This window comes from Synechococcus sp. H55.10, from assembly GCF_047502715.1.
Classification (GTDB): Bacteria; Cyanobacteriota; Cyanobacteriia; order Thermostichales; family Thermostichaceae; genus Thermostichus.
In genome coordinates this window covers 1-49,513 of record NZ_JANSJJ010000049.1, presented here as the reverse complement: position 1 = coordinate 49,513, position 49,513 = coordinate 1, and the positions used below count along the sequence as shown (strand labels likewise).

Here is a 49,513-nt window from a genome sequence, read left to right as displayed (position 1 = left end):
AAGCTTCAATCGCTCTGCTACCGCGCAATTCGTACCCGCTTTGGGCTATCCAGCAACCTGGCACAACAGGTGTGCAGAAGGCTGGCCGCTGCCCGCAAGGTTGCCCAGCAAAAGAATCGTCCGGTCAAAGCGTTCAAGTCTGGCTTTGTGACCTACGATGCCCGCATCTTCTCTTTCCGGGAGAGGGACTGGACGGTGTCGCTGACCACCGTTGAGGGACGCGAACGCTTTGAGCTGGATATAGGTAACTACCAGCGCGGCATGCTGGCGGGTTCTCATCCCAAAGCGGCCACGCTCATCAAGCGCAAAGATGGTTCCTACTTCATCCAAATTGGCGTGGAGCAGGACCCACCGGAGCCACGAGACACCACCGAGGCGATTGGTGTGGACTTGGGTAGGAGAGATATTGCCCACACCTCTGAAGGAGAGAACTGGAATGGACAGCAGTTGAACCAGGTCAGAGACCACTACTCCAGGTTGAGAGCGGCTCTGCAACGCAAGGCCAGTATGGGCACACGCAGCACTCGGCGCAGGTGTCGGGAGCTGCTGCAACGGCTGTCTGGTCGGGAGAGACGTTTTCAAGCTTGGGTGAACCACCGCATCTCCAAGTCCATTGTTTCTAGGGCACAGGCCACCCGCAGCTTTATTGCCTTGGAAGACCTGACCGGGATCCGTGAACGAGTCAACCAACAGCCGCGCAGCAAGAGAGAGCGGCGGCGGGCCAATAGTTGGGCGTTCTACCAGTTGCGGCAGTTTGTGCACTACAAGGCAGCCAGAGCAGGGGTGAAGGTGGTGGTGGTGCCACCTGCCTACAGCTCGCAGACCTGCCATCAGTGTTTGTGGCTTGGGCAACGGGAAGGGAAGCATTTTCGCTGTGTGAACCCGGTCTGCGGTTGGGAAGGGGATGCAGATTTGAACGGTGCCAACGTGATTGCGCTTTTGGGGGTCGCTGTAAACCGGCCTAGAGGCCCGTGGTTGGCTTGCCAACTGCAGGGCTACGGAAAGCCCGCTCCGTACCGCTTAGCGGTCGGAGTCGGGTAGTTTACCCTCACCGTCCAGCTTATCCAAGTGTGACGGGGATCCCTGAAGCCAATACCCACCCAAAACGGCGAAACTCAGTTGACACTCCCACAGCTTGGCCGGGGAGTTCCCACGCAGTCCGGTACCCAGTCTCCCGAGGTGTAGGCTTGCCGGCTGACTGCTGGAGGGGCTAAGCTAGAAAAACAGCGCGGGGTAGAGCAGCCTGGTAGCTCGTCGGGCTCATAACCCGAAGGTCACTGGTTCAAATCCAGTCCCCGCTATACGTGAGCTCTTGCTTGATAGGCTCAAGCGCAGTGGGCCTGGTAAGTACTCTGTGCCACCACCTCTAGCCCCTCTTCCAGAGGTCAGGGATCAGCCTGATATTTGATTTAATTTTGATAATGACCACGAAAGGCGGCGGTTAAACAACGGCGGCCCTTCTCAGAGGGATCCCACCCTCCTCGACCCAATGGCCAGGCCCGCCGGCTCTAGAGCTTGGTGCCGCACTCGGCGCAGAACTTGTGCAGGCTGGGGTTTTTGGCGCCGCAATTGGGGCAGTAGATGAGCTCGGCGGCCTGTTCCAGTTGCCGCTTTTCCGGCAGCCCAATCATCTGGTAGTTGGCTTTGCCGGCAGGCACCATCGGGTAGCAGTTCTCATCCCGCTTGACCACAAAATCGGCCAGCACCGGCCCCTCGTGGCGCAGCATCTCCTGGATGGCATCGTCCACTTGATCGGGGTGATCGACGCGCATGCCCTTGACGCCAAAGGCTTCGGCCAGCTTGACAAAATCCGGCATGCCCGGAGCCATATCCGAGTGGGAGTAGCGCTCGCCGTGGAAGGCCTGCTGCCACTGGCGCACCATGCCCTGCCAGCCATTGTTGATGATGGCCACCTTGGTGGCAATGCCGTACTGGGCCACCGTGCCCAGCTCCTGCATGTTCATCTGAAAGCTGGCATCGCCGCTGATGCAGATCACCTCGGCGTGGGGCAGGGCCACTTTGACCCCCATGGCCGCTGGGAAGCCGTAGCCCATGGTGCCCAGGCCAGAACTGGAGATCCACTGGCGCGGCCCGTTGCGCAAAAACTGCGCCGCCCACATCTGGTGCTGGCCGACATCGGTGGTGTAGTAGGCATGGGGAGCGTGGCGACGAAACGCATCGATCACCTGCTGCGGGGCGATCACACCCTCATAGCGGGGCACCTGCAGGGGGTAGTCCTGCTTCCAGCGCTCGATCCGCTCCAGCCAAGCCTGCGTCTGGCCAGGGGTGTGGGGCATTTTGCTCAGTTGCGCCAACAGCTCCACCAGGACGGTGCGCACATCTCCCACAATCGGCACGTCCGGAGCGCGGTTTTTGCCCACCTCTGCCGGGTCAATGTCGATGTGGATCACCTTGGCGTGCTTGGCAAATTCGTCCAGCTTGCCGGTTACGCGGTCGTCGAAGCGGGCCCCCACTGCAATCAGCAGGTCGCACTCGGTAACGGCAAAGTTGGCGTAGGCAGTGCCGTGCATGCCCAGCATCCCCACCGAGAGGGGATCGTTCTCATCGAAGGCCCCCTTGCCCATGAGGGTGGTGGTCACCGGGATCTGATAGGTGTGGGCCAGCTCGGCAATCTCCGCATGGGCACCGGAGATGATGGCCCCGCCGCCCACGTAGAGCAGGGGACGCTTGGCCTGCAAAATCAGCTTGGCCGCCGCGTGGATCTGGCGCGGGTTGCCCCGCACCGTGGGCCGGTAGCCGGGGATATTAACCTCAGTGACCGGCTGGTAGTCGAACTCTTCCAGGCCCACATCTTTGGGAATATCGATCAGCACCGGCCCTGGCCGCCCGGTGCCAGCAATGTGAAAAGCCTCGGCCACAATCCGAGACATTTGGCGCGGATCCCGCACCACGTAGGAGTGCTTGACGATGGGCAGGGTGATGCCAAAGATGTCGGTCTCCTGAAAGCCGTCGGTACCGATCAAATGGCGGGGCACCTGGCCGGTGATCACCACCATGGGCACAGAGTCCATCATGGCGTTGGCGATGCCCGTCACCAGGTTGGTCGCCCCTGGCCCCGAGGTGGCGAAGCACACCCCCACCTTGCCGGTGGCGCGGGCGTAGCCATCGGCAGCATGGGCCGCGGCCTGTTCGTGGCGAACTAGAAAATGTTTGAGCAGCCCCTGAGATTCGGCTTTGTAGAGCTCGTCGTAGACGGGGAGGATGGCTCCCCCCGGATAGCCAAAGATGTGCTGCACCCCGTGCCGGTGCAGGCTGTCCACCAACGCATATCCACCCGTTGCCACGATGTCTTCTCCCCACTGAGATGACCGGATGTCAAGCGCCCACTCTCAGGAGAGCCGGCGTAGGCAAAGCGGCCAGAAGTTGGCCAACTTTGGTATTTGTATTCAACTCCACAGTCTAGCAGCGGTTTGCTCTCAAATCGCTCAGATTTTCACGGTCGGCTAAAGTAACACTGGGGATCCCCATCGTCGTCTTGTTTGCTGCTGCCCATGACTTCCAAACCAACTCCTTCTCCCAGCGATCCAGAGCTGGCAAGGTCGGAAAGAGACGAGCTGCTGCCGGGTGGTAGGCGGGCCGCTGGCACTTCTTCTGCTGAGGTAGAGACTGTTGCTCCTGCTTTGTCCGGCGTCGGGTCAGAGGGATCGCGGCGGTGGCTGCTATGGGGGGCGCTGGGGATCTTTCTGGTGGGCCTGGGGTTGCGCCTGTGGCGGCTGGACGAGTTTCCGGCTCCGGTGTTCGACGAGGTGTATTTCCCCAAGTTTGCTCAAAATTATCTCGACGGCGAGCCTTTCTATGATGTGCATCCCCCCCTCGGGAAATACTTCATTGCCCTCAGCATTCAGGTGTTTGGCCGCAATGAGTGGGGGTTCCGCTTCGCTACCGCTTTTTGTGGATCCCTGATCCCCTTGTTGCTGACGGGCTTGGCCTACCGCCTCACTTACCACGTGGGCTTTGCCCTGTTGAGCGGGAGCCTGCTGCTCACGGATGGAGTGTTTCTGGTGGAATCCCGCTTTGGCCTGATCAACGTGTATCTGGTGGCCTTTGGGCTGGCGGCCACCATTCTGCTGCTGAGCGGTCTGGAGCGCCAAGGTTGGCAACGGGCCGTCCACTTTGCCGGCTCTGGGATCCTGTTGGGAGCGGCAGCTGCGGTGAAGTGGAATGGCCTCTGGTTTGCCTTCATGTTTGCCCTGCTGGGGATCCTCGTCTGGGGGGTGATCTGGCTGCGCCCGCAGTGGATCCCACGATTGGGCATTTTGATCCAAATCCGCCATCTGCGCTGGTGGCACTATGCGTTCTGCTTCGTCCTCGCCCCGCTGGCCTTTTATGCCATCCAGTGGATCCCCCACCTGCAGCTCAACCCGCAGCAGGGGCTAACCCTGGATTGGAGCTGGACGGGCATCCAGAATTATTTCCGATCCCTGGTGCTCATCAACCAATCCGTTTACGGCGGGCACCTGCATGCCGATCTCGTGGTGGATGAAAACACCCCTGTTCACCCCTACTGCTCCACCAGCTTGCGATCCCTGGTGGCTTGGTTCCCCGTCTTGCGTCCTTGGCTGACCACGCCCTTGGCTTCGGCGGGGGCCTGGTCCTGGCCGATCCTGGGCCGTCCCGTGGCCTACTACTTCAGCAGTCAGGGCGACCTGTGGCGAGCGGTTCATGGCCTGGGCAATCCCTGGCTGTGGTGGCTGGGGACGGGATCCATCTTGGTGCTCGTCTGGCGGGGGATCCGTCGCTTCCACGGCCTGGAAGCCTTCATTTTGATCGGCTACGCGGCCAATTACCTGCCCTGGTTTCGAGTTAGCCGCTGTGTTTTTATTTACCACTACATGAGCGCTCTGGCCTTTAGCACTCTGGCCCTGGCCTGGCTGGTGCTGCTGGGCTGGCAGAGTTATCGCCGCTTCTGGCGCGGGACGAGTATCACGGCAGTAGCCTTGGTTTTGGCATCTTTTCTCTTTTTTTCCCCGCTTTGGTTTGGCCTTCCCCTCAGTCCCGGCGGATTTTACGCCCGCATGTGGTTTCGCCCCACGCCGACCCCGCTCTTTTGCTTTAGCCCCCAGGCCTGTGAGCGAGCACCCCTACGCCTGCCACCCGTCCCCGGCCTGAACTGGATTTGAGAAAGGCATGGTAAGCTTTGTGAAGTTCGTTTCGTGAAATGCTGCCCGCTGTTACCAAAAAATAGGGTATGGTTCGCGAAACCCTTGTGGTGGAGGTATGTGGAAACGTCATGGACCGATCCTGCCCGAGTCCTGCCAACTCTCCCCGCCGTCCACCGGCCTATACAGGGCAAGCTGTCCCGGTTGGGGTAATCGGGGTCGGCAACATGGGCCAGCACCACACTCGCGTGTTCAGCTTGATGAAGGATGTGCGGGTCGTGGGGGTAGCCGATATCAATGTGGAACGGGGATTGGATGTGGCCAGCCGCCACCGCGTTCATTTCTATGAGGACTACCGCGATCTGCTGCCCCACGTAGCTGCCGTGGCCATCGCCGTACCAACGGTTCTCCACCACGAGGTGGGCATGGCCTGCCTAGAGGCCGGCGTCCATGTGCTGATCGAAAAGCCCATCGCCGCCAGCATCAGCGAAGCAGAATCGCTGGTGAACCGAGCTGCCGATTGCAACTGTATTTTGCAGGTGGGGCACATCGAGCGCTTCAGTCCCGTTTTCCAGAAGCTGGGCCAAGTCTTGCAAAGCGAGGAGCCGCTGGCTTTTGAGGCCCACCGCCTCAGCCCCTATTCCGACCGCGCCAGCGACGTGTCGGTGGTGTTTGACCTGATGATCCACGACATCGACCTGTTGTTGGAGCTGATCCCGTCTCCTGTGACCCAAATTACCGCCAGCGGCAACCGCGCCTCTAAGTTGGGCTACCTCGACTACGTCACCGCCACCCTCACTTTTGCCAACGGCGTCATTGCTACCCTCACCGCCAGCAAGGTCACCCACCGCAAGGTGCGCAGAATTGCTGTCCACTGCAAAAATGCCTTGGTAGAAGCGGATTTTTTGCACAACGAGATCTCCATCTATCGCCAGGGATCCGCCAGCAGCAGCAGCGACTACGGACAGATGCCCTACCAGCGGGATTGCTTGATTGAGAAAGTCCACACCGACAATATCGACAAGCTCCATGCCGAGCTGGAGCACTTCATTAACTGTGTGCGCGGGGGCAATCAGCCCTCTGTGGGTGGGGAGCAGGCTCTGAAGGCTTTAAAGCTGGCCTCGGAGGTAGAGCGGATTGCTCTGGACGGATGTGCCTGGAGCGAAGCCAAGCCCCGCCGCAGCCTTTTATCTTAGTCCACCCCACCAACAAAGTCATTTCAAGTAGCAATAAAACAGTTCGTTACGTCGTTATTGCTGGGCAACGCTGTCGAGAACGCGCTGCTCCAACTTCCCTCTCCCTTTGGGAGAGGGGGCGGGGGTGGCTGCCGCAGAGCACTTAGGCGGCCTCGCAGTCGATCCCCTCAGAGCGCTTGCCATCCTCAGGCATGAGGGCCAAACCTGAAGATGTGAAACGTGGCAGCTCGGTCCATGCGCGTTCTCCGTTTCAAATTTCTTCTAAGATGCGAAATTGCACATGGTTAATGGCTAGCTCTCCAATCGAGGCTTGATCGGTGTTGATCGTCTCAAACGGGATCCCTTTGGCGATCTCGGCATGGGTCCAGGGCAGGCCCATAAAGTAGCGCTGCGGATAGGGGCGCTCCCCCCGATCGTCGGGGTTTGACTCCATCGGCACCCAACCCCAACCGGGCAGGTAAAACTCGATCCACACGTGGTTGTATTGGGGAAACAGCGGGATCCCTTTCAGTTCGGGGTGGGGAGGACACTTGTAGCGCCCCACCGTGCGGCAGGGGATCCCATTGAGGCGGGCCAAGGCCAGCAGCACCCCCACATATTCGCCGCAGGAACCAGAGCCACGCCGCAAAACCTCATCCGGCGGGTCGATGCGGGAGGTGACCCGGTAGGAAAGCTTGTCGTAGACATAGGCGCGAATGTTAAGCATTTTGCGCAGCAGGTTGGTCTCGCTGCCGACGGCCCGCCGCGCCGCCTCCCGGACAATCGCAGTGTCCATAGCCAGGTAATCATCGTCCACCAAGTAGCGATCCCGCAGATCCGGGGGCACGGCGGCCTCTTCTACATCCAGCGGATCGATGCAGTACTTGATGCTGTAGAGATCCAGCACCGCCCGCCAGCCAAAGAGGCGCACCTCATCGGCCCCCAGGGATCCCAGCGAAAACACCGCCACCTGTTGGCCGGCTTGCTCCTCCAGCTCAAACGGCAGGCCTACCCAGTGGAGGCTGCGCACCCGTTGGCGAGGGCTGTTGCAGGGCAAGGCAATCCGCCAGACCAAATCGGGCAGGGCGCGCGGCTCTTCTTGGGCAATTTCTTCCATATAGGTCAGCTCCACCCGGTAGCCGTGGGAAAGGGTGTAGGTGGCGCGCTCCCCCAGGCGCTGGGGCTGAAAAACCACCGAACAAGCAATGGCGGGATCCGTGGACTTGCTGCTGCTGACCCAAGGGGGGTCTGGGGGGGGATCCAAGGGCCGCAGGCGCAGGGGGGCCACCCAGGTTTTGTTGCGCAAGGCCACCGACAAGGGATCCGGAGCGCTGGGGTTGTCGTGGATATAGGCTTCTTCGTGGGCGTAGGCCACCCAGAGTTGTCCCCGCCAATGGGCCAAGCCGGTCGGCCCAGGAGAAGGGGTGAGGATGCGGGCCAATTCCCGCCCGGTCTGGCGCTCCAGCACGTAGATCGTCTCTTCCACCCGATCGCTCACCCAAAGGTAGTCTCCCTGTACCGCAATCTGTTCTCGGCCAATCCCAGGGGCGGGCATCTCCTGCACAATGAGCCCACGACCGGGATCCAGGTGCAGGAGCTTTTCCCGTTTGTAGCAGGTGGCATAGAGGTGGCGGCTGCCTGTGTGGGGATCGATCCAAAGGGCGATCCCTTCGATGGGGCAGGGGCACCCGCACACTTGAAAGGCTTCCAGGGATCCCGGTTGCTGCAGTGCGGCCATGGGAATGCGCAAGATTTGCCCCTCCTGCTCCCGGCCACGACTCTGTCCCGCTGGCGCGGCCAGCCAGATCCAAGCTTGCTCCCCCTCTGACTCTATCCACAAACCATAAGCACCTTGGAAAGAATGGACGTGATGGGGGTTGAGCAGCAGGGTGTTGTGCTCCTGGATTTCTACTAAATAGCCCCTCACCCGATCCAGGCCCAACAGGCGCTCTCCCCAGGTGGCCAAGCCTTCCAGAGCGACCAACCCCAGGGGTTGTAGAGGAGCTGCAGTTGCCTGTGGCCGCCCAGAGAGGGGCCACCAAGCGGGCTGGGATACCGTGGAATCCGGATTTTTCTGAGCATCCAGATCGCTTGCCGAGTGGATGGCAACCATGGAGGCTTCCTTGCCTGCGAAGAGGCCAGCCTGCTCACGCAATCTACATTGGCAACAGGCCCAGGCCAGTACGACTGCCAACATTGTAGGATGTGCTCCCTTTTGGCTCCACCCCAAGGGATCCCTGGCCGTTTGTGTTGTCTGCCAGTCCTGCCGGGGACAGAGAATGCTACGATGACAAGCATTTTGTTATCAGCAAGGTCGGGAACCAGAAACCATGGAAAACAATCTGGCCTTGGCAGTTGGCGGCCTGGTGGCCGGGATCCTGGCCGGTTTTTTGGGCATTGGCGGCGGCACGATCCTGGTGCCCTTGCAGGTGAGCTTGGGGATCCCACCAGTTCAGGCTGTGGCCACCAGCAATCTTTCCATTGTGATGACCTCGATGGCGGGCAGCGTCCAAAACTGGCGCATGGGCTTGCTGGATCTGAAGCGGGTCATCTGGCTGGGGATCCCGGCGTTGCTCACGGCGCAGGTGGGAGCGAGCATCGCCAGCCGCATGCCCAGCCATCTGCTGTTGGCCGCCTTCGGGGTGTTGCTGCTGGCCAACACTTACCTGGTGGAGCTGCGCAAAACGGTGGCCACCCAAGCCTTGGAGACAGAGTTCTCGCCTGCTGCTCAAGTGCGGATGTCTCCCTGGTTGGCCCGCCTCCTGACCGGTGGCGCTGCCGGCTTGTTGGCCGGACTGTTCGGCATTGGCGGTGGGGTGATCATGGTGCCCATGCAGATCCTGCTGCTGCAAGAGACGATCAAGGTGGCGATTCAAACCAGTTTGGGGGCGATCGTGATCACAGCCGTTGCTGCCACCGCCAGCCATGCGGGTCTCAGCGATTGGATCTGGAATGGGCTGGGGTTTGGGGACGGCACCATCCACCGGAATGTGCGTTGGATCCCAGGCTTGATCCTGGGGACAGGCGGGTTAATCGGTGTGCAGATCAGCACCCGCACCCTGCCCAAGTTGCCCGATGAAACGGTCAGCCTGCTGTTTCGGGGCTTTCTGGCTATTCTTTCTCTCTACATTTTTTGGCAAGCCTGGCAAAGCTACCGAGTTCTGTGAAGCGATCCTGGTCTGCCCCAGCAGTCAGGACAGGAGTCCTGGTTCCAAATTATCCGGCGTCGCTCCCAACCTTCGGGCCTGCAATTTAGGGGGCGAGGTGGTTTTGAATGCCAGTTTAAGCCCAGCTGGGGCATACTAAGCCCAGAGTGGGCGCACAGACCTGCGTGTCTTCGCCGTTGACCCTTGTAGCCTAGTGCAGTGAAATAGAGACATTGATGTAACAACAGGGTGGGTGGCCCAGCAGCATGAACGACCTTTCTACTCCTTTTACTGCTCGTCGTGGTGGCGTCAGCAAGGCCCTGGCCATCGCCAACGCCAGCATCACCCCCTTTGGCCGCAAGCTAAAAGAGCTGGGCTTTGCCGACGACAAGCAAATCCAGGACATTCAAAATGCCCTCAAAGCCAATCGCGAAGGGGGCAGCAAGGCCCTAGCTCTGGTGGTCAAAGAGATTGCCGGCAGAGAGATCACCCCCGACCTGGAGCGGGCCTACAAGCGGCAGCAGCTCTTTGAGCTAAAAATCATCTACGGGATCCCCTCCCTCGACATCGATCTGGAGCCGGTGGAGATCTCGGAGATGATCGGGCTCATCGACTCGCTCTTGCCCCTCGACATCTGCAACCGCTACAAGTTCTTGCCCATCCGCCGCCAAGACAACCAGGTGCTGGTGGCGATGGTCAAGCCGGATAACCTGCAGGCGCTGGACGACATTCAGCGGCGCTTCCGCATCCAGGGGCTGAAGCTGCAGCGGCGGGTCTTCACCCAGCGGGATTTCGAGGTTCTGATCAACCGCTACATGGACGCGCAGGCGGAGCTGTTGGCCATCAAGGGCATCAACGACGCGGCTGCCGCCCAAGAGGAAGAAGAGGTGGTGGTCAACACCGCCGAAATCGATCTGGACGCCATCGAGGATACTACCGTCGATGAGGCCAGCGAGGCATCCCTGGAGCAGCAGCTCAAGTCGGCAGACGATGCCCCGATCATCAAACTGGCCAACCAAATCCTGATTAAGGCGCTGCAGGACGGGGCGTCGGACATCCACATCGAGCCGCAGGAAGAATACCTGCGCGTCCGCTTCCGCAAGGATGGGGTGCTGCGGCAGGCTTTTGAAAACTTTCCCAAAAAGATCGTCCCCGCCCTCACTGCCCGCTTCAAGATCATCTCCAACCTGAACATTGCCGAGCGGCGGATGCCCCAGGATGGACGGATTCGCCGGGTCTTCAAGGGGCGCAAGGTGGACTTCCGCGTCAGCACCCTGCCTTCCCGCTACGGGGAAAAGATCGTGCTGCGCATCCTGGACAACTCCGCCACCCAACTGGGTTTGGATAAGCTGATCACCGACCCGGAGACTTTGGCCAGCTTTAAGGAGATTGTCAGGCGACCCTTTGGTTTGATCTTGGTAACCGGGCCTACCGGATCCGGGAAAACCACCACCCTTTACTCAGCTCTGGCGGAAGTGAACGATCCCGGCATCAACATCAGCACCGCTGAGGATCCCATCGAGTACTCCCTGCCGGGGATCACCCAGGTACAGGTGATCCGCGAGAAAGGCATGGACTTTGCCATGATCCTGCGCGCCTTCTTGCGGCAAGACCCGGATGTCATCCTGGTGGGGGAAACCCGCGACCACGAGACGGCCAAAACCGCCATCGAAGCCTCCCTTACCGGCCACCTGGTGTTGACCACCCTGCACACCAACGATGCTCCCGGTGCTATCGCCCGCTTGACGGAGATGGGGATCGAGCCTTTTATGATCTCCAGCTCGCTGTTGGGGGTGCTGGCCCAGCGCTTGATGCGTCGGGTATGTACCGAGTGTCGGATCCCGTACCATCCCACCGCTGAGGAGCTGGCCCGCTATGGTCTCAGCCTCAGCGGTGATGGGGAGCAGCTCACCTTCTACAAAGCCAACAAGCTCTCCCCCAAAGAGGTGGAACAGCGCAAGGCCACCGGCAAGCCCATCTGCGAGAAATGCGGGGGCGTGGGCTACAAAGGCCGGGTGGGGGTCTATGAGTTCATGCGCATGAACGACCGCCTGGCGGATTTGATCAACAAAGAAGCTCCCACGGAGGTGATCAAAGAAGCAGCGGTGGAAAGTGGCATGAAAACCCTGTTGGCCTACAGTCTGATGTTGGTGAAGCAGGGCCTCACCACGCTGGAGGAGGTGGATCGGGTAACCCTCACCGATAAAGGATTGGAAAGCGAGCTGAAAGCCCGCGCCAAGGCTCTCAGCACCTGCCGCAACTGCGGTGCCGCCCTGCATGTAGACTGGATGGACTGCCCCTATTGCCTGACGCCGAAGTTTTAGAAAACCGGGCTTGTCACTTGACGAGGCTGAGGTGCCGACTATAACAGTCCTAGACAGGGATCCTGTACCGTTGTTTTTTCAACATCGCTTTGGCCGACGGCTCTTTGGATAGATAGCTTTACTGACTTCTACTGACTTTGGAGAACCCAAACCTATGCCCCAACTGATGATCGAAGACTTGATGGAGGCAATCGTCCAGAAGGGCGGTTCCGACATTCATATTTCGGTGGGTTTGCCCCCCTACTTCCGCATCAATGGCGAACTCCAGCCAACAGAGCACGAGCCCCTCACGCCTGAAGAGGTGCAGCGGCTCATCTTCAGCATGTTGAACAACACCCAGCGCAAACACCTGGAGCAGAACTGGGAGTTGGACTGCTCCTACGGCGTGCGTGGGATCGGGCGCTTCCGCGTCAACGTCTATCGTGACCGCGGCACCTATGCCTGCGCGATGCGGGCGCTGGCCTCTGAGATCCCCAACATCGACAAGCTGGGCCTGCCGGATGTATGCAAAGAAGCCGCCCGCCTGCCACGGGGTCTGGTGCTGGTGACCGGCCCCACCGGATCCGGCAAATCCACTACGCTGGCCTCCATGATCGACATGATCAACCGCGAGCGGGCCGAGCATATCCTCACCATCGAGGATCCTATTGAATACATCTACACCCCCATTCGCAGTATTGTTCACCAGCGGCAGTTGGGGGAAGACACCAAGAGCTTTGCCAACGCCCTGCGGGCGGCCATGCGGGAGGATCCGGATGTGATCCTGATCGGGGAGATGCGGGATCTGGAAACCATCCAGTTGGCCATTACCGCCGCCGAGACGGGCCACCTCTGCTTTGCCACGGTGCACACCAGCTCTGCTGCCCAGACGGTGGATCGCCTGGTGGACGTGTTCCCGCCGGAGCAACAGCAACAAATCCGCGTGCAGCTCTCCAACTCCCTCAAAGCCGTCTTCTCGCAAACTTTGGCCCGCCGCCTCAACCCCAAGCCAGGAGAACCGGGGCGGGTGCTGGTGCAGGAGATCATGGTGGTGACGCCGGCCATCGCCAACTTGATTCGGGAGGGCAAGACCGCCCAGATCTACTCGGCCATCCAGACAGGGGGTAAGCAGGGCATGAAGACCCTGGAGCAGGATCTGGCCAACCTCTACCTGCAGGGCAAGATCGACTTCGATACGGCCATGTCCAAGACCTCTCGCCCTGAGGAGTTGCAGCGACTTTTGGGCAACGTCACCGGGCCATCGCCAGCCGCGGCAGCTCAACACCAGCGGCCCGCAGCGGCTGCCGCCCGTCGCTAAACGCTGGCTCCAGGGATCCCTGGCTGAGAGTTCCTCGCCAACCTCTGGCCGCCGGCCCCATTTGTAGCTAAGCTCTAGCTGAAGAGAGCGTCGGTTTGTCTAAGGTTGCGAGACTGAGCCAAGGGATCCCATTCCGGCGTGTCGAACTAACGATCCAAGCAGGGGTAAGCCATGCCGCGCTACAAGGTTCGGGGGCTAAAGGCCGGTCAGCCGGTGCGCCTGACAGTGGTGGCCAACAATTTGACCGAGGCCCGCGCACGGCTGCGCCGCGAGGGCGTTTTTGCCAAACAGGAAGACATCCAGGAAGAAAAGCCCTTCTTCTCCCTGGATACCTCTTTTGATTTCTCGATGATGGGATCCATCGACATTCGCGACAAGGCGGTGTTCTCGCGGCAATTTGCTGCCCTGATCAACGCCGGCGTGTCGATGGTGCGCTCCCTAACCATTATGGAGGAGCAGACCGGCAACCCCAAGCTCAAGAAATACCTGCGGGCGATTCGAGCGGAAGTGGAGGCGGGGAAGAACCTGTCCGATTCCATCCGCCCTTATCCGGATGCCTTTGACGGCCTCTACTGCAGCATGGTGCAGGCGGGGGAGGTGGGCGGTGTGCTCGACGAGGTGCTCAACCGGCTGGCCAAGCTGCTGGAGGACATGGATCGCCTGCAGAAGCAGATTAAATCGGCCATGACCTACCCGGTGGTGGTGACCATTTTGGCCGTCTTAATCTTTTTGGGCATGGTGCTGTTCATCTTGCCCACTTTTGAGAGCATCTACAACGACTTGGGGGGGGAGCTGCCCGCCTTTACCCAGTTTTTTATCAACATCAGCAAGTTTCTGCGCACCCCCCAGTACAGCTTGGGCCTGGTGGGCTTTTTGGTGGCGGTCTTTTTTGCTTTCCAGCGCTTTTACCGCACCCCCGCCGGCAAGGAGACCATTGATGCTCTGGCCCTCAAGCTCCCCATTTTCGGCGACCTGATCCAGAAATCGGCGGTGGCCCGTTTTTGCCGCACCTTTGGGGCCCTCACCCGCTCCGGGGTGCCGGTGCTGACTTCTTTGGAGATCGTGCGCGACACTTCCGGCAACCAGGTGGTGGCCAACGCCATCGACGCCGCCCGCCAATCCATCTCGGAGGGGGGGCAGATCGCGCCGGCCCTGGATAAGGCCAAGGTCTTCCCAATCATGGCCATCCAGATGATCAGCGTGGGCGAAGAGACGGGGGAGCTGGATGCCATGTTGATGAAGACGGCGGACTTCTACGAGCTGGAGGTGGAGGAGGCGGTGCGCGCCCTCACCAGCTTGATCGAGCCGCTGATGATCGTGATCTTGGGCGGGATGGTGGGCTGCATCATCGTGGCCATGTACCTGCCCATGTTCAACGTGTTTGAGCTGGTGAAGTAGCGACTGAATCCCCAGGGCAACCAGAACCCATCGGGAGGAGGAAGGGATCCATGCTGCGGCGGTGGTTGGTGGCCCTGGTGGTGTTTTTGGGAGTGGGGCTGGCGGTCTTGCTTTCGGAACAGCCGACGGGATCCCTGCTGGGGCGGGTGGAGCTGCCGGCAGGGGTGGCGCCGGGGAACGTCCAGGTGATTGCCGCCGGCCCGGTGAGCCGCAGCATCAGCCCGTCTGCGGAGGGCGAGTACCGCCTGGAGCGGCTGCCCGTTGGGGAATACCGGGTGACGGTGCGGGGATCCGGCCTAGAGACGGTCTCCAGCGAGAGACCCGTGCAGGTGCGGGAAGGGGCGATAGCTTCTGCTCCTCTCCTACGCCCGCAGCTTCTGCCCCCCAGCCTCTACCTCTACAGCCTCAGCTCGGTGTTCACGACCGCAGAGCCGGCACGGCTGCAGTGGCGGGCCAGTGGCCTGGGAGCGGTGCAGTTTGCCCTCTACCGCTTTTCCCTGGCTGATTTGGAAGGATCCCCTTTCTTGCGGGATCTGGCCGATGCTGGCTATGGATCCCTGGCTCCGGATTTGTATTCCATCCTGCGAGGAGAGCTGGTGCGCCGTTGGCAGCAGCCGCTGGGGGGAGAAGAGCTGACCCGCACCCTGGAGCTGGGGATCCTGCCGCCGGGGGCCTACTGGCTGGAGGCGGAAGGCCAACAGCCGCGGCAGGCGGCGGCGCCGCTGCCTTGGTCGGGGGAGTGGCTTTTGGTGAGTGACCTGGGCCTCATCCAGAAACAGGATGCCAGCCAGTTGGTGGTGCAGGCGGTGCATTTGCGGGAATTGCGTCCTCTGCCGGGGATCCAGATCCAAGTTTTTGGGGAGTGGAGGGATCCCCTCATTGCCACCACCGACGAGGAGGGGCTGGCCCGGTTTAGCTTGCCGACAGGGGAGAGATCCTCGCTGGTGGTCTATGGCCACAGCGCCGACAACACGTTGCAGGCTTTGTCCCGCAGCTATGCCTATGGCTGGAACCAGCCCCACCGCATCTACGCCTACACGGATCGTCCCCTCTACCGCCCCGGCCAGACGGTCTATTTTCGCGCCCTGGTGCGGGAGCACGACCGCCTCACCTCGGCAGGCCAGCCGGTGCAAGTAACCCTCACCGCCCCCGACGGCGATGTGCTGGGCGAGCAAACCCTGGCCACCAACGCTTTCGGCAGCGTCCACGGGCAGTTTCAATTGCCGGAGGAAACCCCCCTGGGCAGCTACGGCCTGGAGTGGCGGGTGGCCGGGCCGCAGGGATCCAGCCGCGAGTACACCGCCTTTGAGGTGGGAGCCTACCGCAAACCGGAGTTTGAGGTGAGGGTGGTGCCCGACCGGCCTTGGCTGGTGCGGGGGGGATCCCTGAAGGTACAGGTGGAGGCCGAGTATCTTTTCGGGGCGCCGGTGGCCGCTGCCCAGCTTCGCTACTGGGTTTACAGCAGCCCCGACTGGAGCCTGCGCTACGGGCTGTTGCCCCATTCGGGGGCAGAAGACTATTTTGCCGGCGACCTGGGAGAGGAGCAGGGCTACTACGGCGGCTACGGGGGGCTGGTGGCGGAAGGAGCAGGGGTGACGGATGCCCAGGGGCGGGCGGAGTTTCGCCTGGAGCGCCTGTTGCAGGATCTGGACTGGGAGGAAGACAGCTACTGGGGCCCGCAGGAGGTGCAGCAGTTGCGCATCGAGGTGGAGGTGAGCGATATCAGCCGCCGCAGCGTGACCGGAACGGCGCGGGCCTGGGTGACGGCCGGCCAATTTGCCCTCTTTGCCGAGGCCGATCGCCACCTGCCCGCTCCAGGGGATGTCATCACCTACCGGCTGCAAGCCCGCGACTACGACGGCCAACCGGTCAGCACCGCCGGGGAGCTGAGCCTGGAGCGCTGGCGCTGGGATCCCCAGAGCAGCGTCTACCGACGGCAAGCCACTCTGCTGCGGCAATCTTTTCAGGTTGTCAACGGCGAGGGCAGCCTGGTTCTGCGCCTGCCCGCCGACCTGGAGCCGGGAGACTACCGGGTGCGGCTGACGGCCCAGGATCCTCGTCGCTACCGCGTGCAGGAGGTAGACCATCTCTGGGTGGTGGAGCCGGGCAACCCCCTGCCAAGTTGGGGATCCCTGCCCAGCCTGGAGGTGGTGGCGGATCGCCAGATCTACGAAGTGGGGGAAGAGGCCCAGCTCCTGATCGTCTCGCCGCTGCCGGATCTGCCGGTGCTGGTGGGTCTGGAGGGATCCCGGCTGCACCAGGTACAGGTGCTGCGCCTGCAGGGGCATACGGCCACCCTGCGCCTGCCCATCCGGGAGGAGTATCGCCCCAACCTCTACGTCACCGCCACCGTCCTCGGCCCGGAGCGGCGGCTGTACCAGAACGAGGCTCTGCTGCGGGTCTCGCCGTTGGATCGCTTTTTGCAGGTGGAGCTGCAGACGGATAAACCCACTTATCAACCAGGGGAGACGGCCCAAATTCAAATCCGCACCCGCAACGCCCAAGGGCAGCCGGTCAGCGCCGAGGTGGGGTTGGGGATCGTGGACAACGCCCTCTACCTGCTGCGGCCCGACTTCACCCCCGATATCCGCCGCTTCTTCTACGGGCGCCAGGACAACCAAGTTACCACCACCACCTCTTTCCCTCAGCAATACCCCGGTGGTGCCGACAAGCTGGCCGGCCAGGTGCGGGAAGACTTTCGCGATACCGCCGCCTGGTTCCCGGATTTGGTGACCGATGCCGATGGCTTAGCCCAGGTCCAGGTGCGCTGGCCGGACAACCTGACTACCTGGCGCTTGACCGCCCGCGCCGCCACCGCCGACACCCAGGTGGGCTCCGCCCTAGCCACCGTCGCTGTCAGCAAAGACCTCTTGGTGCGCCTGGCCACCCCCCGCTTTTTCCGGGTGGGGGATCGGCTCACCTTGGCGGCCATCGTGCAAAACCGCACCGGTCAAGCCCAAGCAGTGGAAGTGGGGCTGGAAGTGCCCGGAAACCTAGAAGTGCAGGGCTCCCAACGGCAACGCCTGACCGTGCCCGCCCAAGGGGCGGAGCGGGTGGAATGGCCGCTGCAGGTGCTGGGGGCCGGCGATACCCCTGTGCGGGTTTGGGCGCAAGGGGAGGGGCTGCAGGATGCGCTGCAACTGCGGATCCCCAGCCAGCCCTTGGGAGCAGTACACCGCTTCTTCCAAACGGGGCGGCTGCAGGCGAACAGCCTTGAGCTGCCTTTGGATTGGCCGGCCACTTGGGTGCCGGGATCCCGACACCTGCATCTGGAACTGGCCGCCAGCCCGGCAGCGGAGCTTTTGGGGCCGTTGGACTATCTCGTCCAGTTCCCCTACGGCTGCACCGAGCAGACCTTGAGCCGCTTTTTGCCCGCCTTGGCGGTGGCCCAGGCCAGCAAGCAGTTGGGCTTGAACCTGCGCTCGCCCACCCTGGAGCGGCTGCCGCGGGTGGTTCGAGCCGGCCTGCAGCGGCTGGAGGACTCCCAGAACTACGACGGCGGCTGGGGCTGGTGGGCCTACGACACCAGCAACCCCTACCTGACCGCCTACATCCTGCAGGGCTATCATCTCGCCCAGGCCGCTGGCTATGCCCTCAAGGAGTGGCGGGTGCAGCGGGCTTTGGAGTACCTGGCTGGGCAGCAGTTCCAACCCCTCTCCCCCGATCTGCGGGCCTTTGTGGCCTACAGCCTGGCCCTCTGGGATCCGGCGCTGGTGACTGCCGAGCTGCCGCCGCCGCCGCAGCTTTCCACCTTTGGCCTGGCCTACCGCGGGCTGGCCGCCCTGCAACAGGGCCAGCGGGATCCCGCCCAAGCGGCTCTGGATGAGGTTCTAGAGCGGCGGCAAAGGGATCCCCAGGGGCGCTGGTTTCTTCCTGCCGCCTCCGCCCCGCCAACCGGCGAGCGCTCCACCTACGACGACCTGGAGGTGGCCGGGCCCCTCTTGCAACTGGCCGTGCGCCTGCAGGATGGCCGCGCTGGCGAGATCGCCACCGCCCTTCTCCAGCAGCGGCAGGACAACCGCTGGCGCACCACCAAAGCCACCGCCGACGCCCTCCTGGGCCTGGTGGCCTACTACCAAGCCCAGCAACAGCAACAGCCTGGCCCCGGCCAGGTGCGGGTGTTGGAGGAGGTGAGCGGAGCTGAACTGGCGCGTTGGCAGGCCGGCGGTGCGGATCCCCGCCAAGTGCTGGACTGGGACGACGCCGAGGTGAGCACCCTGAGCCGCCTGCGTTTGGAAAAATCCGGCCCCGGCCCCCTCTACTACAGCTTGAGGGGAGAAGCTTTTGTTCCCAACCCTCTGCCCTCTCAAAGCCAAGGCTTTGCCGTCGGCCGCAGCTACTTCCGCCTACAGCCCCAACCCCAAGCCAATGGAGAGATCCGCTACCGAGAACAGCTCCTGCGCCCCGGCGAGGCGGTGCGCGCCGGCGAGGTGCTCCTGGCCCGGCTGACGGTGGAAGCTGAGCGCGATAGCCACTATGTGGTGATCGAGGATCCCTTGCCCAGCGGCGCCGAGATCACCTCCCAGGATCCGCGGCTGCTCACCGGCTCGGCCCCCGACTACTGGTGGGACTGGTTTTGGACCCATCAAGAAAACCGCGACGACCGCGTGGCCTTCTTCAGCACCGAGCTCAGGCAGGGCCGCCACGAGTTCGTCTACCTCTTCCGTCCAGAGATCCCCGGCCAGTTCCAGGTGGCCCCTGCCCTGGCGGAAGAAATGTACGATCCCAGCCGCTATGGCCGCAGCGCCAGCCACTCCCTCAGCGTTCTTCCCTAAAGATGCCTGTTACAGCCACCTGACCGAAAACAGCGTCAGTGTTGCGCGAGGGCTGAGGCGATGAGGCATTGAGCACGGCTGGGGCGGCCCCAAAGCACCTGCTCCTGTTTGTAGACAACCATGCCGGGCGGGGATCCCTTCGGTTTGAACACCCATTTCGGGCGGGTATACACCACCGGCACCTGTTCGCTGAGGCGACCGCGGCTGAAATGAGCCGCCAAATCGGCAGCCGCCTGCAGATCCTCGCTTTCGGCCACGGCGCCGGGGGGCAAGCGCAGCAGCACATGGCTGCCGGGGATCTCCTGGGCGTGAAACCACCAATCGTGTTCCTGGGCCACGCGAAAGGTCAGTTGGTCATTTTGCAGGTTGTTGCGCCCCACCCAGATGGGGAAGCCACTGGGGCTGGTAAAGCGATGGGGGTTGAAGGGTTGTGGTGGGGAATGCTTTGATCCCATCCGTGAGGATTCTGTCCCGCTGTGGCGAGCAGGACTCTCCAAGTAGCGCTGTTGGATCAGCTCGGTCTCAATTTCCTTGAGGGCGGCCAAGTCTTGGGGATCCCGATAGGTTTCCAGATGCTGCAGAGACGCTTCCACCTGCTCCAGGTATCTGATCTCCTGCTCTACCGCCTCTTGCAAAGGCCGCACAGCTTCCTGAGCCCGTTTTTGTTTGCGGTGCTTGCGGTAGTAGGCTTGGGCATTGAGAATGGCATTTTTCTCCGGGTCGAGCGGGATCTTGACCGTCTGGCCGCTGGCAAAATCTGGCAGCTCGATGTGGTGCAGCCCTGGCCGCCAGAGGTGGAGGTGGGCCATCAACAAGTCGGCAGCTCGTTTCGAGGCTTCCGCTTGGGTGGATTCGGCCAGCATCGTCTCAAATTGCTCTCGCCGCTGATAGAGCTTTTTCAGCAGGGTGGACACCTTTTGCAGCAGGCGGTGGCGCTCTCGCTCAAACTGTTCGCGGTTGAGCTGAGCTTGGTAGTAGTCTTCCAGAAGTTGGTGCAAGGACTCCGTCGGGGGGCTGACGGGACGGCTTGCCCAACCGAGGACGGTGTATCCCTGGGGAGTGGGCGCCGGCTCAAACCGGCCTGTTTCCAGACGGGTGAGCCAGTCCTGCCACCTGGCAAACAGCGCCTGCCAATCATGGACAGACAGGTGATCGCTGGGGGTCTGCGGCGGGATCCCAGCCTGATGACACATCGCTTCCACCAAATGCCGACTGAGACCGCGATAACCGTGCAACAGCCGTTGGCCGATGGGGCCGGGGATCAAGGCGATGCGCTCTTGCCAAGAGGAGAAAGGCTCGGATCGCTGTGGGATCGGCGCAGTCAGGGCTGGAGGGGACTCGTAGGGAAGGCCCGGCTGCACCGGACGCACCCGCGATTGCCGCTCGCTCACCCCATGGCCGCTGGCCAAAATCAGGCCTGCCTCGTCCACCAAAATGGCGTTGCTGTGCTTGCCCATCACCTCTAGGTAGAGATGGCGCTGCGGGGGATCCCCGGGCCGAGGGGCAAAGCGACAGTCGATCACCCGTTCCCACTCGTCTGTGAGAGCCAGCTCCGTCAGCGCCAAACCCCTCAGTTGCCGTTGGAGAAACTGGCTAAATTGAAAGCCGTCCGGCTCTTTGGCAGGAGGCTGACAGAGGTGGAGACGCGCCGCTTGGGGATGCCAGCACAACAGCAGGCAGGGGCGGGCAGTGAGCGTGCGCAAACCGATGACCACCGTCCACAGATCGGTCTGTTGGACCCATTCCACGCGGGCGGGCAACCAAGAATCCCGCCCTGCCGCTGCCCCCGTCAGATCCGCCAGCACCGCACGCAGGGTGGTCAGATCAACCGGCTGCATCCCTGTTGCTCCTGGTCGCTACCCAACCCTTGAGGGTTCACTCACGGCCTAATCTTCGTCCTCCTCTTCTTCGTCATCCTCGCCTTCCCATTCCTCGTCCAGATCCAGCAGCAGAGCATAGAGCTGATCGAAAAGCTCTGGAGGCTCATCCGGGGTGAGCAGATAGGGATCCCCTTCCTCGGGCAAAGCAGCATAGATCAAAACGGGATCCAGGGGAGCAAAGATGCCGTATTTCTTCTCTTGGTAGAAAAACGTAGCCAGCAGTTGAAACTCCTGGGCATCTTCTTCGCTCTCGCCCAGCTCGAACACATCTTCCTCTTCAACGGGGGGCAGCTCTCCCTGAACCGTAAGGATGTCAAAGCCATTCTGCTGCAAGGTCAGGTTCAACTCCCCCAAGACCGCCTGGATGGTGGGGATGGCAGCCTGTAGCTCTTCCGGATCCGGCTCGTCCAGGATCCCTTCCATGTCGGCGTCTCCGTTCACCGCCTGGTTGGGTTCCCCTTCCCAAACCAGCACTTTGATCACGGCATCGACAGGAGTGACCAGGGCATAGGTCTGCCCATCGATGACCACCTGCCGCAGAATCTCGCACTTGAGAGGCTGGTTCTGCTCGTCGCGGAGCATCAAGGTTTCATGCGATTCAGTCATTGAAAACAGCCCAGGTTAGGAAAGATGGGGGTGTACAGAAGCCCATTCTCCCATGTTCTGCCCCCTCGCAAAGTTCAGGGATCCCCTGCCAACTCGCCATCAGCACTTTGTGCTTCGGCTGCTCGTTCTGCCTGGGTTAGGGCTTCCAGGGCCAACAAAATCTCTTCTTCTCGGCGGGCGTAGGTGTCTTCGTCAATTTCTCCCAAATCTAGCTGGATTTGCAAGGCTGTAAGCTCTTTTTGCAGGTTTTCTTTGTTATCCAGTTGTGCTTCGGCGCGTTCTTGAATTTGCTCCGCTAGCCAAAGCAAGCTTTGGGCCGGCCACGTCAACAACTGCCAAACCATCTCACATCTCCCAAAGCTAATAAACAACCCCTGCGATCCTATCAACTCGGCTCCTCAGATGTCGTCGCCCCAGCTTAGCGCAGAGAGGAGACTAATTGTCCCGGCAGTGCTGCTCGATCCAATCCATCAACTCCCCATCGGAATGGGTGCACAGCCGCTCCCCTGTGATCGGGTCTTGGACAGACCACCAGACCCTGCCGCTACCATCTACCCATTGACGCACGCGCAGCTCATCGCAAGCCGTCAAAACCGCTTTTAGGCTCTGCCAAAGGCGGCGCCATCCTCCAAACAGCGCTGGAGAGGAAGGATCCCTGCTGCCGTACTCGGCTGCCAGTTGCCGCTCCTCTTGCTCTAACAATTCCACCAAGCGGGTGTTGTTGGCCGCTCTGGCTGCTGCCAAACGATGGGCCAGGGAAGCTGCCATGTTGTGGCGATGGCGGGCAAGGAGACTCACCCCACCCCTTTCAGCGGCTGCATTCATGAGGCTGCTCTCCAGCATCAGGAGCTCTACACGATCAATCCTACCGAAAAATCTGTAGTTAAAGATACGGAAAATACCCAAACCATCGATAACGTGTTTTGGAAAGTGGGATTACGGTCATTCCGATCTAGACCCACCTCGGTGAAGCTGAACATTAGTCGGGCCTGCTAGGGATGGATGGTTCCGTCGGGGAGGATGGCCCCGCTCAAGTCAGCAAATCGATCCCAGCCGGGACTTAGTTTTGCGCCCGTTAGGTTTGCTCCCTTGAGAGAAACGTTCAGCAAGTCTGCCTCCTGCAGGTCTGCCCCGCTCAGGTCGGCTCCTTCCAGGTTTGCCCCCCTCAGGTCTGCTGCCCTTAAGTCGGCCCCGCTGAGGTTTTTCACATCAGCCTGGCCGTTAACAATCTCCCAGACCAGCCGCCACTTGGGATCCATCTGAGTTTCGGCAGAGACTAGGGATCCCTCTAGGCTGACCCGGCTCAAGTCGGCCCCGCTCAAGTTGGCTCCGCTGAGATCAGCCTGGCTCAGGTCAGCCCCGCTCAAGTTGGCTCCGTTGAGGTTGGCTGCTCTCAAGTTAGCCTGCTTCAAATTGGCCCCCTTCAGGTTGGCTCCGCTGAGGTTGGCCCCACTGAGGTCTAATCCTCTCAGATAGGTCTGGGCCAAGCTGGCCTCGCTTAGATCGACCCCTCGCAGATATGTTCCGTTTAGGTTAGCTCCGCTCAGGTTGGATCCTCTCAGACATGCCTGACGTATCCGGCTCAGGTTAACCCCCCTCAAGTTGGCTTGCCTGAGGTTGACCCCCGCCAGGCTAGCTTCACTCAGATCGGCTTCGGTTAAGTTGGCGTTGTCCAGGTTCGCTCCCCTTAAGTAGGCTCGGCTTAGGTTTGCGGAGCGCAAATCGGCCCCCTCTAAGTCGGCCTCGCCTAGGTATGCTGCACTCAGGTTTGCGCGGCTCAGCTTGGCCCTGCTCAGGCGTGCTGCTTTCAAGTTTGCCCGGCTTAGGTTGGCCCCCTCTAGGTATACCTCGCTCAGGTTAGCCCAGCTCAGATCAGCCCGGCTCAGGTCAGCCTGGTACAGACAGGCTGCTCCCCCCCTCTCTCCTTTCCCTAGGTCGGCTCCCCTCAAGTCTGCCCCACTTAAGTCAGGCCTATCTAGACTGGCTCCCCTCAGGTCAGCCCAGCGGAAGTCTCGCTCTCCGGCTCTGTATCTGGCTTGGATATCTTCGACTTTACGGAGAGGAAGCGGATGCGCTTTTGCTACCTGCACAAGCTCCGGATCCGCTGACTCCAGCAGTGTTTTCCAGGCTGCAAATTGAACTTTCCAAGCCAAACCTTTTTGCATGACGGTTTGGATAACAAGTTGAGCCCCTTTTTCGCCATATTGGAGCGCTTCCTCAATCGCTCGGATTCGCACTTCCAGATCGGGACTGGCTAGGTCTTGCTCAATAGCCACCAAGCCTCCCATGACCGGATCGGAGCCGGCCAGTTGCTGCCCACCCAGAACAGGATCAAAGGTTTCCGCCATCCCTACACCTCAAGTTAACCTTCCAACTACCTGCTGCTGCATAAGCCATAGGCCCGGTCAGTTTTGGCAATTACTTCAGCTCGGTAAGCTTCCAGCCCCCAAATCGACCACCAAAATCAGGGATCCCGTAGCCCAAAGCAGCCGCTGTCTGTTGGATCCCTGGGGAGCTAATGGTTTTGGTAGGGCTGCTACATCCCGCCAGAAGACCAGGACTGAGAACTTAGGAGGGGGAAAACGAAGAGGGGCTGTCGACTTCGATGGGGCCCAGCCCTCTTTTTTGCACCAGCGTTCGCAGCTCCTGCACAAGCTGTTGGTCTTGGGAGGCTGTGCGCGCCCCGGACTCGGCAGCCCATGCCTTTAAGTCCTGAATCTGGTCGCGGGCGATGGCGGCCAGAGGAACGGTTTGGCGAATGGCGCTGAGGACGTCCTCCTGGGTAAACTCGCGGGGTGGATCCTGGTTGAAGGCCATGTGCATGGCATCGTAGATGGTCTGTTCAATTTCTGCCCCGCTGAAATCTTCGCTGGCCATGGCCAGCTCAGGGTAGGAGAAATCCCGCAAGCGGTTGGGCCGCAGCCGCTGGATGTGGACTTGGAAGATTTCCTCCCGCTCCCGTTGGTTGGGCAAATTGACAAAGAAAATCTCATCAAACCGGCCTTTGCGCAGCAACTCAGCCGGCAAGATGCGGACATTATTGGCGGTGGCAACAATAAAAACGGGTTTGGTTTTTTCCTGCATCCAGGTAATTAGGCTGCCGAAGACCCGCTTGCTGGTGCCCGAATCTCCTGAAAACTCGCTGTTGACGCCGCCAAAGGCCTTATCCAACTCATCAATCCACAAAACACAGGGGGCCATAGCTTCGGCAATTTGGATCATCTGGCGCACGCGGCTTTCACTTTCGCCGACGATCCCGCCGAAGAGTCGCCCCACATCCAGCCGGAGCAAGGGCATGCGCCACTCGCGGGCTATGGTTTTGGCACAGAGGGACTTGCCGGTGCCCTGGATCCCGGCCAGCAAAATGCCCTTGGGGCTGGGCAAGCCATAGTCGCGGGCCTGGGCACTAAAGCTGTTGCGGCGCTGGCGAATCCAGGCTTTGAGGTTTTCCAGGCCGCCGACATTTTGCAGGGTCTCGGAGGGGTTGTAAAACTCCAGGATTTCCGTCTGGCGGATGTATTGCTTTTTCTCTTCCAGAACCAGGTCAATATCGCCCTCGCTGACCTTGCCTTTGGCGGCTAGGGCGCGGGCCAGGATCCGCTCAATGCGCTGCCGGGTCAGCCCTTGACAGGCTCGAACCAGTTGTTCCCGCGCTGGGCCGCTTAGCTCCAGTTGACGGGCAGGGATCGCGCGGGTAACGATCCGCTCAATTTCGTCGATGCTGGGCAGGGGAAAATCATAGACTACAATTTCCTCGCGCAGCTCGGCAGGGACAACGGCTTCTTGGCCTAGGAGGATGATGGACTTGCGGCTGTGGCGGCTCTCTCTGGCCAGGGTTTTTAGGTAGCGGATAACGGGATAGTTATCTGAGCGTTCTGGATTTCTCAGGGTAGGGTTTAGATCCTTGAGAACACAAATAACCGCCTCGTCCTCTTTGATAGCGCCGATGCGGCCCAGAGCAGGCATCAATTGACCTTTGTTTTGGCCGTTGTCTGACCAGCCAGAGACGATATCCCAGATTAGGAGTTTGCGCTTGGGTTTGAGAGAATCGGCCAGAACTTGTAGCAGCTCCTCTGCTGGGGCTTCTTCGGGAGTAACCAGGTAGATCAAAGGGTAGCGAGCGCGAACCACCAAGTCCAGCAGCGTGAGAATGTCTTGGTGATTGCTGGCAAAGGCGAGATCTAAGGAACTCATGGATCTAGCTGCTAGCTGTAGGTAGTCTAGCAAAGGGATCCGGCTAGGGATGGATGGTTCCGTCGGGGAGGATGGCCCTGCTCAAGTCGACAAATCGATTCCAGCCGGGACTTAGTTTTGCGCCCTTTAGGTTTGCTCCTCTCAGATCCGTGCCGTCCAGGTTTGCTTCCCTTAGCTCGGCCCCACTCAGGTTGGCTTGCCACAGGTCGGCCCCACTCAGGTTGGCTTGCCACAGCTTGGCCTCGCTCAGGTTGGCCCCGCTCAGGTTGGTCCCGCTCAGGTTGGCCCCGCTCAGGTCGGCCCCGCTCAGGTCGGCTCCACTCAGGTCGGCCCCGCTCAGGTTCTTGGCATTCGCCTGACCGTTGACAATTTCCCAGACCAGCCGCCACTTGGGATCCATCTGCGTCTCGGCAGAGACCAGAGTCCCCTTCAACGTGGCCCGGTGCAAGTCGGATCCCTGAAGATTCACTCCCCTCAGGTTCGCCCCGCTCAGGTCGGCCCAGTTCAGGTTGGCCCTGCTCAGGTCAGCCCTGCTCAGGTTGGCTTGCCACAGCTTGGCCCCGCTCAGGTCGGCCCCGCTCAGCTTGGCTTGGTTCAGGTTGGCCCCGCTCAGCTTGGCCGAGATCAAGTTAGCCCTGCTCAGGTCCGCCCCGCTCAGGTTGGCCCCGCTCAGGTCAGCCCTGCTTAGCTGGGCCCAGCGGAAATCTCGCTCTCCCGCTTCATACCTTGCTCGGACATCTCCAACCTGTCGGAGGGGAAGGCGATAGGACCTTGCCACCTGCACGTGCTGCGGATCCTCCGCTTCCAGCAGCGTCTCCCAAGCCGCAAACTGCACCTCCCAGTTGGGATCATTTCGCATGGCCTGGATAACAAGCTCGGCCCCTCTGGATCCGTACTTCAGAGCACCCTTGATTGCTTGGATTCTCACCTTGGGATCCGGACTGTCTAGGGCTTGCTCAACGGCTACCAAGCCTCCCATGACCGGATCGGAGCCGGCCAATTGCTGCCCACCCAGAACAGGATCAAAGGTTTCCGCCACCGCTTGCCTCCCTGGTTTAGCCAGTACTTGGCGCTGAGAGAAAAGTTAGGAGTGAACTTGCCCATCAGGAAGGATGGTGCCTGTTAGGTCTTTGAACCATCCCCACCCAAAACTCAGTTTTGCGTCCCTCAGGTTTGCTCCTCTCAGATCCGTGCCGTCCAGTTTTGCTCCCCTCAGCTCGGCCCCACTCAGGTTGGCTCGCCACAGCCTGGCCTCGCTCAGGTTGGCTTGCCACAGCCTGGCCTCGCTCAGGTTGGCTTGCCACAGCTCGGCCTCGCTCAGGTCAGCCCTGCTCAGGTTGGCCCTGCTCAGGTTGGCTTCACTCAGGTTGGCCCTGCTCAGGTTGGCCCCGCTCAGGTCGGCCCCGCTCAGGTCGGCCTCGCTCAGGTTGGCTTCACTCAGGTTGGCCCTGCTCAGGTTCTTGACATTCGCCTGACCGTTGACAATTTCCCAGACCAGCCGCCACTTGGGATCCATCTGCGTCTCGGCAGAGAGCAGGGATCCCCTCAACCTGGCCCAGAACAACTTGGATCCCTGAAGATTCACTCCCCTCAGGTCAGCCCCGCTCAGGTCGGCCCAGCTCAGGTCGGCCCTGCTCAGGTCGGCCCTGCTCAGCTTAGCCTGGCTCAGGTTGGCCCTGCTCAGCTTGGCTTGATTCAGGTTGGCCCTGCTCAGCTTGGCCAAGATCAAGTTAGCCTGGCTCAGGTCGGCCCCGCTCAAGTTGGCCCCGCTCAGGTCCGCCCCGCTCAGGTTGGCTCCACTTAGGTTGGCCCCGCTCAGCTTGGCCTGGTTCAGGTTGGCCCTGCTCAGCTTGGCCTGGCTCAGGTCAGCCCTGCTCAGGTCGGCCCCACTCAGCTTGGCCTGGCTCAGGTCAGCCCTGCTCAGACTGGCCCCGCTCAGGTTGGCCCTGCTCAGACTGGCCCCGCTCAGGTTGGCCCCGCTCAGCTTGGCCTGGCTCAGGTCAGCTCTGCTTAGCTTGGCCCAGCGGAAATCTCGCTCTCCCGCTTCATACCTTGCTCGGACATCTCCAAGCTGTCGGAGGGGAAGGCGATGGGCCTTTGCCACCTGCACGTGCTGCGGATCCTCCGCTTCCAGCAGCGTCTCCCAAGCCGCAAACTGCACCTCCCAGTTGGGATCATTTCGCATGGCCTGGATAACAAGCTCGGCCCCTCTGGATCCGTACTTCAGAGCACCCTTGATTGCTTGGATTCTCACCTTGGGATCCGGACTGTCTAGGGCTTGCTCAACGGCTACCAAGCCTCCCATGACTGGATCGGAGCCAGCCAGTTGCTGCCCACCCAGAACGGGATCAAAGTTTTCCGCCATCCCTAACCTCAAGTTAACCTCCCAACCACCTGCTGCTGCATAAGGGTCTTTTGAGTTTGCAAATCTACTACCGTTACCCGCAAAGTTCGCCCAGCATCGACGGCAAAGGTGACCTGCAAACGATCCACTCCTACCTGCCCTGGGGGCTTGAGAGGAATGGAAAGCTGCTTGTGGCTCCCAAGGGGACGAAAGCTAGAAGCTGCGCTGCTGTTGCGAATCTGCATCCGACCGTCGGGACCGTAAACAACTTCGGTTGCCCCTTCCTCGGCCATCTCACCAACCACCAGGTTGATGTGGCTTTGTCCATTGGCGTTGGCCTGCAAGGGAGGCAGTTCCACCGTGGCAGGATAGGCCGTGCCGCTCTTAAAGAGAGGGAAAAAGTCGGGCGCCTGCAAATAGGGATTCCAGAGCCGCAGGGCGTAGGTATGGCGGAGATGATCTTGAAGGCGGGCAAACTGGGTGAAGGCCAGAGCGCCGTGGGCCACTGCCTCAAACGGCTTGTGGTACTTAACCTTGTCGCGGCCAAAGAGGCTAATGACCTGATGCTGTACCCCTGGAATGAGGCTGGTGCCACCCACCAACACCACCTGGTGGATATCTCGTTTAGAGATCCCTTTGTTGTGGGCTTTCTCGATGACCTCATCGATGGCTTCTCTTAGCCGCGTCAGCAGGCCGCGCTCTTCCAACAGCTCCTGGAGTTGTTCGCGCTGAAGCATTAAAGTGTGGGTCTCAAAGGAGTCTTCATCCAGCCAGGCCTCGCTGGCCTGAGAATGGCTGGAGAGGCGGATCTTGAGCCGCTCGGCAACCTCGCACAGAACCTGGAAGCTGCTGGCCGGAACCTGCTGTCGCTTGCGGCCCAACTGCTCCAGCAGCCATTCGGCAATCCAGATATCGATATCGACGCCGCCACAGCCATAGGCCCGGTCAGTTTTGGCAATGACCTCAGCTCGGTAAGCAGTGCCCTGCTTTGGCTTCAAGATTTTGACCAAAGAGAGGTCGAGAGTTCCGCCCCCCAAATCAACCACCAAAATCAGGGATCCCGGTTCCTGCACCCCGTAGCCCAAAGCAGCCGCGGTGGACTCGTCGAGGAACACAACCTGTTGGATCCCTAGGGAGCCAAACACCTCTTGCAGGTTGTGCAAATAGGCCTCGTAGGCTCCCACCGGCACGGTCAAGATCACCTTATCGGGCTGCCAGCCCTCCGCCTTGAGTTTGGCAAGAAGCTGCTGCAGAAAGATCCGCGTGGCCTCTTGGGCTGTGTAGGCCTGTCCATCCACATAGGTTGGGGCCGGCTGGAATTGTTGAGAGAGATCCCGCTTAAAGCCTTTGAATAGGCGCTTGGGATCCCGTTTGGCTTGGGCAGGTGCCCCAATCAAAAATTGCTGGTTTTGGCCGACAAAGAGAACCGAGGGAATTAGAGGCGGGCTGCCGTCGTAGCGGTGGGTGATCCCTGGTATGTCGATCACAATGGGCTTTCGATTTTGATAGGCACAGACCACCGTATTGGAAGTGCCAAAATCAATAGTCAACGTCGTCATGCTGCCAGGGAAGGTAGAGTGCGACTGACTTTGGCTCGAACTAAAACTTGATCCCTAAGTCGATAGCCCACAAAGCGAACGTAGACCGGCTCGCCCGCCTGGATATCCTCCTCATCTGCCTGGTGGCTTTCTGGGTCATAGGCCACCTGTTGCCACACCTGGCCAATGGTTTCCAACTGCCAGTCTTCCAACAAATTGCCCAGACAGGTCAGCAAAGCCAAGACTTGCTGGGCAGGGTAATCCGGTCGCCTCTGCACAACCTGCTGCAGGGTGGGGTATTGCATCAAAAGAGGCTTGAGCTTTTCCACTAGTTCGGCGCGGATTTGATGGCGCAATTGCCCTTCCTGCTGTTCTAGCTGTTTGTGCAGCCGCTGCACTTCCTGAGCCGTTTCTGCAGGCTCCAATGCTAGCTCGATTCCGCTGAAATCTTGAACTAGCTCGATTCCGCTGAAATCTTGAATAAGGCTCGGCAAGGGCACTTGCAAAATGCTGGCCGCTCGATTGAGATCGGCTAACTTCAGCTTTTCGGCCTGGCCAGTTCTCAGGGCATTTAGGGCTCCTCGACTCAGTTTGGCCTTTTGTCGAAGCTCTCGCCAGGTTGAGATACCGGCAGCCTGCATGAGATTGCGCAGCAGGGTATCATGACTTTTCGTATCATGACTTTTCATTTCATCAGAGTTACGACTCCAAAATGGAATCCTAGCCAGAGTCTTTTGGATCCCTTTGGTTAAACCAGACAGGGGATCCAGAAAGGGGTTTGGGGCATTCATAAACGCTCTACCTGACGCTGGACATTTTGTTCTATGACTGGGGCCTGGTCATATTCAGGCAACAGCTCCCTTTTTTGAACTGTGCCCAATGCCCTTTCTATTTCCTCAGTTAGGTCAAGGCAGCCCTTGCCTTTGACATTAAGCACGCGCTCAATCACGTTGCCATCTTTGTCGATGATGTATTCAACCTGTTGATATTCCGCCACGATTCCTCCTCAGGCCCAACGTCCCAATACAATTCTGACTTGCCCTTTTTCGTCCACAGATTCCGACTCTACGGTAAACCCCTTCTCCGCTGCCGTTGCAAGGACGGCGTGATAAGCATACCTGCGCTGAATTTTGGGGATAAAGTCGGGAAAGACCTGGCGGTCATATTCAGAGATTATTGCCTCGTAGTGATCGCCCTTCCACTTAAAGCCAATATCGTTGCTAGCAGCACTTAAGTACTTTCTTCGGATAACAATGTCTGCCGTCTGAGGTCGCCTATCGCCTAGGTAGCCATATAGAGGAAGGTCGGATCCCTCTTCTATGTGAGAGTAGCCAACATCGTTTAGAGCCTTTATCAAAGCCTCTCGGTTCTTAAACTGAGTTTGGATGTACGTGAAGTGCGACATTCTCTCCTCCTAAAGTTAGAGTCTTTCTTGCTTCACCTCACCTGGCTATGGGTGCCCTTTGTTTTTTGACCGAGGAGCACTTGGGTCATCTCTATCTTCGCACTATCCCCTGCCAAAGCCCTTAGCTCAGCAAAGGCTGCTTCAAAGTCTCCTTACTTTTTAAAGCAGGCTTCATCCAAAAATCTCCAGAATCCCGCCACAGCAAGGCCACGCCTCTATCCTAAAGCAGCTCTCTTGGATTAAAAAGTGTTTGCTAGGATACAAACCTGCGTGGCCCTAGCCAAAGAACAGAAGTGTTCACTTCTCCTTGGGCTTCTCGGCTGGGAGATGCCGATTGGGATCCGACGTAGCAGGAGGAGGTAGTTGAGGGGTACTGGGGTAACCAAACCAGATGGTTGCCAAACCTTTGAACCAAAGGGAGAGCCAGATCCACTGCCACTGAAAATCAAGTTTTGCGCCTTCTAGGATGGCATTGTCTAGGTTGGATCCCTCCAAGTTGGCGTAGCTCAAATTGGCCTTCCTCAGATTGGCTTGGCTGAGGTTGGATCCTCCTAGATCCGCTCCAATGAGGCTGGCTCCACTTAGGTTTGCCCCGACCAGTTGCACCCCGTTGAGCTTGGCCCAATTCAAGTTAGCGCCGCTCAGGTCAACCCCACTCAAGTTTCTCTTGGAGGCTTGACCGTTGACGATCTCCCACACCAGACGCCACTTGGCCTCGATCTGGGTTGCAGGAGAAAGGATCACCCGCTGCAGACTGGCCAGCTCCAGATCTGCCCCCCTCAGGTCGGCACCGCTGAGGTTGGCTCCGGCCAGATAGGCCCTACTCAGCTTGGCTCCACTGAGATCGGCGTGGGTTAGGTTGGCCTCGCCCAGCTTGGCCCTCTTTAGATTGGCTTCATCTAGGCTGGCCTCGCTTAGATCTGCCCCAATCAAATAAGCCTGGCTTAGGTTAGCTCCACTGAGCCTTACCCCGCTGAGGTCTGCCCGGCTGAGGTTGGCCTTTCTCAAGTCCGCCCCTCTCAAGTCTGTTTGGCTCAGCTCCTGCGAATGGGCGCCAGCATGGAAAATCATGAACCACCAGCTACTCTCCGAGCTGGCCTCTCCAGAAATCACCGTCCATCTCAAGCTAGGCAAGTTCAGGTCTGTCTTGCCCAGTTTGGCTTCGCTGAGGTCGGCCCCGATGAGGCTGGCCCCCCTTAGATCCGCGCCGTTGAGTTTAGCCCGTCTCAGCTTGGCTCCGACGAGGTTGGCTTGCGTCAACTTGGCCCCCACAAGTTTGGCCTGGGCTAGTTCGGCCTTGATCAAGCTGCTTCCACTGAGGTTGGCACCGCTTAGGTCTGCCCCGCTGAGATCCGCTTGGTTTAAGTTGGCCCCCCTCAGATCCGCCTGGCTTAGATTGGCTTTGCTCAACTCTGCCCACTGTAGGTCTACGCCGCAGAGGTTGGCCCCGCTCAGGTCGGCTCCCACCAAGCTCACGCCAGGGAGCCTGATCCCGCTCAGATTTGCCCAGCTCAAGTTTGCCCCGCTCAAGTCCGCCTGAGCTAGGTTTTTTCCCTGAGCGTGGCCGTTGACAATTTCCCAGACCAGCCGCCACTTGCGGTTTATTTGGGTTTCAGGGGAAAGGATAGCTCCCCGCAGGCTGGCCAGTTGCAGGCAAGCTGCGCCCAAATCGGCCCGACTGAGGTTGGCTCCCTCCAAGCTGGCCCACCGGAGGTCGGCTCCCTGGAGGTCGGCTTCCTGCAAGTTAGCACCGACAAGCCTTGCCCCCCTTAGGTCTGCTTGCGCCAAGTTGGCCCCCCTCAGGTCAGCCCAATCCAGGTCTGCCCCGCTCAAGTCCGCCTGAGCTAGGTTTTTCCCCTGAGCGTGGCCGTTGACAATTTCCCAGACCAGCCGCCACTTGCGGTCAATTTGAGTTTCGGGGGAAATGACGACCCACTTCAGGTTGGCGTCTGCCAGATTAGCTCCTTGCAAGTTGGCGCCAATGAGATTGGCCCCCATCAGGTTAGCTCCCTTTAAGTTGGCTCCTCTCAGATCTGCGCCGCTGAGGTCTGCCTGGCTGAGGTTGGCTCCAATCAGGCTGGTGTGGCTTAGATTGACCTGGCTCAGCCTTGCCCGAACTAAACTGGCCCCGCTTAAGTCGAGCCCCCTTAGATCTAGCCGGCTGAGGTTGCCCCCCCTCAGATCTGCCCAGCGAAAGTCCCGCTCGCCGGCTCGATATCTCTCTTCAGGGTTTCCAACTGGACGTAGGGGAACGGGATATCTTTTTGCTACTTGCACCAGTTGAGGGATGCCAGAGTTCAGTAGGGTTTTCCAAACCGCAAACTGCACTTCCCAATCCAGGGGTTGTAGCATTGTCTGTAGAAAAAGCTTTCTGCTTCTTTCGCCAAAACTTCCCATAGCTCCATTTCCGCTAACGAGATCCCCCCTTCTAGGAACTAACTGAACGGCTTCTGAACCACCGGCAACTCCCTCAGCTTCAGCCTGTCCACAGTCTCTTGTAGCCACGGCCCACCCCCTGTTGGCTAGCTTCGTCTCTATTTTTACCTTGACCCTGGAGAGGTCTCAAGTCAAACTTGAGGGGTTCTCCGCAGGAAGTCAGTCTTAATCGAGTCTTAAGATTGTCTAGAACATTTCAAGCATGCCAAGCTTGAGAAGAGGAGTTCAAACCTGGAAAAGGGATCCCTTGTGCCAGACAATTGAATTGATGGTTATTTCAAACTCGATTAAGACGTTCTCTAGGCACTCCGCGCTGCCGGTGCGTTCGCGACTGCGTTGCGTAGCAGTAACAACATAACGAACCGTTTCAGCTACCCATGCCTCAGTCGGTCTGGGCCAAGGGATCCCGGCAACGCTCGCAGGCAGCAGGTAGATAAAGGGTGTCGCGGCGGCCAAACCACTCGTAGCGGTGATCCCGGATCTGGGCGTAGCCCCAGTCTCCCAAAAGCTTAAGGCCGGGGAGGTTGCGGTAGAGGGCCAGCCACAGGGATCCGCTGGGCAAGAGGGCGGCAATGTGTTCGACGGCGTCGGATCCCTGCCAGCGGCGCTCTGGCTGCTCCAGGTCGATCAGGATCATCCCCAGTTCCATCTGCTCGGGTGGGATCCCCCATTGGGCCAGGGTGGCCGTGTCTTGCATGGGGGCGTAGCGAAACTGCTGGCCGCGATCCAGTTGCTCTAAAAGCTTGACCCCATTGGCGCAAAGGTTGCACAGGCCGTCGTAGATGACCAGGTAGGGCATAGGGATCCTCAGGCAGGGGGCTGGGCCAAAATCCGGGCTTGGTAGTCGGCCTCGGAAAGCAGTTGCTGCGGCTGCCGATCCAGGAACAACCGGCCCAAGAGGTGATCGTATTCGTGCTGGAAGATGCGGGCCGGAAAGTCCCGCCAGACCACCTGCTGCCGCGATCCCGCAGGGGTGTAATACTCCACCTCCACCTCGCGGGCACGGGCCACCAAGCCGCGGCAGTTGGGCACGCTCAAGCAGCCCTCCCACCCCAACACCTGCTCGTCACTCAAGGCCAAGGGACGGGGGTTAATCATGACCAGGGGCTCCATCTGGGGTGCATCGGGATAGCGAGGGTTGGGACGGGAAGCCACGATGAGGATCTGGAGAGGGGATCCCACCTGAGGGGCGGCCAGACCCACCCCTTGCGCCTCTTTCAAAGTGGCGAGCATCTCTTCAATTAGGCTTTGCAAAGCCGGCGTCCCAAACTCGGCGACCGGCTCAGCCACCTGCGTCAGGATGGGATCCCCTATTTGGTGTAGACGCAAGCCCATAGTGTAATTTTTCAAAGCCTCTTCTCCCAGTCTAACGGGGATCCTGGTGGGCAACCTTGCTAGCGATCTTTGCGGCTGGCTACCGTTTCCAAAGCCAGCTTGGAGCGCTTCAGCCCCTCAGGAATGGGGATGGGGTAGTGGCCGGTAAAGCAAGCCGAGCAAAAGGAATTGGGATCCCGACCTGTGGCGGCCAGCATGCCTTCCCAGCTCAAGTAGGCCAATGAGTCCACCCCGATTTTCTCGGCAATTTCTGCTACCGAATACTTGGCGGCAATGAGCTGGTCTTGGCTGTCGGTGTCAATGCCGTAGAAGCAGGGATGGGTAACGGGGGGGCTGGAGATGCGCATGTGGACCTCCGTAGCTCCTGCCTGGCGCAGGGCTTTGACGATTTTCTGGCTGGTGGTGCCCCGCACAATCGAGTCGTCTACAATCACAATCCGCTGCCCCCGCAGCACGTCTTCGAGGGGGTTGAGCTTCATGCGAATGCCCCGCTCCCGCATCGACTGGGTGGGCTGAATAAAGGTGCGGCCCACGTAGCGGTTTTTAATCAGCCCTTCCGTGTAGGGGATCCCCAGTTGGCGGGCATAGCCAATGGCTGCCGGTGTGCCGGAGTCGGGCACCGAGATCACCCAGTCGGCCTCTGCCGGAGCTTCTTTGGCCAGTTGTTCTCCCAGCCGCACCCGGTAGGAGTAGAGGCTCTCCCCGTGCATGCAACTGTCGGGGCGGGCAAAGTAGATCATCTCAAAGATGCACAGTTTGGGGGTGGCCTCGGCCCAGCGCAGCGATTGCAGCCCTTGACGGTCAATCCACACCAGCTCCCCCGGCTCCACCTGGCGCAGATAATCCGCTCCAATGATATCCAAAGCACAGGTTTCCGAAGCCAACACGTAGTGCAGTGGCTGGGCTTCTGGGTGGTTGAGCGTGCCGTCGCTGCAGAGGATCCCCAGCCTCTGCGGTTGCAGCAGCTCCTGTCTGGCGGGGTTGCTGCTCAAAAGCCCCAACACCAGCGGACGCACGCCGTAGGGATCCCGCGCCCCAATCAGACCCTCTGGCGTGCCGATAACCAGACTGAAAGCCCCGCGGCAGCGGCGCAAGGCTTGACAGGTGGCTCCCACCCAGTCTTGACCTTGGTTCACTGCCTGGGCAATGGTGTGGGCAATACATTCCGAGTCGGTGCTACCGGTGAGGTGGCACTCGGCAGCTTCCAGTTCACGCCGTAGCTCTTCGGCATTGACCAAGTTCCCATTGTGAGCCAAAGCCAGCGGCCCCAAGCGGGTTTCCACAATCACCGGCTGGGCGTTGGCCATGCGGCTGGATCCCGTAGTGGAGTAGCGGGTGTGGCCTACTGCCAGATCGCCGCTGAGCTGGCCTAAGTTCACCTCGTCAAACACTTGGGAAACCAGCCCCATTGCCTTGTGGACTCGGCAAAAGGCCCCCTCAAAGGTGGCAATCCCCGCCGATTCCTGGCCGCGGTGCTGCAGGGCAAACAGCCCAAAGTAGGTCAGCTTGGCCACCTCCTCGCCGGGGGCCAAAATGCCGAACACGCCGCAGGCCTCTTTGGGCCCTTCCTGAGCTGGCGATGGTTCTGCTTCCACCTTTGCTGCCATGGATCCCCTCTTGCTGTGGCACTTATCAGTCTAACCCGAGCGCTCTTGAGATCTCACCGCCAAGGCGGATCCCATGCGATTGGTGACACCCATAGTGTTTGCAAAAAATTGAGGCTCTATCTATAGTGTTAGGAGCACTTGCGAGACTCTGCTTTCGCGGTTGAGGGAGCAGGACGGTGCGGGTTTTTGAGTTGAACGCTGCCGAGACTCGGTTTTCCTAACAAACCCCCAAGCTTGTGTTGTGAGGAGCCAAAGCCCATGAAACAGCAGCCCCCTAGGTTCCGTCAGAGCTGGATGTTGGCAATCTCTGCGATGAAAGCCAGTGTAGCCGCTTTTGTGTCGTTGTCACTGGTGGCCTGCCAAGAAGATGGCCGCGAGCAACCCTCGGTTACCATTACTCCTGTGCCGGTAACGGTTGTGGCACCGACGCCCACGCCTTTTCTCGTCCCCAGTCCCCTCCCGACGCTCACTCCCGTCCCGACGCCTCTGCTCACCCCGACCCCCACTCCACTCTTGAATCCGTTCCCCAGTCCTTCCCCCACCGCATCCTTCTCGGCGGAGCCACCTTCGATTGCCGTGGTATCGCTGGCGGACGCGCGACAGACGGTTCCTTTTAATGTCTTGGTGGCCGTGACAACTCCTGCGGGTTTGGGAGCTGGCATCAGCTTCCGGGTGGAAATCCGGCGGAACCCTCTCACGCTGACGTTTGATTTCACCGCCGCTGCCGTCGGCTGTCAGGCCAACAGCAAAACCTGCATTGGCACCATCCCCATTACCATTCCCGCTTCTGCTCCCACCGGGGAGTATGAAGTGACGGCGATGGTGGCGGATACCCAAGGCCGCATCGCCTCCGCCAAGGCTCCTCTGCGGGTGTTGCCTGCGCCCAGCCCTTCCCCTTCACCAACGCCAGCCGGCACCCCCAATCCCTTTCCCTCGGTATCGCCTTCGCCTAGCCCCAGTCCTACTCCCAGCCCTTCGCCAACGCCGACGGCCAACCAAAGGAGCGCCCCAACTCCCTAGGGCAGCTCTTGAAGGACTTGCCTCAAGGTGGCGACCAAGCGTTCAATGTGGGTTTCCTCGATGATCAAAGGTGGGGAAAGGGCGATGGTATCACCTGTGGTGCGGATCAGCACGCCCCGTTCGTAGCAGCGTAAGAAAGCTTCAAAAGCCTGCGCTGTCGGTCGGCCAGGGATCCCTTCCAATTCAATGGCCCCCACCAAGCCGAGGTTGCGCACATCGATGACATGGGGCAAGCCCCGCAGAGAATGGAGAGCTTCTTCCCAGAGGGGGGCGAGGCTGGCGGCCCGCTCCAACAAGCCTTCTTCTTGATACAGGTTCAGGGTGGCCAAGCCGGCGGCACTGGCAACCGGGTGGCCGGAGTAGGTATAGCCGTGGAAAAACTCGATGGGGCGATCCTAATCGGCTTGGGATACCTCTGGAAAGTTAGTATTTCCGCTCCTGAGGAAGAAAGCGGGTGATCACCACGGGACGATAGCTGATCTGGGGGGATCCCTCGCGAAAAGCGGCCAAGGTGTGCTGTAAAAACCGTTGATCATCCCGCTGGGGATAGTCTTCCCGCGCGTGGGAGCCGCGACTTTCCCGCCGTTCCAGAGCGCTGGCGAGGATCAAGGCCCCCACCGTCATGAGGTTGTCCAGCTCCAGGGCTTCGATGAGCTCGGTGTTCCACACGCTGCCCCGATCGTCCAGGCGCAAATCCTGCTCGTAACGCCGGCGGATCCGGTGCCATTTTTGGATCCCTTCTTGAAGAACCGATTCGCTGCGATAGACCCCACAATGCTCGGTCATGCAATCTTGAAACTGCCGCCGCACCTGATCAATGCGGCTTGCCCCGGATCGCTCCAGCAGCCTGGCGATCCGCTCGGCGGCCTGGTTGAGCAGGGATCCCTCGTCCAACTTCGGCAAGGCTCGCCCCCTGACGGCTTCTACCATAGCTGCCCCTGTGCGCCGCCCGAAGACCACGCACTCCAGAAGAGAGTTGCTGCCCAGCCGGTTGGCCCCATGCACCGAAACACAGGCCGTTTCACCGGCAGCAAACAGCCCTTCCACGCGGGTATGGGCATCCCGCAGCACCTGCCCATCCACCGTCACCGGGATCCCGCCCATGCAGTAGTGCACCGTCGGTCGCACCGGAATGGGATCCACAACCGCATCGATGCCCAGGTGGCGATGGGCCTCCTCCCAACAAAAGGGCAGCCGCATGTGAATGGTTTCTGCCCCCAGATGCCGCAGATCCAAATAGACAAAATCTTTTCCGTCGATCCCGCGTCCGGCCCGCACCTCCGTAACAATCGCCCGCGACGTGATATCCCGGGGGGCCAACTCCATCTGGCTGGGGGCATAGGCAGCCATAAAGCGCTCTCCTTTCCCGTTGATCAGATAAGCCCCCTCCCCGCGCACCGCCTCCGAGATCAACACCCCCACCGGATACAGGCCCGTGGGATGAAACTGCACAAACTCCATATCCTGCAGAGGCAGGCCGGCCCGCGCCACCATCGCCATGCCGTCGCCGGTCGAGGCAAAGTCGTTGGAGGTGGAGTTGTAGATGCGCCCATAGCCGCCCGTGGCCAACATGACTGCCTTGGCCCGCACCACCTCCAGCCGTCCGCTGGCCAGCTCCAGCATCACCACTCCCTTGACCTGGTTTTCTTCCAGAATGAGCTCCAGCACATACCATTCGCTGTAGAGCTTGACCCCAAAACGCTGGAGGTTGCTCACCAACTCGTGCAAAATGGCGTGCCCGGTTTTGTCGGCGGCATAACAGGTGCGCGGGTGGCTGTGTCCCCCAAAGGCCCGCTGGGCAATGCGGCCATCCGGCAGGCGGGAGAACAAAACCCCCAAGTGCTCCAGATCGATAATCACCTCAGGGGCTTCTCGGGCCAGAATCTCCACCGCATCCTGATCCGCCAGATAATCGGATCCCTTGACGGTATCGAAGGCATGGGCTTCCCAGGAATCTCGCGGATCGACATTTTGCAGGGCAGCGGCAATGCCCCCCTGCGCTGCTACCGAGTGGCTGCGAATCGGATGGGTTTTGGATACCAAGGCCAGGTCGAGGCCGGGATCCCGCCGCATGGCCTCCAAAGCCGCCCGGCAACCGGCCAGCCCCCCGCCAACGATGACAATGTCGTGCTCCAGCATGAATGGATGTGGGCAAACCCTCACAACGGAGAACCACCGCAGGCAAGATGGCGTCTTCCCATTATGCCTGCCCCCATGGCAGCAGCAACCGAACGTGGCTCATTCGCACCGGCAGTGCGGTTCCCGGCAATAGCCCTTTCTGGGGAACCCATCCAACAGGCTTGTCTGGATAGGATAGAAGCTGGAGCCTGCCCTTGATTTGGCTCTGAAGTTTGCTCTGGGCAACCGGTGCTCCTACGGTCAGCGCCTGGAAATACCGTTGACCTCAGCCCGGCAGGCAGCCCTAAACGGTTAACGTCAAGATTGAGTGCGGAGGATGGCTATGCGCATTGCTCAGATTGCCCCTTTGCATGAGAGCGTGCCCCCCAAGCTCTACGGCGGCACCGAGCGAGTGGTGTCCTGGCTAACCGAAGAGCTGGTGCGGCGCGGGCACGAGGTGACCCTATTTGCCAGCGGCGACTCCCAAACCCAAGCTCGCCTGATCCCTTTTCGGGAGCGGGCTTTGCGCTTGGATCCCACGGCCATCGACACGGTGGCGCCCCACATCCTGATGGTAGAGAAAGCCTTTCAGATGGCCGATGAGTTTGACATCATCCACGGCCACATTGACTACTACCCCTACGCCCTGGCCCGCCGCCATCCCCAAGTTTCTTTTTTGGCCACCCTGCACGGGCGGCTGGACATTCCGGAGCTGCAGCCTCTCTACACCGAGTTTCAGGACATCCCAGTGGTCTCCATCTCCAATGCCCAGCGGCGGCCCCTGCCCCAGGCGCGCTGGGTGGGGACGGTCTATCATGGTTTGCCCCTGAATCTGCACCGTTTCTATCCAGAAAAGGGAGATTACCTGGCTTTTCTGGGCCGGGTCTCGCCGGAGAAAGGGCTGGACACGGCCATTGAAATTGCCGCGCGGGCGGGGATGCCGCTGAAAGCTGCTATCAAGATTGACGCCGTGGATCGCCAGTACTATGAGTTAGAGATTAAGCCTTTGGCCAGCCGCCACCCCAATGTGGAGATCGTGGGGGAAATCACCGAGCAAGAGAAGAGCGAGTTCTTGGGCAAGGCCTATGCGGTGCTGTTTCCCATCCGCTGGCCGGAACCCTTTGGGCTGGTAATGATTGAAGCGATGGCCTGTGGCACGCCGGTGATTGCCACTCGCTTTGGCTCGGTGCCAGAAGTGATGGCCGACCGCCGCTCCGGCTTTATTGTGGACTCGGTGGAGGAGGCAGTGGAGGCAGTAGAAAAGGTGGGATCCCTTGACCGAGCTGGGGTGCGGCAGGTGTTTGAGGAGCGGTTTAGCGTTGAGAGGATGGTGTCGGAGTACGAGGCTCTTTACAACCAATTGGTGAACGAACGGCAGGAGCGCTCGAAGAAAGCCACCCCCGGCCTGTCAACCCTGCCTAGGTAAAGCTGGGGCTATCTGGGGGCTACTGTTTTGCTCCTTTGGTTGGGTGGGAAGACGCAGATGGCCGAAGACATCATCCAGATTCAGGATCAGTATTACATCCGCGCCAGCGCTTCCATGGTGGAGGCGCGTCCCCATGTCCTCAAGCAGGACAACTGCTTTGCTATTTTTGACCGCTTGGGCAACATGCGCCCCCTAGGCATCCGGGATCACGGCCTGTTTCGCGACGATACCCGCTTCTTGTCACGGCTGGTCTTGGATTTGCAGGGGAAACAGTTTTTGCTGCTCAGCTCAGAGGTGCGGGAAGACAAGGATATTCTGGCGGTGGATCTGACCAACCCCGAGTTCACCACCTCGAAGGGGCAGTTTATCGGTCAAGATACTCTGCATGTTCTGCGGACTACTTTTTTGTGGAACAACGTGGCCTACGAGCGGATTCGCATCCACAACTACGGCTCGGAGCCGTTTCGGGTGCCGCTTACCCTGCGCTTTGAGGCCGATTTTGCCGATATGTTTGAGATTCGCGGCATCCGGCGGACAAAGCGGGGACAACTGCTGCCAGCCCAGGTGAGCTCAGAAGGGGTAACCTTGTGCTACCACGGCCTGGACGGGGTGGAGCGGCAAACCCGGATCTTGTTTTCTCCTGCGCCGGACGTGGTTTCGGAAAAGCTGGCGCAGTGGTGGGTGCCGCTGGCGCCGCAGGAGGAGCGGGACTTAGAGGTGAGGGTCGTCTGCAGCTATGGCGGCGAGGAGATCCCGCTCTTGAGCTACCAGGAGGCGCTGCAGGCGGAGCGGGAGCAGCGGGCCGTGTTGCGCTCTCTGGCCCACCGCATCGATACTGGCAACGCCCAGTTTAACGAGTGGCTCAACGCCTCGCGGGACGACCTGGTGATGATGCTGGCCCGCACCCCCTATGGGCTCTATCCCCACGCCGGGGTGCCTTGGTTTGCCACGGTCTTTGGCCGCGACGCGCTAATTACCGCCTTGGCCACCCTCTGGTGGTTCCCCGACTTGGCCCGGGGGGTGTTGCTGTACCTAGCAGCCCACCAGGCTCAGGAGGTGGATCCCAGCCGCGATGCTGAGCCGGGCAAGATCCTGCACGAGCAGCGCTACAGCGAGATGGCCAAGACGCGCGAGATCCCCTTTGGCAATTATTTCGGCAGCATCGACGCCACTCCTTTGTTTGTGGTGCTAGCAGGGCGCTATGTGCGCCGCAGTGGGGATCTCGAGCTGTTGCGGCAGTTGTGGCCGAATATCGAGGCAGCTCTCCACTGGATGGACACCTACGGGGATCCCGACGGCGACGGCTTTTTGGAGTATGCCGGTAAGGCGCGGCGGGGCCTGCGCAACCAGGGCTGGAAAGACTCGGAAGATGCCATCTTCTATGCCGACGGATCCCTGGCCGAGCCACCCATAGCCCTGTGCGAGGTGCAGGGCTACGCCTACGAGGCCAAGCTGTTGGCGGCGGAGATGGCGGAGCTGTTGGGGCGGCACGAGCAAGCAGCGCAACTGCGGCAGCAGGCCCAGAAACTGCAGCAGCGGTTTTGGGAGCAGTTTTGGTGCGAGGAGCTGGGCGGCTATGTCCTGGCTTTGGACGGGCGCAAGCAGCCCTGCCGCGTGCGCAGCTCCAACATGGGCCACTGCCTGTTTTCTGGGATCGCCCACCCGCAGCATGCCGAGCGCATCGCGCGGCAACTTTTGGAGCCGGCTTTTTTCAGCGGCTGGGGCATCCGCACGCTGGCAGAAGGGGAAGGGCGCTACAACCCCATGTCTTACCACAACGGCTCCATCTGGCCCCACGACAACGCCCTGATTGCAGCCGGACTCTCCCGCTATGGCCACAAGGCGGCGGCGGCCCAGGTGTTGACGGCCTTGTTCGATGCCAGCCAGTTTCTGGAGCTGCGGCGGCTGCCGGAGCTGTTCTGTGGCTTTCGCCGGCGCCAGCGGGAAGGCCCCACCCTCTACCCGGTGGCCTGTCTGCCCCAGTCCTGGGCGGCGGCCAGCGTGTTCCTGCTGCTGCAGGCCTGCCTAGGCCTGGAGATCGACGGGCTGGCCCAACAGGTGCGCCTCACCCAGCCCACCCTGCCCCTGTGGCTGCCCCATGTAACTCTTGAGAACATCCAGGTGGGGCGGGGATCCCTGGACATCGGCCTGTATCTCCAGGCAGGAGGGGTGGGGATCAACGTCCTCAGGAGCACGGGGGAGGTGGAGCTGACGGTGAGGTAGGCTACCGCTCCTGCAGCATGTCCTGGATGGAAAGCTGATCCAGGTTCCAGAGAGGGCCGAGGATGGGGCGGGGATCCACCCCTTGCAGGCGGTTGCGCAGGGCCGAGAGCACCAGGGGGTTGAAGGTGCCGATCTGGGGCAGTTGTTCCTGGATGATCACTTGAAAGCGGTCGTAGAGGGCCTTGCGCTTTTCAAAGTCCAGCTCCCGCACCCCCGCAATAAAGATGCGGTCGATCTCCCGCTCCCAATCGCTCACTTCCACCCCTTCGGCGGGATTGCCGGGCAGATCCCCCAGGTTAAACAGGTGCAGGCGGCCATCGCTGCGCCAGATGTTGGAGCCGTTGTTGGGCTCGGTGCCGCCGCCGCCAAAGCCCAGCAACAAGGTTTCCCAGTCGCGGCTGTCGGTGCGCTGCACCACCGTGTTGAAGGCGATGGGGGTGAAGTCAACGGTGATGCCGATCCGTGCCAGGTCGGCCTTGATCAGGGCGCCGGTGGCCTCCCGCTGGTTGTTGCCGGCGTTGGTGATGAGACTGAAGCGGACGCGGTTGCCGTCGGGATCCCGTAGGTGGCCTTCGGCGTCGTAGGTATAGCCGGCAGCCAAGAGCAGTTGCCGCGCCTTTTCGGGATCGTAGTCGTAGGTGGGCAGGCCCTCTGCCGGGCTGAGGTAAAAGGGGCTGGCGGGGGAGAAGACCGAGTGCTGGATCTCGCCCAGCCCCTGCAGGACGCTCTCGACGTAAAATTGCCGGTTCAGGGCGTGGGCCACCGCCCGGCGGAAGTTCAAATCGTTGAACCAGCGGCTTTTGACGGGATCCACAAAGGGCCGTCCGGTTTGGGGGTTGCGGGCCCGGCTGAGGTTGAAGGCAAAGAAATTGTTGTTGAGGGTGGGGCCGAGATTGTAAATCCTGAACTGATCCCGTTCTTCTTCCCGCTTCAGGAGCTGAAAATCTCTGCCTCGCACCGAAAACACGTCGGTCTCGCCGGAGCGAAACTGCAACAGGGCCGTATCTTCCGAGTCCACGATGCGCAGGATGACCCGCTCGATGCGCGGGATCCCTTCCCCTTTCCAGTAGTAGGGGTTGGGACGGTACACCAGCCGCTGTCCGGGGGTATATTCCTGCAAGATGTAGGGGCCGGCCCCCACCAATTCCTGCACCGGCGTGTCAACTCCCCAGGTCTGGAGAAAGAGGGGGTTGCCCTGGCCGTCCACCTGCTCCACAGTGGGCTGCAGAATGTGCTTGGGCAAGAGAGGGGATCCGGCCTGCAACAGGAAAGGGGCAAAGGGCTCCGGCAGGACAAACTCAACCCGCCGCTCGTCCAAGGCCCGCACCTGGGGCAGCGCCCCCGCCTCGCCGATGCGCAACACATCCCGCGCCGAGGTCGGGATCCGCTCGTCAAAGATGATGCGGTTGAAGGTAAAGTCCACATCTGCCGCTGTCAGGGGCTCCCCGTCCGACCAGCGCAGCCCCTCCCGCAAGGTGAAGACATAGCGCAAGCCGTCCTCAGACACTTCCCAGCCTTCCGCCAGCTCCGGCTTGGGCAGGAGGGTATCTTCATCGAGGGTGACCAGGCCCGCCTCCAGGTAGGCGATGGCGTCGCGGCTGGAGCTCTCGGTGGCCAGATAGGTGTTGAAGGTTTTGGGATCCGAGGTGACGGTGGCAATCAGGTGGGGCGGGCGGGCGGGGGCAGCACAGGCGCTAAGCCAGAGAAGGAGGATCCCTAGGAATAGGGGGGCAAAAAGGCTGCTCTTGAGCTGCTCTGTTGAGGTATTGCTTTGGCCTGCCATTTCCTTTGCTGAGTATCCGAGCAAGTTTGAGGGGGCCCGCCGGAGGCCCTCACCCCCGGCCCCTCTCCCAGAGGGAGAGGGGAGCTGGGATCGAGGCGGCAGGGGGTTTCACGACAATGGGGGCCAATTGGTTTTTTGAGGGAGCGATTGCTTGCCAGTTTGGCAGCTTGGGCAGGGCAACGGCCAGGTGCTTTCCGCAAGCCGGCGGCTCAGCGTTCCACCAGCAGGGCGACGGCAAAGGCAGCCATGGCCTCTCCCTGGCCGACGGGGCCGAGTTTTTCGTTGGTGGTGGCCTTCACGCCTACTTGTTTGGGCGATAGTTGCATGGCCTCGGCCAGGCGGGCCTGCATGGCGGGGATGTGGGGCTTGAGCTTGGGCTGCTCTGCCACCACGACGCTATCGACGTTGGCAATGCGCCAGCCCTCTTGGCTTACCAACTGCACCACCTGCTGCAAGAGGAGAATGCTGTCTGCCCCTTTCCAGCGCTCCTCTTCCGGGGGAAAGTAGTAGCCGATGTCCCGCAGGGCGGCGGCTCCTAGGAGGGCGTCCATGATGGCGTGGGTGAGCACGTCGGCGTCGCTGTGGCCCAACAGACCCTTTTCATGAGGGATCCGGATCCCGCCTAGGATCAGGGGGCGCCCTTCTACGAGACGGTGGATGTCATAGCCCTGGCCAATGCGCACTGTTGCGGCTCCCTTGGGAACACCAGCGAGACTTTTGCCAACTTCCTTCCAAGAGCTTGGCTCACCGGGAGAGGAAAAGCGGCTGTTGAGAACGACTTCTTTCTATTCTGCCGACTCGAGAGGGGAGGAGCAGATGGGACAGGAAGAACCGCTGTAGCAGTCGAAGCAGATAAGGTGGGATTTCCCGTAGGGATTGGTACAGCGCTTGGCCCATTGATAGTCGCCGTAGCTGAGCTCTTTCCCACAGACATCACACCTGGGCATCGTTTTCTCCTCAAAAGTCTTGTAGCCAGAAGAATACAGCGCTAGAGGGATCCGGGGATCCCTGAGTCTCTGGAGAGAGACGATCCGCCAGATCCGCAGGGGATCCCGTCTTCCAGCGGCGTCCAGCCCGGCTGCCAGAGATCCCGGTTTTTGAGGGTGGCGGCGTTGACCCAGAGGCGCACCTGGGGATCGCAGACGGCCCTCAGCTCGGCAAACACCAGCCCCCCTTGCCCCTCTTGGCGGGCAGCGACCTGAAAATGTCGCCAACCCATCACAGGCTGGACAGAAGTCCACTTGGAGCCCAGCAGATGGGGAAAGCGCTGTTTTTGGCGGGGTTTGCTGCGAGCCATAGAGCTGCTTGCCAACCTTGCTCCAGGGCTGTCCTCGGCTGGATGGGGGAGACCGAGGGCGATAGGATCGCTAGGGATGCTTCGGCATTCCAAGCTCCTTCCCTCAGCATATCCACCTATGGTGCAGCACAAGCAACGGCTTGGGTTCTCTTGGCAGCAGGTATTGCTGCTCCTCCTGGCCTGGCTGGTTTGGGCAACGGGACTGCCCCTGGTCGCGTCCAGCGCTTGGGCGGCAACTGAGCCGGCACTCTCTGGCAAACTCACAGGGCCGGAGTGGCGCCAGGCGGATCCTGAGGCCAAGCAGGCGTTTTGTCGCAAAGCCTTTCAGGCGTTTCGGGCCTCTCCTGCCCAGAGTTACATCATCAGCTCCAATGTGCAAGCTTTGACCCCAGAAGGTTTGTGTCAGCGGCTGGATCAGTTTTATCAGTACGCCATCCACGACGAGATCCCGCTCAACCAAGCCGCCAACATTGCCCCCTTGCTGTTCTCGGATCAGCCGCTGGAGCAGCCCTGATGCGCCAGGGATCCGCAAAGCTGCCGGCAAACGGATCCCAAGCCCAAGTGACCAGTTGAGATCATCTGCCCCCTGCTGTTGGGGCAGGTCTTGGCAGCAGGGTCGATAATAGAACTGTTCTCTTGCAGCTCTCAAGTTCTATGGCCGGCTCCGTCATTGCTCCTGAAAACCTGCTGGATCTTTGCGAACAGGGTGTGCAAAAGGCCTTGGCTGCCGGGGCCGACCAAGCAGAGGTGTTTGCCAACTCAGGCCGTGAGACGGAAGTAACTTTTGAGAAAAATGACCTCAACCTGGCCCGCAGCAGCAGCGAGACCCTGTTCGGCATCCGGGTTTTCTGCGGCGGCAGGCTGGGCTTTGCCACTTCCAACCGCCCGGAAGAGCTGGCCGAGACAGCGGCTGAGGCGGTGGCCATGGCCAAGGCTTCGCCGGCGGATCCCCTCAACGACCTGCCGGATCCCCAGCCTCTGCCCCAGGTGCCCTTTGCCCTCGACCCAGGCCTGCTGGAACTGGATGCTGCCGAGCTGACGCAACTGGGATCCCAACTGGTGGAGTGGGTGCGATCCAAAGATCCCCGCATCACCATCGACAGCGGCTCCCTCAGCGTGGAAGAGGATACCGTGGCCATTGCTTCTTCCACCGGCATCCGCGCCAACTACCACAGCGTCGAGGCGGGCGGATCCCTGTTTGGCATGGCCATCGATGGGGACGAGGTGGGCAGCTTTGCCTACGACGGCGACAGTGTGCAGAAGCGGGCGGAGCTGCTGCCGGCGCTGGAGCGGGCTTTTGAGCGCTTTGTGCAAAAGTGTGTGGGGGCCCTAGGGGCTAGGGAGGGGGAGAGTTTTCGCGGCCCCATCGTCCTGCCGCCGGATGTGGTGGAGGAGTTTCTGGGAGATCTCCTCTTTGTGCTGGGGGCGGACGCGGTGCGCAAGGGCAAAAGCCCGCTGGCGCAGAAGATGGGATCCCTGATCGCCAGCCCCCTGTTGACCTTGGTTTCCGAGGGGCTGGGCTTGCCCGGCCACCCCATCGAGCCCTTCGACCGCGAGGGGATGCCACGCCAAATTACCCCCCTGATCCACGAAGGGATCCTCTGCAACTTCATGTACAACAGCTACGAAGGCCGGGCTGCCGGCGTTCCCTCCAACGGCCATGCCACAGGGGGGGCGGGCAGCTTGCCGGGCGTGGGGCCGGCCTGTCTGAGCGTGGCCCCGGGGACAACCCCTTTGTCTGAGCTGTATGCGATGGAGCGGGGCATTATCGTCACGCGGCTTTCCGGCAGCAGCAACCCGATCACCGGCGATTTTTCCGGAGTGGTGAAGGGGGGCTTTTTGGTCAAAGGTGGCGAGAAGCGCCCCATCCTGGAGACCACCATTGCCGGCAACCTCTACGATTGTTTGCGCAATATCTCCGCCATCTCACAAGAGGTAACTGTTTTCAACGGCACCACGGCCTTTCCGGCTCTGCGCATCGAAGATGTATCGGTAACGGCGGGCTAATCCTGAAGCGGCAGGCAAGGCCCTCCACAGCCGGGCAGAGCATTTATGAACTACCCCACCGCGTAGGCGGGTGGGGTTTCCTCACCCGCTTGGCAGCAGAGCTTTTGTCTCTTCTTCTGCCCCAGTTGCTTCATAGATCCCGTGTACCGGGTCTCTGAAGTAGAGCTGAAGCATCCAAGACTCACGAGGCGGGTTCCCAACCCCGGTTGCTGTTCGCGGCAGCGGGACGGAGTCCAATTAGTAGCAACGTTGTAGAAAACCATCACCGTTCCCCTGTCCCGCGGTATCGCAAACCCACAGGCAGAACAGACATGGTAACGGTTACTTAGCTCTGCCCACTCCTTGTGAACAGCACCGCACTTGGGACAGCGCTGAGACGGCTTGAGGGTTTGCGTGGGAAGAAACAAGACCAAACCGCCCTTCTGCTCAATTTTGTAGGTCAGCAGCCGGTTGAGGGTTGCAAAACCTACCGACAAAATAGACTTGTTTAGTCCGGCCTTGCGCTTCTTCCCTTTACCTTTAGCTTTATGGGTCATGCCCTTGACGTCGAGTTTTTCAGTTACCCCGATGTCATAACGACTTGCTATCTCTGAGGTAACCTTGTGTTGCCAGTCTTTACGCTGACGGGCAACTTTGGCTTGGAGCTTGGCCTCTAGCCGGTTGATTTTCTTCCATCTCCTAGAAGCCTTCACTCCCTTCCTAGGCGCACGCTTCCGCCGTTTGAGCTTGGCAACCTTGCGAATTTTCTCCTCACTCCTCTGCGTAAACCGAGGATTAGCAACCTCATAGAACTCACTCCCGTCATATAGGGTTATGGCGGTCTCGGCGCCCAAATCGTAGGCGACGATGGACTCATACTTCAAGTCTGACTGGGAACCAAACTTAGACCGAGGTACTTCTACCTCTACAGTGAACGAAGCATACCACTGCCGTAAAGTTGGCTTGTAGACAATAGTTAGCGTGGTAGGCCTCCCCCAGTCCTTGGCTTTGCCCCGCATCCTCAGGGTGAGGCCCAGGTCATTGAGGGTAACGCTACCGTGCTTACCGTTGCTGGCTACT

At 60.4% G+C, this 49,513-nt stretch carries 37 protein-coding genes and 1 tRNA gene; 14 read left to right on the top strand and 24 right to left on the bottom strand.

The annotated features are described in order from the left end of the window. Positions 1-1,041 (top strand): RNA-guided endonuclease InsQ/TnpB family protein (locus NW858_RS04500; protein ID WP_414519986.1); only part of this gene is annotated, 1,041 nt, incomplete at its 5' end. Between the two features lie 186 nt (positions 1,042-1,227). Continuing rightward, positions 1,228-1,301: transfer RNA gene (locus NW858_RS04495), tRNA-Met, on the top strand. Positions 1,302-1,508: 207 nt separating this feature from the next. On the opposite strand, the gene ilvB is transcribed toward NW858_RS04495, so the two are convergent. Next, entirely contained in the window at positions 1,509-3,335 is a 1,827-nt protein-coding gene (gene ilvB, locus NW858_RS04490; protein WP_414334131.1) for a biosynthetic-type acetolactate synthase large subunit, read from the bottom strand. Between the two features lie 177 nt (positions 3,336-3,512). On the opposite strand from ilvB, the gene NW858_RS04485 reads away from it, so the two are divergent. Both NW858_RS04485 and NW858_RS04480 read left to right on the top strand, forming a co-directional pair. Then, entirely contained in the window at positions 3,513-5,141 is a 1,629-nt protein-coding gene (locus tag NW858_RS04485) for a phospholipid carrier-dependent glycosyltransferase (protein WP_414519984.1), read from the top strand. Between the two features lie 110 nt (positions 5,142-5,251). Next, complete coding sequence (locus NW858_RS04480; protein WP_414334108.1) at positions 5,252-6,316, top strand: Gfo/Idh/MocA family oxidoreductase; 1,065 nt, start codon at positions 5,252-5,254, stop codon at positions 6,314-6,316. Between the two features lie 250 nt (positions 6,317-6,566). On the opposite strand, the gene NW858_RS04475 is transcribed toward NW858_RS04480, so the two are convergent. After that, positions 6,567-8,408, bottom strand: coding sequence for a transglutaminase domain-containing protein (locus NW858_RS04475; RefSeq protein WP_414519982.1), 1,842 nt, complete (start codon positions 8,406-8,408; stop codon positions 6,567-6,569). Between the two features lie 217 nt (positions 8,409-8,625). On the opposite strand from NW858_RS04475, the gene NW858_RS04470 reads away from it, so the two are divergent. From NW858_RS04470 to NW858_RS04450, 5 genes are all read left to right on the top strand, one after another. After that, the gene (locus tag NW858_RS04470; RefSeq protein ID WP_414334112.1) at positions 8,626-9,462 is read left to right on the top strand and encodes a sulfite exporter TauE/SafE family protein; all 837 of its coding nucleotides are present in this window, start codon (positions 8,626-8,628) and stop codon (positions 9,460-9,462) included. Between the two features lie 245 nt (positions 9,463-9,707). Continuing rightward, entirely contained in the window at positions 9,708-11,765 is a 2,058-nt protein-coding gene (locus NW858_RS04465) for a GspE/PulE family protein (RefSeq protein WP_414519980.1), read from the top strand. 154 nt (positions 11,766-11,919) lie between these two features. After that, complete coding sequence (locus NW858_RS04460) at positions 11,920-13,062, top strand: type IV pilus twitching motility protein PilT (protein WP_414368780.1); 1,143 nt, start codon at positions 11,920-11,922, stop codon at positions 13,060-13,062. 171 nt (positions 13,063-13,233) lie between these two features. After that, entirely contained in the window at positions 13,234-14,460 is a 1,227-nt protein-coding gene (locus NW858_RS04455; protein WP_414334118.1) for a type II secretion system F family protein, read from the top strand. A gap of 50 nt (positions 14,461-14,510) precedes the next feature. Further along, positions 14,511-19,235 (top strand): alpha-2-macroglobulin family protein, encoded by a 4,725-nt coding sequence (locus tag NW858_RS04450; RefSeq protein ID WP_414519977.1) that lies wholly within the window; start codon positions 14,511-14,513, stop codon positions 19,233-19,235. A 35-nt stretch (positions 19,236-19,270) separates the two neighbouring features. Here the strand turns inward: NW858_RS04450 and NW858_RS04445 are convergent, their stop codons facing one another. The 16 genes from NW858_RS04445 to purF all read right to left on the bottom strand — a co-directional run bounded on the left by NW858_RS04445 (position 19,271) and on the right by purF (position 36,580). Continuing rightward, entirely contained in the window at positions 19,271-21,073 is a 1,803-nt protein-coding gene (locus tag NW858_RS04445) for an NFACT family protein (RefSeq protein ID WP_414519975.1), read from the bottom strand. Between the two features lie 48 nt (positions 21,074-21,121). After that, a complete protein-coding gene (locus tag NW858_RS04440) occupies positions 21,122-21,721 on the bottom strand; it encodes a DUF3727 domain-containing protein (protein WP_414334123.1) in 600 nt (199 codons plus the stop codon). Between the two features lie 74 nt (positions 21,722-21,795). Beyond that, complete coding sequence (locus tag NW858_RS04435; RefSeq protein WP_414334125.1) at positions 21,796-22,065, bottom strand: gas vesicle protein GvpG; 270 nt, start codon at positions 22,063-22,065, stop codon at positions 21,796-21,798. A 91-nt stretch (positions 22,066-22,156) separates the two neighbouring features. Then, positions 22,157-22,546 carry a hypothetical protein gene (locus tag NW858_RS04430; RefSeq protein ID WP_414368785.1) on the bottom strand — a complete coding sequence of 130 codons (390 nt, stop codon included), beginning with the start codon at positions 22,544-22,546 and terminating at the stop codon, positions 22,157-22,159. Between the two features lie 167 nt (positions 22,547-22,713). After that, on the bottom strand, positions 22,714-24,069 hold the full coding sequence (locus tag NW858_RS04425) for a pentapeptide repeat-containing protein (protein WP_414519973.1): 1,356 nt from the start codon (positions 24,067-24,069) through the stop codon (positions 22,714-22,716). Between the two features lie 220 nt (positions 24,070-24,289). Further along, positions 24,290-25,915 carry an AAA family ATPase gene (locus NW858_RS04420; protein WP_414509932.1) on the bottom strand — a complete coding sequence of 542 codons (1,626 nt, stop codon included), beginning with the start codon at positions 25,913-25,915 and terminating at the stop codon, positions 24,290-24,292. A 43-nt stretch (positions 25,916-25,958) separates the two neighbouring features. Beyond that, entirely contained in the window at positions 25,959-26,954 is a 996-nt protein-coding gene (locus NW858_RS04415; protein ID WP_414519971.1) for a pentapeptide repeat-containing protein, read from the bottom strand. 45 nt (positions 26,955-26,999) lie between these two features. Next, positions 27,000-28,280 carry a pentapeptide repeat-containing protein gene (locus NW858_RS04410; RefSeq protein WP_414519969.1) on the bottom strand — a complete coding sequence of 427 codons (1,281 nt, stop codon included), beginning with the start codon at positions 28,278-28,280 and terminating at the stop codon, positions 27,000-27,002. A gap of 8 nt (positions 28,281-28,288) precedes the next feature. Further along, positions 28,289-29,818, bottom strand: a complete 1,530-nt coding sequence (locus NW858_RS04405; RefSeq protein ID WP_414519967.1) for an Hsp70 family protein — start codon at positions 29,816-29,818, stop codon at positions 28,289-28,291. Next, positions 29,815-30,438 carry a hypothetical protein gene (locus NW858_RS04400; protein ID WP_414519965.1) on the bottom strand — a complete coding sequence of 208 codons (624 nt, stop codon included), beginning with the start codon at positions 30,436-30,438 and terminating at the stop codon, positions 29,815-29,817. Before NW858_RS04400 ends, NW858_RS04405 begins: the two co-directional genes overlap by 4 nt. Before the next feature lie 146 nt (positions 30,439-30,584). Beyond that, on the bottom strand, positions 30,585-30,794 hold the full coding sequence (locus NW858_RS04395) for a DUF2997 domain-containing protein (RefSeq protein WP_414362279.1): 210 nt from the start codon (positions 30,792-30,794) through the stop codon (positions 30,585-30,587). 9 nt (positions 30,795-30,803) lie between these two features. Next, complete coding sequence (locus tag NW858_RS04390) at positions 30,804-31,202, bottom strand: DUF1257 domain-containing protein (protein WP_414415241.1); 399 nt, start codon at positions 31,200-31,202, stop codon at positions 30,804-30,806. A 297-nt stretch (positions 31,203-31,499) separates the two neighbouring features. Beyond that, positions 31,500-33,530 carry a pentapeptide repeat-containing protein gene (locus NW858_RS04385; RefSeq protein WP_414519962.1) on the bottom strand — a complete coding sequence of 677 codons (2,031 nt, stop codon included), beginning with the start codon at positions 33,528-33,530 and terminating at the stop codon, positions 31,500-31,502. Positions 33,531-34,020: 490 nt separating this feature from the next. Continuing rightward, positions 34,021-34,437: a thiol-disulfide oxidoreductase DCC family protein gene (locus NW858_RS04380; RefSeq protein ID WP_414334670.1), complete on the bottom strand. Its 417-nt coding sequence runs from the start codon at positions 34,435-34,437 to the stop codon at positions 34,021-34,023. An 8-nt stretch (positions 34,438-34,445) separates the two neighbouring features. Beyond that, a complete protein-coding gene (def, locus tag NW858_RS04375; protein ID WP_414334668.1) occupies positions 34,446-34,988 on the bottom strand; it encodes a peptide deformylase in 543 nt (180 codons plus the stop codon). 44 nt (positions 34,989-35,032) lie between these two features. Then, positions 35,033-36,580 (bottom strand): amidophosphoribosyltransferase, encoded by a 1,548-nt coding sequence (gene purF, locus NW858_RS04370; protein ID WP_414519959.1) that lies wholly within the window; start codon positions 36,578-36,580, stop codon positions 35,033-35,035. 294 nt (positions 36,581-36,874) lie between these two features. On the opposite strand from purF, the gene NW858_RS04365 reads away from it, so the two are divergent. Then, positions 36,875-37,600 carry a hypothetical protein gene (locus NW858_RS04365; RefSeq protein WP_414352308.1) on the top strand — a complete coding sequence of 242 codons (726 nt, stop codon included), beginning with the start codon at positions 36,875-36,877 and terminating at the stop codon, positions 37,598-37,600. Here NW858_RS04365 and NW858_RS04360 read toward each other — a convergent pair. Both NW858_RS04360 and NW858_RS04355 read right to left on the bottom strand, forming a co-directional pair. Continuing rightward, complete coding sequence (locus NW858_RS04360) at positions 37,597-37,929, bottom strand: aminotransferase class III-fold pyridoxal phosphate-dependent enzyme (RefSeq protein ID WP_414334662.1); 333 nt, start codon at positions 37,927-37,929, stop codon at positions 37,597-37,599. The two genes, NW858_RS04365 and NW858_RS04360, sit on opposite strands and share 4 nt — an antisense overlap. A gap of 94 nt (positions 37,930-38,023) precedes the next feature. Beyond that, positions 38,024-39,739 (bottom strand): succinate dehydrogenase/fumarate reductase flavoprotein subunit, encoded by a 1,716-nt coding sequence (locus NW858_RS04355; RefSeq protein WP_414338417.1) that lies wholly within the window; start codon positions 39,737-39,739, stop codon positions 38,024-38,026. A 322-nt stretch (positions 39,740-40,061) separates the two neighbouring features. Between NW858_RS04355 and NW858_RS04350 the strand changes: the two genes are divergently transcribed. Beyond that, the gene (locus NW858_RS04350; protein ID WP_414334659.1) at positions 40,062-41,144 is read left to right on the top strand and encodes a glycosyltransferase family 4 protein; all 1,083 of its coding nucleotides are present in this window, start codon (positions 40,062-40,064) and stop codon (positions 41,142-41,144) included. A 57-nt stretch (positions 41,145-41,201) separates the two neighbouring features. Further along, positions 41,202-43,367: a glycogen debranching N-terminal domain-containing protein gene (locus NW858_RS04345; protein WP_414519957.1), complete on the top strand. Its 2,166-nt coding sequence runs from the start codon at positions 41,202-41,204 to the stop codon at positions 43,365-43,367. A 1-nt stretch (position 43,368) separates the two neighbouring features. On the opposite strand, the gene NW858_RS04340 is transcribed toward NW858_RS04345, so the two are convergent. The 3 genes from NW858_RS04340 to NW858_RS04330 form a co-directional block, all read right to left on the bottom strand. Next, positions 43,369-45,150 (bottom strand): ABC transporter substrate-binding protein, encoded by a 1,782-nt coding sequence (locus NW858_RS04340; protein WP_414334655.1) that lies wholly within the window; start codon positions 45,148-45,150, stop codon positions 43,369-43,371. Between the two features lie 209 nt (positions 45,151-45,359). Next, a complete protein-coding gene (gene ispF, locus NW858_RS04335) occupies positions 45,360-45,833 on the bottom strand; it encodes a 2-C-methyl-D-erythritol 2,4-cyclodiphosphate synthase (RefSeq protein WP_414519955.1) in 474 nt (157 codons plus the stop codon). Between the two features lie 305 nt (positions 45,834-46,138). Beyond that, on the bottom strand, positions 46,139-46,447 hold the full coding sequence (locus NW858_RS04330) for a TIGR02450 family Trp-rich protein (RefSeq protein ID WP_414334651.1): 309 nt from the start codon (positions 46,445-46,447) through the stop codon (positions 46,139-46,141). Positions 46,448-46,565: 118 nt separating this feature from the next. Here NW858_RS04330 and NW858_RS04325 point away from each other — a divergent pair, with 118 nt between their 5' ends. After that, complete coding sequence (locus tag NW858_RS04325) at positions 46,566-46,961, top strand: hypothetical protein (RefSeq protein WP_414334649.1); 396 nt, start codon at positions 46,566-46,568, stop codon at positions 46,959-46,961. Between the two features lie 140 nt (positions 46,962-47,101). Beyond that, positions 47,102-48,454 (top strand): TldD/PmbA family protein, encoded by a 1,353-nt coding sequence (locus NW858_RS04320; RefSeq protein ID WP_414519952.1) that lies wholly within the window; start codon positions 47,102-47,104, stop codon positions 48,452-48,454. 50 nt (positions 48,455-48,504) lie between these two features. On the opposite strand, the gene NW858_RS04315 is transcribed toward NW858_RS04320, so the two are convergent. Next, on the bottom strand, positions 48,505-49,513 hold a 1,009-nt coding region (locus NW858_RS04315; protein ID WP_414519950.1), incomplete at its 5' end, for an RNA-guided endonuclease InsQ/TnpB family protein.

Excerpts from the sequence above, each read along its gene's own strand:
- NW858_RS04485 (WP_414519984.1), top strand. The coding sequence starts at position 3,513 with ATGACTTCCAAACCAACTCCTTCTCCCAGCGATCCAGAGCTGGCAAGG.
- NW858_RS04480 (WP_414334108.1), top strand. The coding sequence starts at position 5,252 with ATGGACCGATCCTGCCCGAGTCCTGCCAACTCTCCCCGCCGTCCACCG.
- NW858_RS04475 (WP_414519982.1), bottom strand. The coding sequence starts at position 8,408 with ATGGTTGCCATCCACTCGGCAAGCGATCTGGATGCTCAGAAAAATCCG.
- NW858_RS04470 (WP_414334112.1), top strand. The coding sequence starts at position 8,626 with ATGGAAAACAATCTGGCCTTGGCAGTTGGCGGCCTGGTGGCCGGGATC.
- NW858_RS04465 (WP_414519980.1), top strand. The coding sequence starts at position 9,708 with ATGAACGACCTTTCTACTCCTTTTACTGCTCGTCGTGGTGGCGTCAGC.
- NW858_RS04460 (WP_414368780.1), top strand. The coding sequence starts at position 11,920 with ATGCCCCAACTGATGATCGAAGACTTGATGGAGGCAATCGTCCAGAAG.
- NW858_RS04455 (WP_414334118.1), top strand. The coding sequence starts at position 13,234 with ATGCCGCGCTACAAGGTTCGGGGGCTAAAGGCCGGTCAGCCGGTGCGC.
- NW858_RS04450 (WP_414519977.1), top strand. The coding sequence starts at position 14,511 with ATGCTGCGGCGGTGGTTGGTGGCCCTGGTGGTGTTTTTGGGAGTGGGG.
- NW858_RS04445 (WP_414519975.1), bottom strand. The coding sequence starts at position 21,073 with ATGCAGCCGGTTGATCTGACCACCCTGCGTGCGGTGCTGGCGGATCTG.
- NW858_RS04440 (WP_414334123.1), bottom strand. The coding sequence starts at position 21,721 with ATGACTGAATCGCATGAAACCTTGATGCTCCGCGACGAGCAGAACCAG.
- NW858_RS04435 (WP_414334125.1), bottom strand. The coding sequence starts at position 22,065 with ATGGTTTGGCAGTTGTTGACGTGGCCGGCCCAAAGCTTGCTTTGGCTA.
- NW858_RS04430 (WP_414368785.1), bottom strand. The coding sequence starts at position 22,546 with ATGAATGCAGCCGCTGAAAGGGGTGGGGTGAGTCTCCTTGCCCGCCAT.
- NW858_RS04425 (WP_414519973.1), bottom strand. The coding sequence starts at position 24,069 with ATGGCGGAAACCTTTGATCCTGTTCTGGGTGGGCAGCAACTGGCCGGC.
- NW858_RS04420 (WP_414509932.1), bottom strand. The coding sequence starts at position 25,915 with ATGAGTTCCTTAGATCTCGCCTTTGCCAGCAATCACCAAGACATTCTC.
- NW858_RS04410 (WP_414519969.1), bottom strand. The coding sequence starts at position 28,280 with ATGGCGGAAAACTTTGATCCCGTTCTGGGTGGGCAGCAACTGGCTGGC.
- NW858_RS04405 (WP_414519967.1), bottom strand. The coding sequence starts at position 29,818 with ATGACGACGTTGACTATTGATTTTGGCACTTCCAATACGGTGGTCTGT.
- NW858_RS04400 (WP_414519965.1), bottom strand. The coding sequence starts at position 30,438 with ATGCAGGCTGCCGGTATCTCAACCTGGCGAGAGCTTCGACAAAAGGCC.
- NW858_RS04390 (WP_414415241.1), bottom strand. The coding sequence starts at position 31,202 with ATGTCGCACTTCACGTACATCCAAACTCAGTTTAAGAACCGAGAGGCT.
- NW858_RS04380 (WP_414334670.1), bottom strand. The coding sequence starts at position 34,437 with ATGCCCTACCTGGTCATCTACGACGGCCTGTGCAACCTTTGCGCCAAT.
- purF (WP_414519959.1), bottom strand. The coding sequence starts at position 36,580 with ATGGCAGCAAAGGTGGAAGCAGAACCATCGCCAGCTCAGGAAGGGCCC.
- NW858_RS04365 (WP_414352308.1), top strand. The coding sequence starts at position 36,875 with ATGTTGGCAATCTCTGCGATGAAAGCCAGTGTAGCCGCTTTTGTGTCG.
- NW858_RS04355 (WP_414338417.1), bottom strand. The coding sequence starts at position 39,739 with ATGCTGGAGCACGACATTGTCATCGTTGGCGGGGGGCTGGCCGGTTGC.
- NW858_RS04350 (WP_414334659.1), top strand. The coding sequence starts at position 40,062 with ATGCGCATTGCTCAGATTGCCCCTTTGCATGAGAGCGTGCCCCCCAAG.
- NW858_RS04345 (WP_414519957.1), top strand. The coding sequence starts at position 41,202 with ATGGCCGAAGACATCATCCAGATTCAGGATCAGTATTACATCCGCGCC.
- NW858_RS04340 (WP_414334655.1), bottom strand. The coding sequence starts at position 45,150 with ATGGCAGGCCAAAGCAATACCTCAACAGAGCAGCTCAAGAGCAGCCTT.
- NW858_RS04330 (WP_414334651.1), bottom strand. The coding sequence starts at position 46,447 with ATGGCTCGCAGCAAACCCCGCCAAAAACAGCGCTTTCCCCATCTGCTG.
- NW858_RS04325 (WP_414334649.1), top strand. The coding sequence starts at position 46,566 with ATGGTGCAGCACAAGCAACGGCTTGGGTTCTCTTGGCAGCAGGTATTG.
- NW858_RS04320 (WP_414519952.1), top strand. The coding sequence starts at position 47,102 with ATGGCCGGCTCCGTCATTGCTCCTGAAAACCTGCTGGATCTTTGCGAA.